We start from the raw sequence: 56,352 nt of genomic DNA, 5'->3' as shown, positions 1-56,352 counted from the left end.
GTCGACGTGCGCGACCACGGCCCGCGGCCGGCCGGAGTGCGGCGCGGTGAAGGTCTCGAACAACGCCTCGTGGTCACGGCCGTCCACGGACGCGACCGACCAGCCGGCGACCTCGAACCGGGCCGCGATCCCGCCGGGCCGCGCGTACGACGCCGAAGCGTTGTCGATCACCACGGTGTGCAGCTGCTCCAGCCCGGCCGGACCCGCGTACGCGATCGCCTCGTGATTGCTGCCCTCGTCCAGTTCGGCGTCCCCGATCAGCACCCACACCCGCGGATCGGTCAGCCCCTGTGCCCGCAGGCCGAGCACGTTCCCCACGGCCAGCGGCAGTCCGTGCCCCAGTGAACCGCTGCCGATCTCGACGCCCGGCACCAGCGTCCGGTCCGGGTGGTGCCCGAGCGGCGAGCCGTACGTCCCGAAGCCGGGCAGCAGCTCCTCGCCGAAGAAGCCGTGCGCGGCCAGCACCGCGTAGTACGCCATCGGGCCGTGCCCCTTGGACAGCAGGAACCGGTCGCGGTCGGGTGCGTCGACGGTTCGGGGTGTGACCCGCAGCACTCGGTCGTACAGCACCCAGAGGGCGTCCAGTGTGGAGGTCGCGGCGGGACCGTGCTTCTCGTCCCCCGTCATCAGGCTCATCAGCCGGTTCATGTCGTCGTAGGTGCCCGTTGCCGGGTCAGTCGTCCACGTCATGTCTCCACCGTGAAACATCAAGTTTGGTCGAGGTCAAGCGCGAGAAAGCGGTTCGTGACCACCCGCCCGAGTGCGGTATTGTTCTCATGCGCGTCCGGCCAGGGGAAAGCCCAGGTCAGACGGGTAACGGGACGTGGCGCAGCTTGGTAGCGCACTTGACTGGGGGTCAAGGGGTCGCAGGTTCAAATCCTGTCGTCCCGACTCGTAGGAGTCGTGAGTGAGGGGCCGTTTCGGAGCAATCCGAAACGGCCCTCGGTCGTTTCGGGGATCATCCCCGTTCCGGGGCCGTACGAGGGGCTTCGACGGCCGGGGAAAGTGAGTGGGCCGAGGAACGGTCCCGCCCGCGTACGGGCGGGACCGCTCGCCGACTCCTACCGGGGCTCCGTCCCGCGGCCGGGCGCGGTCGGCGCCGGGGCGTAACCGGTCGCCCGGGTGGTGAACGTTCCCCGGCCCCGGGTGCGGCTGCGCAGCCGGGTGGCGTAGCCGAACAGCTCGGCCAGCGGTACCGTCGCGGTGATCACCGACGTGCCGGACCGGGCGACCGAGCCCGAGACCCGCCCGCGCCGTGCGGCGAGGTCGCCGAGCACGCCCCCCACCGCGTCGTCGGGAACGGTGACGGTCACCTCCACCACCGGCTCCAGCAACGCCATGTCCCCGTTGCGCAGCGCCTCGCGGAGAGCGAATCGGCCGGCCGTCCGGAACGCCATGTCCGAGGAGTCCTTGGAGTGGGTCGCCCCGTCCGTCAGTGTGACCCGCAGACCGGTCACCGGGTGACCGCCGAGCGGCCCCTCGGTCAGGGCGTCCCGGCAGCCCGCCTCGACGGCCCGGACGTACTCCTGCGGCACCCGGCCGCCGACGACGGTCGACCGGAACACGAAGCCCGTCGCTGCGCCGTCGGCGGCGTCCAGCGGTTCGGTGTCGAGAACGACGTGGGCGAACTGGCCGGCGCCCCCGTCCTGCTTGACGTGCCGGTACACCAGCCCGGACACGCCACGGACGACGGTCTCCCGGTACGCGACCCGGGGCCTGCCGACGCCGACCTCCAGGCCATGGGCACGACGGATCTTCTCCACCGCCACCTCCAGATGCAGTTCACCCATCCCCGACAGCACTGTCTGACCGGTCTCGGGATCGGTCCGGACCGTCAGCGACGGGTCCTCCTCGACCAGCCGCGCCAGGGCCGACGCCAGGCGTTCGGTGTCCACGCTCCTGCGCGCCTCGACCACCACGGAGACGACCGGGTCGGCCACGGACGGAGCTTCGAGGACCAGCGGGGCCGCCGGCGCGCACAGGGTCGTTCCGGCGCGGGCCCCCTTGAGCCCGATCATCGCGACGATGTCCCCGGCCACCGCCCGGTCGACGTCCGAGTGCCGGCCCGCCCGGATCCGCAGGATCCGACCGACGCGTTCGTTGCGCCGCGCGCCCGCGTCCAGCACCGTGTCCCCCTTCCGGACCGTTCCCGAGTACACGCGCAGGTAGGTCAGCCGACCCGTGGCCGTCGAGTTCACCTTGAATGCCAGCGCGGCGAACGGCGCCCCGGGATCGGCGGGCCGCTCCTGCTCGGCCCCGTTCAGCGTGCCGCGCACCGCGGGCACGTCCGACGGGGAGGGCAAGTAGGCCACGACCGCCTCCAGCAGCGGCTCGATCCCGCGATTGCGGTAGGCCGAACCGCACAGCACCACGACGACCTCACCCGTGCGGGTCAGGTCGCGCAGCGCGACGGCCAGTGTCTCCGCGGACACCGTCGACTCCGTGCAGAACTCCTCCAGCGCCGCCGGGTGCAGTTCCGCCACGGTCTCGTCGAGGAGTCGGCGGCGTCGCTGCGCCTCCTCGCGCAGGGCATCCGGCACCTCCCCCTCCTCGTAGGTGTCACGATCGTCGGACCAGACCAGCGACCGCATGCGCAACAGATCGACCACGCCGGTGAACCCGTCCTCCGCGCCGATCGGCAATTGCACGACCAGCGGCACCGGGTGCAGCTGCTCGCGTATCGACGCCACCGCGGTGTCGAGGTCGGCACCGGCACGGTCCAGCTTGTTGACGAAGGCGATCCGGGGCACGCTGTGCCGGTCGGCCTGACGCCACACCGATTCGCTCTGCGGTTCGACGCCGGCGACTGCGTCGAACACCGCGATCGCCCCGTCGAGCACCCGCAACGAGCGTTCCACCTCGTCGGAGAAGTCGACATGGCCCGGAGTGTCGATGAGGTTGATGCGGTGGTCGTCCCAGGCGCAGCTCACGGCGGCGGCGAAGATGGTGATCCCGCGATCGCGTTCCTGGGGGTCGAAGTCGGTGACGGTCGTCCCGTCGTGGACCTCGCCGCGTTTGTGGACGGTGCCGGTGATGTAGAGGATCCGTTCGGTGACGGTGGTCTTGCCTGCGTCGACGTGGGCGAGGATGCCCAGGTTGCGAACGCGGGCGAGCGGACTGGCGGTACGAGGGAGCTGGTTGGTGCGCACGGCCCATGGCCTTTCGGGGTGATACGGGATCGGGCGGCGCGATCGCCGGACGAGCCGGCCCGAGGCGTCGCCCGGAGGAACCCGGGCACCGGCAACCGCAGCGGCGGAGGGCCGGGCGGTCGACTCGAGTCGGAATGAGGTCAGTTGCTCGTCGCGGGCATCCGGTGCCGGCCGCGCAGCGGGCACCGGCGGCACCGAGACACCAGGATCACCTCGTACCGTGTGCGGGGAGCGACGGCAGCGGTGTGGTCACGCATGGCCGGTCCTCCCTCGTACTGTCACGGTGTGCGCCCGGTCGTACCCCGTGGCGCGTGATCGGTGGCGAGTGTAGTGACCCCGGGCACCGGCGGGGTACCGGATTTCCGGCAGCGGCGCCGTGGCGCCGTCGCGTCCTCACCGAAAATGATGCCGTGTCAGGAGAGTCGGGCGTTGATGGCCGGCCGGGATGATGCGACGATCGCGAGAAGCCACCGGATCGAGGGAAGGACCGCATCGATGGACTCAGACCACGGCCGGCCGCGGCGGTGTTCGACGCCCTCGGCGCCGAGTACGAGCGGGCGTTCGCCGGTTCCGCCGGTCGTCTCGCCTCGCTCCGGCGACTCCTGGACGCGCTCGCGCCGCACAGCCGGGTGCTGGACGTCGGCAGCGGAACGGGTCGGCCGACCGCGTCGACCCTGACCGGGGCCGGACACGACGTGCTGGGCGTCGACGTCTCGCCCGTCATGGTGGAGCTGGCGACCCGGCAGGTGCCGGATGCCTCGTTCGTCTGCGCCGACATCCGCGAACTCGACCTGGAAGAGGGCAAGTTCGATGCGGTGTGCGCGTACTTCTCGCTGTTGCAGATGGGGCGCGACGACCAGCTGCGCCTGCTGCGGAAGCTCCGGCGGCTCCTGGTCCCCGGAGGCGTGCTGGCCGTCGCGACGGTGCCGCTGGACGTCGAGGACGTTCCGGTCGTCTTCATGGGGCAGGAGATGCGCGTGTCGAGCTTCGACCCCGACGGCTTCCTCGCGACGGTCACCGCGGCCGGATTCTCGGTGCTGTGGGAACACAGCGAGCTGTTCACCCCGGCCCATGGAGCGGCCGTACCCGAGCCCGAACTGTTCCTGCACTGCTGCCCGGACTGACCGGCGGGGGCTCCCGCCCGGCCCGTCAGGGCTCCGACACGGACCGCCCGGCCCGTCGGGGCGGACGGACCCGGAGGCGCCGCGTGGCCGGGACGGCCGGGCGCCTGTGGACGTCGAGCCCGCCCCGCCAGCTGTGCAGCGCCCGGGTGCCGCAGCCGCGCCACTGCGCGGGGGAGGGGAGCACGGGCTGACCGCCCCTGGTGACCAGGGCGTTGACCGGCGACATCGGGTCCACCGCCATGGTCTTGGCCAGCAGCACGCCGATGACCAGCGGGCCCAGGGTCACTGCCAGGGCCGCACCGGCCGTGGTCACGTGCTGCATGCGGGGGCGTCGCGGTGCGTCGGGAACCATGGCCGTCATTCGACCAGCCCCGCCCGGACGGCGGATCGGACGACGTACTCAGCCCGGCCGTCCTCGTACTCAGCTCCGCCGTGCGCGCGGAGCCGGCCCCGCCGGACGCGGCCGGTCCGAGGGGGCCCGCGGAATTCCTACGCGATGGCGCCCGGCCCGGCTCCCGTTCCGGAGGCCGTCTTGATGCCCTTGGTGATGTCGTCCATCACGGAGAGCGCCGGTGCCTGGGAACCGATGTCGAAACCGAAACGCACCACGACCATCACGTTCTCGGAACGGGGGGACGGGAAGGCCAGCGACTGGACGTACCCGTCGGTGCCGTTCTTCGTCACCACCTTCCACCGCACCAGGTAGCCCTGACGGTCTGCCACCGTGACCGTCCCGGACTTGAGCTCCTCGTGCGAGGTGATGCCGCCGTATGTCTTCGCTCCGTACGACTCCTCGGCGTTGGTGGAGATGTCCCGGGTCGCCGTGGCCTTCGCCGTCGTCGTGTCGAGCTTCAGCAGCGTCGCGGCCCTGGAGAACACCCCGCCGCGCACACACTGCCCCGAGGCGTTGCCCGGGCAGTCGTACTCGCCCGTGGTCACCGCGGCGCCCCCGACACTCGACTGGCCCTGCCAGCCGTCCGGCACGGGCAGGCTGATGCCGCTCAGCAGGTCCGTGGCGTAGCCGTCCTCCACCGGCGGCAGGCCCCGTTCCGGCGCACCGCTCTCGCCGCGCCCGCCGCGTTCGCGTCCTTCGCCCCCGGGCGCGCCGGAGGGCGGGGCGGACGGAGCCGTGGCTGCCTCCCGCCTCGGGTCGCCGGAGTGGTCCGACAGGAGGAAGAGGCCGCCCCCGAGGGCGGCCAGCACCACCGCTCCCGCGGTGATTCCGAGGCCGATGCGCAGTCGGCGCCGCCGGACCACGTGGGGCGGTACGCGGCGATGGTCGGTCCACCGGTCGCCGTCCCACCAGCGTTCGTGAAGGGGACCGATTCCTGTATGCCCGGGGTCGGGATGCCAGCCGGGCGGGCTCGTCTGGGTCACGCCACTCACCGTAGAGCGATTGCGTGAGAATCAGATGAATCCGAGGGGGAGCGTGTGCTCGATGTGCCTCATCGGGGCACGCCCCGATGCACGTCTTCGCGCCGGCCCCTGCCCAACCCCCTGCGGGGGAGCGGGCGATGGGCGGGAGAGCGGTGGTGCGGACCGATCGCATCCGACTGCTCTCTGGTCCGACCATACGTTATATGTGACATAGTGGGAGCTGTGCAGCAGAGCTGACCGCACCCGGATGATTCCGGCCGACGCAGGGGGTGACGGATGCCTGTCGAATGGCAGCCCGTGCGGCAGTCCCGCACGCACGAACTCGTGCTCCAAAGCATCGAGCAGCGGGTGTTCGCCGGCGAGCTCAGGGCCGGTGACCGGCTGCCCCCCGAGCGGGAGCTCGCGCCGGTGCTGGGCGTCAGCCGGTCCGCGTTGCGCGAGGCGCTGCGGGTGCTGGAGACCATCGGTGTGCTGGTCGCCCAGCCGGGCAGAGGGCCGGATGCCGGTGCGCGGATCGTGCGCAACCCGGACGACGCACTCGGCCGGTTGCTGCGTCTGCACTTCGCCCTGGGCAGCTATGGCCTGCACGACGTCCTGGAGGCGCGCGTCGCGCTGGAGAGGTCCAGCTTCGAGGCGGCGGCGCAGCATGCCTCGGCGGGGGATCTCGATGAGGCGGAGGGGCTCGTCGCGCGCATGGGTGAGCCGGGCATCACGGTGTCCGAGTTCAATGACGTGGACACCCGGTTCCACGTCTGCGTCGCCCGGGGCTCCGGCAACGCGCTGACCTCCACGCTCACGTCCGCCGTCCGTGAGTCGGTGCGCCCGCTGATCCTGCGGGCCCTGGAGCGGGTCGAGGACTGGTCGGCCACGGCCGCCGCCCTCAACGCGGAGCACGCCGAACTCCTGGCGCTGGTGCGCGCGGGCGACGGGGCGAAGGCCGCCGACCTGGTCGAACGGCACATCCGCAGCCTGCACGGCACTTTGGTCGACGAGGGCGAGGGCGAAAGGCGGGATTGACTGGCGCTGTCGCCGTCCCGTGGGCGGGTGCGGTCCGGAGGTCAAAGATTGTCATGGGCATGATTTTTCTCCGTCTCCGTCTCCGTCTCCGTCTCCGTCTCCGGCGCTTCGGAGCGGGGGTGGCTCGTGCCGTGGCTTCGCATTTCGGACCGAGCCTAGTATGGTCAGACCATAAAAGAATCGTGTAACGAAATGATCGGAGAGACCCATGCGCATCGGACTCTTCGCCACCTGTCTGGGAGACACGCTCTTCCCCGAGGCGGTGAAATCGACTGCGGTCCTGCTTGCCAGGCTCGGCCATGACGTGGTGTTCCCGCCCGGACAGACCTGCTGCGGGCAGATGCACGTCAACACGGGATACCAACGCGAACCCGTGCCCCTGGTGCGGAATTTCGCGGAGCAGTTCGGTGACGCGTCGATCGAAGCCGTCGTCATGCCGTCCGGATCGTGTGCGGGGTCGGTCCGGCATCAGCACGAGATCGTCGCCGAGCGGTACGGGGACGCGGCACTGCGGGCGGGGGTCGCCTGCGTCAAGGCCAAGACCTACGAACTGTCGGAGCTCCTCGTCGACGTCCTGGGGGTCACTCAGGTCGGCGCCTACTTCCCGCACCGTGTGACGTACCACCCCACGTGCCACTCCCTGCGCATGCTCCGGGTCGGTGAGAAGCCGCTCGAACTGCTCCGGGCCGTCGATTCCATCGATCTCGTCGAGCTTCCCGAGGCCGATGTGTGCTGCGGGTTCGGCGGCACCTTCGCCGTCAAGAACGCCGAGACGTCGACGGCGATGCTCCAGGACAAGATGCGCAACATCGCCACCACCGCGGCGGACTTCTGCACCGCCGGCGACTCGTCCTGCCTGATGCACATCGGCGGCGGCCTCTCCCGTATCCGGTCCGGCACCCGCACCCTGCACCTCGCGCAGATCCTCTCCGCCACCCGCACCGCGCCCTACGTCCCGACGGAGGCCGTCCGATGAGCAGCACCTTCCTCGGCATGCCCGCGCCCCCGCCCCGTTCCCCGTACGGAACGGGCAACCTGCGCGGTGACCGCACGTTCCCGAAGGCCGCCCACGACGAACTGCGCAACGAGCAACTGCGCCGCAACCTCGGCCGGGCCACCCGCACGATCCGCGCCAAACGCCTGGGCGTCACCGGCGAACTCCCCGACTGGGAGGCGCTGCGGGACGCCGGTTCGGCCATCAAGACCGACACCATGAACCGGCTCCCCGAGCTGCTCCAGGAACTGGAGGCCAAGGTCACCGAGCGCGGCGGCACCGTCCACTGGGCGCGTGACGGCATCGAGGCCAACGAGATCGTCACCCGGCTCGTCAGGGCGACCGGGAGCACCGACGTCATCAAGGTGAAGTCGATGGCCACCCAGGAGATCGGCCTCAACGAGCACCTCGAATCGGTCGGCATCACCCCCTACGAGACGGACCTCGCCGAACTGATCGTCCAGCTCGCCCATGACAAGCCGTCACACATCCTGGTCCCCGCGATCCACCGCAACCGCGACGAGATCCGGCAGATCTTCCTCAAGGAGATTCCCGGCGTCGACCCGCGCCTGGACAACGTTCCCGCGCACCTCGCCGCCGCGGCCCGCGCCTATCTGCGCGAGAAGTTCATGACGACCGGGGTCGCGATCTCCGGAGCCAACTTCGGTATCGCGGAGACCGGGACGCTCTGCGTCGTCGAGTCCGAGGGCAACGGGCGCATGTGCCTGACCCTGCCCGACACCCTCATCACCGTCATGGGCATCGAGAAGGTGCTGCCGCGCTACCAGGACCTCGAAGTCTTTCTGCAACTCCTGCCGCGCTCGTCCACCGGTGAGCGGATGAATCCGTACACCTCGATGTGGACCGGGGTGACGCCCGGCGACGGGCCGCAGGAATTCCACCTCGTCCTGCTCGACAACGGGCGCACGGCGGCACTCGCCGACCGGATCGGGCGCGAGGCGCTCAACTGCATTCGCTGCTCCGCCTGTCTCAACGTCTGCCCGGTGTACGAGCGGGCCGGCGGCCATGCGTACGGATCGACGTATCCGGGGCCGATCGGCGCGGTCCTCACCCCGCAGCTCGCCGGGATGGACGTTGCCAAGGGTGACCCGAACGGCTCGCTGCCGTACGCGTCCAGTCTCTGCGGGGCCTGCTTCGACGCCTGCCCGGTGAAGATCGACATCCCCTCGTTGCTGGTCGAACTGCGTCATCAGCACACCGAACGGGGCGGCGCGACGGCGGAGAAACTGGCGATGAAGGCAGCCGCCGGCGTGATGAAGCGACCCGGCCTGTACACGGCCGCGCAGCGCGGGGCGGCGGTCGGCCGGATCATCGCCGGGCGGGACGGCACGATCTCGCATCTGCCACCGCCGCTCGACGGCTGGAGCGCCGCCCGTGACACCGCCGCCCCGCCCAAGCGATCCTTCCGCGCCTGGCTGGCATCGGACGAGGGTGCCGCGACGATGCGGACCGCCGCGGACGAGTACGCGAGAGACCGGCGGACGAAGGAGGACGGCGCATGACGACCGCACGCGAAACGGTCCTGGGCCGGATCAGGGACGCGCTGACCCTCGCACCGACCCGCGACGTCCCCGTTCCCCGCGCCTACCGGACCGGCCGCACCCTCGCGGACGACGAACGCCTGGCGCTCTTCACCGACCGGCTCGTCGACTACAAGGCACGGGTGTACACCTGCACCGCCGACCGCACCGCGCCGACCGTCGCCGAGGCGCTGCGGGAGCACGGGGCCGGCCGGATCGGCGTGCCGACGGGACTCGACCCGGCGTGGCTCGCCGCATACGACGGCGAGGTCCGGCAGGACTCCACCGACACTCCGGCCCCCGCCCTCGACGCGCTGGACGGCGTCGTCACCGCCTCGGCGGTCGGCTGTGCCGAGACGGGCACGATCTTCCTGGACGGTTCGTCCGACCAGGGCAGGCGGGCACTCTCGCTCGTCCCGGACCTGCATGTGTGCGTCGTCGATCTGTCGGCGGTCGAGGTCGGCGTACCGGAAGCGGTGGCCCGGCTGGTGCCGGACCGGCCGACGACACTGATCAGCGGTCCGTCCGCCACGTCGGACATCGAACTGGAGCGGGTGGAGGGCGTCCACGGTCCGCGCACCCTGGTCGTGGTGATCCGCACCGACGTGTAGCGGGTCGCGGGGTGCGCCGCCGTTTCCGGCGCGCACCCCGCCGTTCCGGTGCTCAGCCGTGTGTGACGGACAGCGGATCGAAGCCGATCCGGGTCGTCGTCGCGTCGTCCGCCCAGATCACGCGCACCGCGTCCCCGTCCACCTCGACAGCGCTCACGGCGGAGTCGAGCGGCGCGGCCCCGGGCTCGGCGGTCAGCGACGCGAGCGCCACCAGCACCGCGGTCCCGCTCACCGGGGCGGACAGGCGGGGCACCACCGCCCACGGCGTGTACGCGGTGCCCTGCGGGGCCCGCACCACGTCCCGGGTCTCCCAGCCGTGCAGGCCGTGCAGCTCCGACACCACCGTGTCCTCGCGTCCGGTGGCCCAGCCCGTCTGCTCCACCCGGGACCCGTCCGGCGCGCCGACCACCCGGTGCACCCGCAGCTCGTACCGGCCGCGCGCCACGGTGACGCTCTCCACCCGCATCCCCGGAACCATCGGCGGTCCCGACATGAACACGGGCCGGTGCCAGGAGGCGGCCCAGCCCCAGCCGTCACCCCCGCCCGCGCCCAGTGCGCGGATCACGCGGCGACCGCTGTGCACCCCGGCGACGACCACGGCCAGGTGATTGTCCGCCGTGTTCGCGGCCGACGTGGGGCCGGTCACGGTGGAGTACGACTGACGGCTGTACAGCGGATCGTCGGCCGCCTGCGCCTCGCCCTCGTGCGGGCGCACGTGGTCGCTGCCGTGGTTGTGCAGCCGCACGATCCCGTCGGCCGCGGTGGTCTGCACCAGCAGCCCCGGGGCGGGCAGGGCGAGAACCCGGTCGGGACCCTCGCTGGGTGCGGGCTCCTCCGGCGCCGTCCACAACGGGTGGCCCTCCGGGGCGAGCAACGAGACGAATGCCTTCGACGCCCAGTACGGCGACGCGGGAGCCGAGTAGTTCTGCAGCGTGGCCTCGTGCGGGCCGTGCCAGCCCAGGTTCAGCAGCCCGTCCGTGCCCGTCGCGCCGCGGTCCAGGAAGTAGCGCAGCGCCCCGTTGACCAACCGGCGCGAGGTGCCGGGCGTGAGCGGGGTGTGCCCCGTGACGGCACCGAGCGCAACCGACGAGGCGGCGGCGAAACGGTAGGTCAACGACCTGCCGAAATGAATCGGCGCGCCGTCGCCCCCGAACAGGTGCGAGAAGCCCTCCAGATGCTCGCGCAGGCGGCCGCCGTAGTGCGCGGACAGGTCGGCGTCGCCGGACAGGTGGGCGTCCAGCACCGGGTAGAGGTGCAGCGCCCAGCCGTTGTAGTGGTCGAAGGCGCGGCCGTCGCCGTCGGCGTACCAGCCGTCTCCGCGGTACCAGGTCTCCAGCAGGTCGAGGGCGCGCTCCTTGGCCCGGGCCGTCTCCGCGTCGCCCCGGCCCACGGACTCCAGGAACCCGGCGACGGAGTAGGGGAAGAGGTACCAGTTGTTGGGGGAGGGGGTGTGCCGCAGGGCGTCCCGAAGCCACGCCTCGGCACGGTCCTGCACGCCGGAGTCCAGGCGGTCCCAGAGCCACGGCCGGGTGAGCCGCAGACCGATGGCGACCGACGCGGACTCGACCATGGGCTGGCCGAAGACCCCGTGGTCGCGGATCAGCGGCCACGACTCGGTGTCCTCCCGGCCCGGGGTGAGGGTGCCCGCCGCAAGCCCTTCGGCGTACCGGTCGATCCAGCCGTGCGGATCGTCGCCGCCCGCACCCGCCACCCGGAAGGCGGCGGCGAGGAACGTGCGCGCGTACCCCTCCAGGCCGTCGGAACGCACCCCGGACGCGGAGGGCCTGCCCGGCAGGTCCAGCAGCGCGCCACCGGGCGTGGCCCACGTCAGGGCGGCCCTGAGCAGTCCGTCGGCCGCGGCCTCCCAGTGCGCGCGCGTGTAGCCGGTGCGGGGGCTCGACACCCGGTCGTCGGCGGGAAGTTCGAGGGGGCAGGCGGGGTGGGGAGCGATCATGGAGAAGGGCAGCCTTTCACGTCGTGCGGGACGGGCGACTCCGGTGCCCGCGGCCGGGTGGTGGCGGCGCGGGACGTCGGCCTCCGGGGTCTCCCGGGCGGATCCGGCTGTGCCCGCGACGTCCGGCGCGACCCGAGCCACAGCCTCCGGACCGGGCATGCCCACCTCCTGCGGCTTCTGATTCGGGTCACGAGGAATCCTGATCGACTGATCGTTCCTGGTCAAGCGATCGATCGGAGGAGGGCGGAACGTTCAAACGATCAGAGGGTGGGGTGGCGGCCTCGTCGACCCGTCGTGCCGCGCCGTCTCCGTGCGCGCCCCGGCCCTCCCCGATCGCCGGTCGTGGCGGCGGGGGAGGGCCGAGGACGTACGGCGGGACGCGTGCGGCCGGGTCAGATGATGTCTTCCTCGATCTGTGCCTGCTCATGGGCGTTCCCGTACGCCGACGGCGTGCTGTACGAGCGGCGTGCGACGAACCACCAGATGGTGGCCAGGAGCAGCACGGCGACCAGGGCGATCGACGCGTAGTTCATCGAGTCGACCGTCACCGGGGAGGACTGCGGGAGCAGGAACAGCACGGTGACGAAGGCGACCCACACCACGGCGATCCAGCCGATCGGCTTGCTCCAGCGGCCCAGGTGCCACGGCCCGCGCTCGAACCGGTTCCCGGAGCGCAGCTTCAGGAAGATCGGGATGGCGTAGGCGGGCGTGATGCCGATGACGTTGATCGCGGTCACGGCGCCGTACGCGGTGGCGGAGTACAGCGACGGCACGGCCAGCAGTCCGGCGACGACCACCGACAGCCACACCGCGTTGACCGGCGTCTGGGTGCGGGCGCTCACCTTGTGCCACAGGGCCGAACCCGGCAGGGCGTTGTCACGGCTGAACGCGAACACCATGCGGCTGGCGGCGGCGACCTCCGCGTTGCCGCAGAAGAGCTGTGCCGCGATCACGATCAGCAGGAGTGCCGTGGCGCCGGACGTCCCGAGCGCGTCGATGAGGATCTGCGCCGGAGGCACTCCGGTCGGGCTGTCCTGGGCGCCCTTGTAGTCCTGGATGGCGAAGGTCAGCCCGGCGAGCAGGACGAAACCGGCGACCCAGGACACCCAGATCGCGCGGACGATGCCCTTGGCGGCCGTCACCGAGGCGTTCGACGTCTCCTCCGAGAGGTGTGCGGAGGCGTCGTAGCCGCAGAAGGTGTACTGGGCGAGGAGGAGACCGATCGCCGCCACGTACAGCGGGTTGTGCCAGCCGGTGTCGTTGACGAACTCGGTGAAGACGAACGACGGGGACTGGTGGTGCGAGGGCACGACCGCCAGCACCGTGACGATGATCGCGACACCGAGGAGATGCCACCACACGCTGATGGAGTTGAGCACGCTGACGAGGCGGACGCCGAAGAGGTTCAGTACGGCGTGCAGCAGCAGGATGCAGAGGAAGATGATCATGGTCTTCCCCGGGGTGGGGGTGAATCCCCACTGGAGGTTCATCAGCGCCCCGGTGAACAGCGCGGCGCCGTAGTCGATCCCGGCGATCGCACCGAGCAGGCCGAGCAGATTCAGCCAACCGGTGTACCAGCCCCACTTGCGACCGCCCAGCCGGTCGGCCATGTAGTACAGCGCCCCGGACGTCGGGTAGGAGCTGGTGACCTCGGCCAGCGCCATGCCGACGCAGAGCACGAACAGGCCGACGCCCGCCCAGCCCCAGAGCATCACCGCCGGACCACCGGTCGACATGCCGAAGCCGTACAGCGTCATGCAGCCGGAGAGGATCGAGATGACGGAGAAGCTGATGGCGAAGTTGCCGAAGCCGCCCATGCGGCGGGCGAGCACCGGCTGATAGCCGAGTTCGCGCAGCCGCCGCTCCTCGTCGTTGGGCGGGGCGGCATCCGCGCCCGACTGGGTCGGGGTGGATATGGACATGGGGATACCTCCATGGAGCGGTGAAAAGGGGGAAGCGGAAGGGGGTGCGGCCGGGACGCGGCAAGGAGCCCGCGGGAGGGGGAGCGGAAGAGCTCCCGCTCCCGGCTCAGCCGTGCGGTCCCCTGCCGGGGTCGCGGGGTGCGGCGAGGCAGCGGTTCCGGGCGCGCAGGAATACCTCCTCGGCGCCGCCCGGATTCCTGGGGTCACGCGTGCGGTACACCCAGGGGACGGAGGTGAAGTACGGTCCGAGCTCCTCGAACACCGCCGCCGCCTCGGTGAATTTGAGCGCCCCCCACAACGCGTGGGCCAGGTGGTTGAGGTCGGGCAGGGAATGCGTGATCGGGGGAGTGCGCCGGAACCAGAGTTCCAGCGCGCGCATCGCGTCCCGCTCCGCGTCCTCGGTGACCCAGTGGAGATCCAGGGCTTTCTCGTGTCCCTGCTCGCGCCGGTAGCGTTCGACCCGCACGTACAGCGGCAGCACATGCAGTGAGGAGCCGTCGGGGGCGGAGGAGGCCGCCCACTGCACGAAGTTGAACGCCTCCGAGAGCGTCCCGCCGGCCTTGCGCGCGTACACGAACTGAAGCATCCGGTGGTAGGCCTCGCGGTTGCACGGGTCGCGCCTGTCGGCCTCCGCGAGCAGACCCCACGGGCCGGGGAAGAGCATCGGCCCCGGAGGGTGCACCCGGTGCTCCTCCAACTGCTGGCGCTCGTCCAGTTGGGACAGCGCCAGCAGGCACACCCACGGCACGGGGTCGGCGGGCGAGGCGTGCGCGGCCGTGCGGCACGTGGCCCAGGCTTCCTGCCACAGTTCCCGGGCCCGGTGATGGCCCTCACGATGGGCCCGGACGGCCCGTTCCACCACGACTCGCGCGTGCATCACGGCACCGGCCACGCTCCGCGGCTCCTCGGCCAACCACGCCTGCACGGCGTCCGATCCGGCGGCCACCGCGCCCAGTACCTGGGTGCGCTGGGTCCACAGCGCCCAGTCCGGCGTGCTCTCCAGCAGATTGCGCATGGACAACCAGCGTCCGGTGCGCAAATCCTGTAAGGCGACCCGTAATTCGTTGTCATGACCGGCCGGGTGATACACCGGCCGGAAATCACTGTTGGCCATGAAATCGCCCTGCCCCCGTGCTACGGGACGGCATACGGGGGGCGGAATGTCTCCTCAACACGTCACGCAACCAGGCGGCTTGGAATCCGTGTGGCGGTGAAAGGCCCAGGAGGCGGAGCGTCGGTGCTCGGGGCAGGGTGTCGGTGTCATGAGTCCTCGGGGACGTGGGGGGTCGTGCAGCTGTTGAAATATGAACTGTTGTAAAGCGTCCGGTTGTTGCTCGGCGGTGAGTGTAGGGCCAGTCGTGCACAACTCCCGAACCGGTTCGCGGATCTTACTCAAGTCGACTGGTCAGTCCGCACATTGACCGAAGGTCACTGCCTTCGGCATGGGGCCGGACGGCCCTTGACGTGGGCGGTGGTCTGCACCACTCTGGGCGTCGCAGATCAACGATCACGATTCCGTCAAGCCGCAGAGCATTCGCACAGCTGGAGCATCGATGACAGGCCCGGTACTCGCCGTGGACCAGGGCACGTCGGGGACCAAGGCGCTCGTCGTCTGCCCCGAGCGCGGCGTGATCGGTTCCGGTTCGTCACCGGTGCGGCCGCGTCACCACGGCGGCGGAGCGGTCGAGGTCGATCCGACGGAACTGCTCGACTCGGTTCTCGACGCCGGACGCCGGGCGCTGGCCGAGGCGGGCGAGCCCGTGGTGGCCGTCGGCCTGGCCAATCAGGGCGAGACGGTGCTCGCCTGGGACCCGGACAGTGGGCGTCCGCTCACCGAGGCGATCGTCTGGCAGGACCGCCGATCCGCCCCCATCTGCTCGGAACTGGCGGCACGCGACGCGGAGTTGACACACCTCACCGGTCTGCCGCTCGACCCCTACTTCGCCGCCCCCAAGATGGCCTGGATCCGCCGGGAGCTGACCCGCGAAGGCGTCGTCACCACCAGCGACTCGTGGCTCGTCCACCAGCTGACCGGCGCGTTCGTCACGGACGCGGCGACTGCCGGACGCACCCAGCTCCTCGACCTCGACCGGGTCGGCTGGTCGGCGCAGGCCCTGGACATCTTCGGCCTCGGCGACGAGCTTCTGCCGGCCGTCGTCGACTCCGACACCACCGTCGGCACGACACACGCCTTCGGCACCGACATCCCGTTGACGGGTCTCCTCGTCGACCAGCAGGCCGCGCTCCTCGCCCAGCACGCCCTGGACCCGGGCGACGCCAAATGCACCTACGGAACCGGCGCGTTCCTGCTCGCCCAGACCGGCCCCACCCCGCGCAGGGGCTCCTCCGGACTGGTCAGCTGTGTCGCCTGGCGACTGGGCGGCCGCACGAGCTACTGCCTCGACGGGCAGGTCTACACCGCCGCATCGGCCGTCGACTGGCTCGCCGGAATGGGAGTGATCTCCGGTGCGGCAGACCTCGACCCCGTCGGTGCCGGCGTCCCCGATGCGGGCGGCGTCACCTTCGTCCCGGCACTCGCCGGTCTCGCCGCTCCCTGGTGGCGCGGCGACCTGCGCGGATCGGTGACCGGGCTCGGGCTCGACACCACCCCCGGACACCTGGTGCGCGCCCTGTGCGACGGCATCGCCGCGCAGGTCGTCGAACTCGCCGCCGCCGTGGCGACCGACCGGGGCGCGCCACTGAACTCCCTCCGCGTCGACGGCGGACTCACCCGCTCGACGCTGCTCATGCAGACCCAGGCCGACCTGTTGCAGCGCCCCGTCGAGGTGTCCGCGCTGCCCGACGTCACCGCGCTCGGCGCCGCGGCCGTCGCACGTCTCGGCGCCGACCCCGGCCTCCCGCTGCGGCAGGCACTGCCCGCATGGAAACCCGCCGCCGTCTACGAACCGCGGATCGGTGCCGACGAGGCGGCGGAACGCCTCGCCGGATTCCGCGCGGCCGTGCAGACCCTGATGGAACCCGCCCGACACGCCCGAGAGCCCCGGTGAACCGCACGACGAAAGACGCGACTCGCGACGCGAGGGGCGGCGCGGTCACGTCGAACGGACCCCTCACGGCCGCCCGACCGGGCCGTTCCGCAGCCGGACCGCAGGGCACCGCGACCTACGACGTGATCGGCGTCGGCGCGGGCGTGGTCGGGGCCGCCATCGCCCGCGAACTGGCCCGCCACCCGCTGCGCACCGCCCTCGTCGACGCCTGCGACGACATCGGCAACGGCACGGCGAAGGCCAACACCGCCATTCTGCACACCGGTTTCGACGCCGTGCCCGGCTCGCTGGAAGGCCGGCTCGTCCGCGAGGGGCGGCACCGGCTCCGCACGTACGCGGCCGGTCTCTTCTCCGTCGGCAACCCCCTGCACGGTGTGCAGAGCGCCCGTGCCGCGGCCGAGGAAGGACACGCCGTCGCCGCGCCCGTACTGCGTCACCTGGCGGCACCCGACTGGCCCGCGGGCCGCCTGCCCGTCGCCGTCGACACCCCACTGCCATGGGTGGCACCGAACCTCGTCGGTCCCCGCGGGAGGCCCCGCTCCACGAGCGCTTCAGCCTCTGGACCACCCGGGCGCCGTTCTCGCCACCGCTCGCCGTCCACCAGGGCGAACGGATGCTGCCCCGGCAGCGGCTGCCGCTGCCCGCCGTACCGGGGCGCCCGTTCCACCGGCGCGCCTACCGGCTCGACCGGGTCGATCCGCACGGTTCCGCAGTGCGGATCGCGGTGTGTGCTGACGCTACGTCACGGAATCAGCAGCCAGTCCGAACCGATTGCCGCGACGAGCCCCACCGCGAGCAGCCAACTCCCCAGCCGGGTACGGCCGTTCCTGCTGAGCTCGATCACGATTCCGCAGAGGATGAGCGCGAGTCCGTAGACGCCGACCACGAGCACCGACGACCGGCTGGCGATTCGCATCGCGAGGACGACCGCCATCGCGGCCATGCCCACCGAGGAGAGCACGACCCTGAGCCGTCGCGCCTGACGTGGCGTCAGGCGACGGTCCCCGGCCTCGGTCCCGGCTCCTGCCCCGGCCTCGGGCGCTTCCTCCGCAGCGCCCTCCGGCTCCGGCTCCGGCTCCCGCTTCGCGCCGGTCTCGTCGGCAGGGCCGGGAGCGGCCTTCGAGCCCGTCGGGGACGAGACCGGTTCCGCGTCCGTCCGGGGCGTCCGCCTCGGCCCGTTCTCGTGGGCGCCGTCGGCGGCGGTCCCGGGAGCGGCTATCGGGTTGTCCACTGCCTGGTCCTGGTCAGAAGTGCTCATGACGCCGGATCGTAATGGCTGCGGGTCGGCCCCCCTCACCGTCCGGGAGCCGGGTGGCCGGACCCGGGCGGGTCCGACGGCACGACTTCAGCACGTTCCCGGCCGTTCTCACGCCCTCGGAGGCTGCGCCCGGGCCCCGGCGGCGAGCGGACGGGCGGGGCCGGCGGCCGACCGGGGCGGACCGGCTCAGTCGCGGCGCAGCAGATACGTGTCCATGATCCAGCCCTTGCGGGCACGCGCCTCGGACCGCAACTCCTCGATCCGGTCCGACACCTCGCAGAGCCGCCCGGAGACCAGGATCTCGTCCTCGGTGCCCACATACGCACCCCAGTGGATGAACAGGTCCTGGTCGAGATGGCGGGTGAACGCCTGCCGCGCATCGAGCATCACCACGACGTCGTCGACCCCCTCGGGCCAGCCCTCGGCCAGCCGTCGGCCCGTGGTGATCTGCACCGGACGCCCCACCCTGTTCAGCCCCGTCCGGTGCTTGGCCAGCAGCGCGGACACACTGCTGATCCCGGGCACCACCTCGTGGTCGAAGCACACCGAGCCCCGGGCGGCGATCTCGTCGAGAATGCCGAGCGTGGAGTCGTACAGCGCCGGATCGCCCCACACCAGGAACGCCCCGCACTCGTCCTCGCCCAGGTCCCGCGCGATGAACCGCTCGTACAGGTCCGCACGCCGCCGACGCCAGTCGTCCACCGCCGGCGCGTAGTCGGGGGCGGAGCGGTCGCGCTCCGGATCGCGGGCCCGGACGATCCGAAAGGGCCGGTCCTTCACGTGCGCGTCCAGGATGTCCCGCCGCAGCCGGGTGAGGTCGGACTTCTCCTCGCCCTTGTCGAGGATGAAGAACGCGTCCACCCTGTTCAGTGCCTTGACGGCCTGAAGCGTCAGATGATCGGGGTCCCCCGCGCCGATACCGATGACGTAGATCTTCTTCACCGTACCGAGTCTGCCCGATGCCCCGGCCCGGAGCCGGACCGGGCCACGCGGGACCACCGCCCCCGACGGCGGGGCCCACCCGGTACGCGCCTACCGGTCCCCGGACCGCAGGCGAGGCGCCTCGTCCGCCGCGACGACGGGTCGCGCCGGGCCGCCACCGGCTGCGCCACGGACGCCCTCCTCCTCGACCCGGTCCGCCAGCTCCCGGGCCCAGCCGATCAGCGCATCGACCTCGATCCCGTGCGGTCCGGGGGCACTCGCCCCGGCGAGGGCCGCCGCCCCACGGCGCAGCAGCCGCGCCCCGCCGGTCGCATTGCCCCGGGCCGCGTGCGTCAGGCCCACGGCCAGCTGCGCGAGCCCGCGCCACAACTCCCGCTCCGACACCGGACCCGACTTCCACGCGTCCTCGAACACCTCGTGCGCGTGGAACGGCATCCCCGCGTCCAGCAGCCGTTGGGCCTCCCGCAGCGTCTCCTCCGCCGTGCGCACCACCCCCTCGGGGCCGCGCTCCACCCCGGGGGCCCCGTACGGCAGCGGACGCCCCAGCCCGTCACGGGGGCGCGCATTGCGCGCCCGGCCCTCCGAATCCCGGTCCCTGCTGGTGGCATCCATCATTCGATTGTGCCCCGTACCTGCGATGAAGTGTGCGAACCACTGTCCGACGACGCTCGTGCACGACTAGTGTCAACACTCGTCCGCACCACTTTGGGGAGGGTAGGGATGAAGCAGTCCCGGCCACTGTACGAGCGCGAACCGGAAGTCGCCGCTGCCGCACAAGCCGTGGATGCCCTGTGCGGCGCCCAGGCCGCCGGAGGGCTGCTGACCTTCAGCGGCGAGGCGGGTATCGGCAAGACGGCACTTCTGGACGAGATCCGGTCGATGGCCGCCGACCGCTGCACGGTCTGGTCCGCCCGGGGCGGCGAGACGGTCACGTCCGTGCCCTTCCACGTCGTGCGGCAGTTACTGCAACCGGCACTCGACCAGTTCCCGGCCGACGAAGTGCGGGCCCTGTTCGGCCCCTGGTACGAAATCGCGGCGCCGGCACTCGGGCTCGCCGAACCGAGCGGCCCGCAGCCCGACCCGCAGGGCGTCCGGGACGGTCTCGACTTCGTCGTGTCCCGTCTCGCGTCCCGGCTGAGCCACCGTCCGCTGGTGCTCATCATCGATGACGCCCACTGGGTCGACGGCGAGACCCTCGCCTGGCTGGATTCGTTCACCCAGCGCCTCGGTGAACTGCCCGTCCTCGTCGTCCAGACCCACCGGCCGGAGGAAATGGCGGCGCGGCACCGGGAGCGCGGTCACATCGACGCGCACCTCTCCCAGATCCGCGTGGCCCTGCGCGCCCTCACCCCGAACGCCACCGCCGAACTCGTCAGGGCCGGCCTCGGCGAACACGCCGACGACCCGTTCTGCCGCGAGGTGTGGGCCGTCACCGGAGGCAACCCCTACGAGGCGGTCGAACTCGTCGCCAAGGTCCAGGACGGCGAACTGCCACCGCTGGAGGAGTCGGCCGGACTGCTGCGCGAACTCGGTGCGTCCGCCCGCGGCAGCGGCCTCGTCGCCCGACTGGAACGGCTCGGTACCAACGCCACCCGCTTCGCCTGGGCCGCGGCCGTTCTCGGCACGGAGATCTCCCAGGACCTCGCCGCCACTCTCGCCGGAATGAGCCAGGCCGAGGCCGCCGACTGCACGGCGCAACTGCGCGAGGCCCGCATCGTCACCGGGTTCGACCCGCTGGAGTTCGTCCATCCGCTGATCGCCTCCGCGATCTACCGCTCCATCCCGTCGGCCACCCGCACCGCCTTCCACGGCCGGGCCGCCTGGGCGATCACCCGCGCGGGGCTCGGCGCCGCGGCAGCCTCCCGCCACCTCCTCGAAGTACATCCCGACGACGACCAGGAGCTCGTCGAGCAGCTCCGCGAGGCGTCGAGGCAGCACCTCGCGGTCGGTGCCCCGGAAGCCGCCCGCCGCTGCCTCGAACGTGCGCTGGAGGAACCGCCGCGCCAGGACGTCAGGGCCACTCTGCTGTACGAACTGGGCTGCGCCACGCTGCTGAGCTCCCCGGCCACCACCGTCCGGCACCTGCGGGCCGCCCTCGACATGCCCGGACTCGACGACGACCAGCGGATCGACGCGACCTACCGGCTGGCAGCCGCACATTCCCACAACAATCAGCTCAAGGAAGCGGCGAGCGCCCTCGCGGCCGAGGCGACACGCACCGCTCCCGGTCCCGGCCTGATGCGGCTCCAGGCCGCCCACTTCCTCTGGGAGGGCATGCAGGCCACCGAGGACGACGGACCCGCCCGTTCCAGTCGGCTCGCCCGGAACGCCGACCACCTCACCGGCCGGGACAACGCCGAGCGCGCCCTGCTCACACTCCGCGCGTTCGACGCCATGATGCGCGGCGAGAACGCCCAGCTCATCGTCGACCTCTGCGAACGCGCCCTGGTCGACGGCCACCCCGCCCGGGGACTCGGCTGGACCGACACCGAATGGGGCTTCGAACTCCCGACGCTGGTCGGCATCACCTACGCGTTCACCGACCGGCTCGACCGGGCCGAGTCGCTGTTCGGCGAGGCCGTCCGGGCCTTCGAGATCTCCGGATGGAGCGGCGCCCACCTCGCGTTCGCGCACACACTGCTCGGACTGGTGAACCGTCGTCGCGGCCGACTCGCCGAGGCCGAGGGCTTCCTCCGCGAGGGACTGCGCCTCGCCGACCGTGTCGGCAGCGGGCTTCCGGTCCACTGGGACGCGGCCTGTCTGCTGATCGACACCCTGATCGCCCGAGGACACGTCGCCAAGGCCCGCGAGATGGCCGACCGCTACGACTTCGGTCCGCCGTATCCCAGTGCGATGGTGCTGCCCGACGCCCCGTGCCTGCGCGGCAGGCTGCTGCTGGCCGAGGGACGTACGGCGGAGGCCGTCACCGAACTGGAAACGGCAGGCCGGGCACTGGAAGCACGGGGCAGGTTCAACGGTGTCTGGGCGCCATGGGCCGGCGACCTCGCCCGTGCCCTGGCCGAACATGACCCGCAGCGCGCCGCTCAATTGGCCACCGCCTCCCGGGTGCACGCCGAACGCTTCGGAACGGACACCGCGATCGGCGAGGCCCTGCGCTGCGTCGCCCTCTTCGCCCGCGCCGAGGACTCCGTGCACCTGCTCGCCGAATCGGTCCGCCACCTGGAGTCGTCCCCGTCGGCGTACGAACACGCTCTGGCGCTCGTCGACTACGGCATCGCCATCCGCTCCCCGCGCGAACTCGCCAGGGCCCACAAACTGGCCACCGCCTGCGGCGCCGAATCCCTCGCCAACCGCGCCCACCAGGCACGCGCGTCGATCCGGACCTCGGAGTGAGGTAATGTTTGTCCTGCGCGGTCACCCGGAACACCGGGGGAACGCAGCGGGACGTGGCGCAGCTTGGTAGCGCACTTGACTGGGGGTCAAGGGGTCGCAGGTTCAAATCCTGTCGTCCCGACTGGAGACAGTCGCAGGTCAGGGCCGGTTTTCGGAGGTATCCGAGACCGGCCCTTGACCGTTCTCGGGGACCAGTTGGGGACCGGCGTCCTTGACGGAGGTCAGCGGGCCACGACGATCGGGCTCGGCAGCGAGCGTGGTGCGCGCAGCATGCTGAGGTGAGCGGAGAGCGCTGCCCCGGCGGTCGTGATCTTGTGTACGTCGGGGTGTAGGTATCGCTGGGTCGTGGTCAGCGATCCGTGGCCGGCGATGCGTCGCAGGACGCGGACTTGCACGCCTGCGTCGGCGATCCAGTTCTGCGCGGCGCGGTCGACGACACCATTGGTGATCATCCGCACCGCGAGGTGACCCGGGGCGGGGACAACACGCACCCGCCATCCCGACAGGTAGGGGTCCAGCTTCTTCAACTCCAGGCCGTGCAGCGCGAGTTTCATGTTCGTTTCGCCGTATTCGGCGAGCTTCATGGTGGCCGGCGACGGGCGCAGGCCGGCCTGCGCGGCCTCGATGATGGCCTGGAGCCGTTCCTGGGCCTCTTCTTCGCTCTCCTTTCCCTTTGAAAGTGACTGGCGGCGCTTGCTGGTCGGATCATGACGACGCGTTCCGAGACCATGACGAATGGGATGGCATGGGTGTCGAGGCGGACGTTGCCCGGTCAAGGGCGCCTGCGGCGGCGCTATGAGCTGGGCCCCGCTGACGCGCGGACGGGGAGTGCGGCAACAGAGGCACGAGCGAACGCCGGAGGCCGGCCGACGGCTGATCAGCATGTGGGCAGGAGCCTCGTCCTGCCGCAGTTCGCACCGCTGGCCGGGCGCGGTCATGGCGACCGTCGTTGTGAACTGCGCAGTCGCTTTCAGGCGGTGCTGGTCAGTGCTGTCGGCAACGCCATCAACGGCCGTACCTGCATTTCATTGCGGTGCTCGACGACCCTGCGTGCGTGGCCTTCACCCAGGCCCACCATGACCTGCCGACCGGCTACGGCGATCGGGTCGGGATCGTGCCGGCGCCGTGGCTGCACTGGACAGCACAGGGCGTCCATCACCAGCTCGACGAGGACCGGGTGGAGCGGAGGGGGGCAGTGGGCGTGTGGTGAACGCGGCTAGGCAGTGTCTTCAAATGATCATCGCTGGTGAATCATGGTGTCGTGATACGTCGTCATGACCTGTCCGATGCCGAGTGGGAGTTCGTCCGGCTGTTGCTGCCCGAGTCGCTGCGGGGGCGGAAGCGGCTGGACGACCGCAGGGTCCTGAACGGGATCGTGTGGAAGTTCCGCACAGGTGTCGCCTGGCGGGACGTACCCGGGCGTTATGGTCCGTGGGCCACACTGCATACGCGTTTTCGCAGGTGGGCGGCGGACGGGACGTTCGACCGGATGCCGCGGGCTGCTCAGGCGAAGGCGGACGCGGCGGGCGACATCGAGTGGCTGGTGTCGGTTGATTCCACCGTCGTCCGGGCTCACCAGCACGCGGCCGGGGCCCGAAAAGGGAGCTCCGAGACCCGGCCCTCGGCCGGTCCGGAGGCGGTCTGACCAGCAAGATCCACCTGGCCTGCGACGGGCGGGGCCGCCCGCCTTCGTCGTCACGGGCGGCAACACCAACGACCGCACCCGGTTCACCGCCGTGATGGAAGCGATCCGGGTGCCCCGGACCGGACCGGGACGCCCCCGCGTCCGGCCCGATCACGTCCTTGGCGACAAGGGCTACAGCTCAAAGGCGATCCGCACCTGGCTCCGCCGCCGCGGCATCCCGCACACGATCCCCGAGCGGGCCGACCAGGCCCGCAACCGGGTCCGGCGCGGCAGCCGCGGAGGCCGCCCGCCGGCCTTCGACCGCGAGATCTGCAAGCACCGCAACGTCGTGGAACGGTGCTTCAACCGCTTGAAGCAGTGGCGTGGCATCGCCACCGTTACGACAAAACCGCCCAGTCCTACGAAGCCGCAGTCACCCTCGCCTCACGCCTGATGTGGGCCTGACATCTGACGACAGAACCTAGCCGCAGCCGGGTCAGCGGCTGTAGCGCGGCGGCAGGACGAGCCGCGGATTGGGATTGAGGAGGACCTCTGCGGGACCGAACTTCTGGGCGAGTTGGTGGATTTCCGGATCATCGAGGAGAAGCAGGTGACCGTTGTCGACGAAACGCTCGCCGTCGAGGGTGATGGTGGGCGCATCGAACTGGCAGTCACAGTGCGCGTGTCCGGGACCGTTGCGGTCGATCGTGCCCTGCGTGGTGAGACCGTCGAGGCCGAAGTAGAACGCTCCGGCATGCTTCTCACGTTCGAACTGGGTGCCGCCCGCGGACCGTACCTTGGGGTTGAGGCCGATGAGAGCGTGGCGCATGTAGTAGCCGTTCGGTGCGTAGCGGCGCAGTTCGGCGGCAGCCGCGCTTCCTTCAATGGCGGTCACGCGGTTGCCGGCCAGCTTGAGAGTGATTCGCTCGGCGGGTACACCTGTGACCGTGGACTCCTCTATCACGACGACACCGTCGGTCTGGTCGGGGTAGAAGTTGGCGCCTCCGTAAGGAAAGGGCCGCCACATGCCGCTGGCGAGGGGGGTGCTCGGGTGACCGGGGGTGGTGAAGGCGCGGAAGGTCACGTCTGTCCCCAGGGCGGTGGTTACCCGTATTTCCTGGGCCGCAGTGATTCGGGCGTATGCCCTGGCCTCCAGCGCGAAGTACAGCTCAAGCGGGAACCGCGCCCCGGTGGCCAGCGCCGCAGCGGTCGCTGTCTGGTGCAGTGAGACGAACCGTGCCTTTTGCTTGGCGATCTCGTTGAAGAAAAGCTGGGTTGTGTGCACTTCGCCCCACCAGGTCAGCGAGATCACCACGTCGGCGGCGGCGTGTGCGGCGGCCGGCAGCGGTGAGGGCGTTGCGGCGTCCCACCCGCCGGCGCTGAACGGCGGCAGGGACAGTACATGCACCTCGGCGTTGCGGTAGGCGGCCGCCGCCGCGATGGCCTGGATGACCACCGGATCGGTGCCGTGCTCGGCCAGGATCAGCACGTGCTCGCCCGCCGCGACCGCGGCGTATTCCAGCAGGTTGTAGACGCCGGGCATGAGTTCGCTGATCGACAGCGGTGCTGCCGTCGGTGTGTCGAGGTAGCTGAAGGGGGCGGTCATGGTCATGACAGTCACTCTCCGGTGCGTGTAGGTGTGTGAGTTCGCGAGGTGGCCTGCAGACGCAGGTCACGGCCTGCGCCAAAGCCGACGACGGCCTGGATGAGAGTCAGGGCAACCAGCAGCAGGAGTGGCAGCGTCCATCCGCCGGTGAGGTCGTGCAAGACGCCGAGGAGGAGCGGCCCTGCGGCGGCCACGAGGTATCCGACGGACTGGGCCATCGAGGCCAGGGCGGCCGCCTGTGCTGCGTCCGCCGCACGCTGGCCCTGGAAGGTCAGCGCCAGGACCAGGCACGCCCCGCCTCCCAAGCCTGTGAGCACGCTGGATACGACGGCCCACTGGGGGGCTACCGCCAGCAGGGCGAAGCCCAGGGCGCCGATCGTCGATGCAGATGCTGCCAGGATCCGCTGGTCCTTCCACCTGCGGGCAAGGAGGGGGAGCGCACTGCTGGACAGGAGGCCGATGATCTGGAAGAGGAACAACTGCCATCCGGCTGCGGCCTCCCCCACCCCGTGATCGTGCACGATGCTGGGCAGCCAGGCGATCGTGGTGTAGAAGCCGAGTGACTGCAGCCCCATGAAGCCGCTGACCTGCCATGCGAGGGAGGAACGCCAGGGGATGCGCTCTCGCGACGCACGTGCTGGTGCCGGAGAGTCCGTACGCCGGTGCTGCGGCGCCCACACCACGAAGGCCAGCAGGGCCAGCACGGCCCAGCAGCCCAGGGCGGTGCGCCATCCGCCGGGCAGATGGTCGGCCAGCGGGACCGACACCCCGGACGACACGGCGGCCAGCAGGCCCATGGCGGTCACGTAGAGGCCGGTCACCTGGCCGATCCGGTCCTCCGGCACGGTGCTCCTGACGACCGAGGGCAGCAGTACGTTGCCGTAGGCGATCGCGGCTGCGACCACCACAGTGCCCACCCACAGGAAGACCACCCCGGGCAGGGAGCGCACCAGCAGCCCGGCTGCCAGCACTGTCAGCGAGGCGCCCAGAGCCTGCGGTGCCCCGTAGCGGTGCGCGGTGCGGCCGACCAACGGGGAGGTGGCGGCAAACGTCAGCAGCGGAAGAGTGCCGAGCAACCCGGCCCAGGTGCCGGACAGGCCGGTCGTCTTCTCGATGCTGGGAAGCAACGGCCCCACGCCGGTCAGTGCGGCGCGCAGGTTCCCCGCGACCAGCAAGACGCCCATCAGCAGCCACACCGTGGACCGCCTGCCCGGCGCAATCCGCCTCGCCCGGTACAGGGAGTGGTGGGAGCGGCTCACTCGCATGCCGACCGGTCCCGTTCCACCGCGCTGTCCTGCCCTGCGGTCAGCCGGGCGGTCACGTGCACCAACATGGATGCCGCATGGCGGGCAGCGACCACATCGCCTGCGCTGATCGCCTCGACGAGTGCGCTGTGCCAGTGATCGTGCTTGTCAGCAACGTCGTCATCCCATGGCAGCACCGCCAGGAGAGCTGACAGGGCGCTGCCCAGGTATTCGTACAGCTCCACGAGCAGCTCGTTGCCGCTGGCCTGGACGACTGCGAGGTGAAAGGCGACGTCGGCGACGGCGACCTGTGCCATCGATCCCGAGCGGTTGCTTTCGCGGGCCGCGGTGAGGAGTTCTCGCAGCCGAGCGGTGTCCGATTCCGATCGTCGTTCGGCGGCCAGTCCGGCGGCGTGCTCCTCCAGAACCGCCCGCAGTTCCAGGACGTCCGCCGGCGCCGTGGCGGCCGCCCTGCGCAGGAGAACCGCCTCCAGCTCACTGGTGACCCGGACGTAGGTACCATCCCCGACTCGCGCCTCCAGCAGGCCGAGATGGACAAGTGCTCGCAATGCTTCGCGAATGGTATTTCGGCTCACCTGGAGCGTTTCGGCCAGTTCCTGTTCGCCCGGGATTCGTGTGCCCACCGGCCACCGCCCGGACGCCAGCTGTTCCCGCAGCTGGTCAGCGACTTGCGCGGCCAGAGTCGATGCCCGGCGCGGCTGCCGCAGCCCCTCCATCAAAGACCTCCAAATGTTGGACATCTGAACATCTGGAGAGAAACATGAGACAGCGTCACCGCGCCAGCGCTATGTGATGCAGGTCATGCAAATGTTCCTGAGTGCGCAGGTTGCGCCCTGTCGCTTCTTCGGAAAAATCGGCGATGCCCCGGGACTGGGCGGTGCCCTCAAATGATCTGGAGTAGTGGATCAAGGTCGGGTGATGCGTCGCCGTGATTCACCAGCGATGATCATTTGAAGACGCTGCCCAGCGGAGGCGTTCTTCACGGCGTGGCCGACGAGGGTCAGCAGGACGTCGGCGACGTGGTTCGGGTCGCGGGCGTCACGGATGATCACCGGTGCGGATGCAGGGAGTTCGGGGGTGGTGCGGACATGCTCGGGCTGGTAATGGTGCGCTCCGTCGAACTGGTTGATGGCGACGACGAAGGGCAGACCGATGTCTTCGAAGAAGCTGACGGGGGGTGAATCTGCTCTCCAGACGACGGGTGTCGACCAGGACGTGGAGCGATCTCCTCGCGAACCTGTTCGCGGTAACGGGCGCGGGGTCCGTCGGCCGCGGGGCATTCGTGACCACCACCACGGCACGCCGACCTGGCGGCGCACCGGGAGGGACGGACGCCGGTCGTACCGGACCACCGAACCGCGGCGGACGGACGCGGATCGTACCGGGCCACGTCCTTCGCGCCGTTACTCACTCGTCGGACTGTTGGTCGGACGTCAAGTCGAGAAAATCCCAATGCGCTTGGGGCTGGGCGCCGACGAGCCATCGCCCGCAGTTCTGCAGGACCATCCGGCTCGACGTGATGTGTTGGGTACCTGTGTCGAGATCACGCAGGAACCGGACCATCGGCCCGCGCCGGATCGCCGCCGTCCCCGCCCACAGGTGCACCGTCCGACCCACGTCGTGCACGGTCCAGGTCGCGTGATTGAGCACGAGCCTGAGCAGTGTGTCCTGCTCGGTGCTCGGCGACTCGCCCGCGTTGAGGGTGACTTCGATGTCTCGCCATACCTGCATCGCCCACGCCCGTGCCGAACGAAGCCTGGCTTCGGCGGTCGCGTACTCAGCGTGGAACTGCGCGGTGTCGACGACGGCGTTGCGTGTGCCGGTCCTTGCCGCGGCGGCCCGCCTCATCTCGTCGAGCAGGCGCCGCCCGACACCGAACGCCCAGCCGGTGTGCCCGATCGCGGCCATGCTGACCAGGCCGAGGCGGTAGATCGCGCCGCCGTTGGCCGGGGCCCGCGTCGTGGCGAGATAGGTGTGCGTCGCCGGGACGTACACATCGGCGCAGTGATAGTCGATGCTGTGCGTCGCGCGCAGCCCGAGCACATCCCAGTTGTCGACGAGTTCCACCTGCGACTTCGGCATCGCCAGCACCCGCAGCTCTCCGGTGCCCTCGACCTGGATCGCGCTGTGGACATGGGTGGCGTGCGCCATGCCGGAGGCGAACTGCCAACTGCCGCTCACCAGATAGCCGCCCTCCACCGGGACGGCCCGGCCGGGGCGGGTGCCATGCCCCGCCAGCAGCGCGTAGTCCCCGCCCGCGACGTCGGGGAACAAGTCGGCTTCCGCGACCGCACCGAGGTAGGCCGCGGTGGTGCCGGTGACCAACTGCAGCGCCATCATCGTCCAGCCGGCCGCGGCATCGTGGTAGCTGATCCGCTCGACCGTCTCGATCAGCTGGCGCGGAGAGAATTCGTGGCCGCCGAGGTTCTCCGGCATCGCGGCCCGGACGACCCCGGCTTCCAGCAACGGCCGCGCGGTGTCCTCGGTGAGTCTGCCGAGCTTCTCGGCGGCGTCCGCGTTCGCCTCGAGCGCCCCGCCGAGTGCATCGATTCGCTCAAGCATCGCGGAAAATTCCGGGCTGACATGTAATCCGGCCGAGTTCGCCATGGATGGTCGCTCCTCGCTGTCGGCTGTCAGTACAGAGCCGGCATCACTGTAACGAGAAGTCGTGCCCTTCCCCAGATCGCCCGGCCGACGTGTGTGATTCCGGCCGGGGCCGACGGCACCCGCGCACGAGCTCCGGCCGGGACGCGGCCCGATGCGCGTGGACGGCGTTCGCCTTGTGGACGGTGCCGCGGCCCCGAGTCAGGTGGGCGGGAGCACGTCGAGAACGGAGTGTGCGGGGGCAGCCGCCTCCGGGCCGCCCCGTACGGGTGCGGTCGACCGGGATTCCGTCGGGTCAGGACCGAGCGCGCACGGCCGTGGGGGATGGATTTGTTAGGACGTCCAACTATATAGTCGCCGCCAAGGCCCGCGGTGCAGGGAAGCCGGTGTGATTCCGGCACGGTCCCGCCACTGTGACCGGGGAGTACGCCGTCGAGCAGGACGCCACCGGCGAAGGATGTCGGGAAGGCGGACGGCGCGCGCTGATCCGGGAGTCAGGATACCGGCCGCGGGATGTTCCGTGTTTTCCACGAGGATGGAGCTGACACGCATGGCACCGGTGCGTACACGCGACAGCGGCCGACCCGTCCCACGGGCCGTGTCCCACCGAGGAATCCGACCGGCCGTACCGGCCTGACGATCCGTCCGCCATACGCGATCTCGCGCAGCCCCCGCCCGCGTACGCCACCGCGTCCGCGCCCGGCGGCGGTACGGCGCGCCGTCCTGTGATCACCTGAGAGAGCAGGCAATCATGGTCCGCGAACAAAACCCCGCACCCGTACGCGAATTGACCCACTTCGTCGGCGGCAAGCACACCCCGGGAACCTCGGGAACGTACGGCGACGTGTACGACCCCAACACCGGCGAGGTCCAGGCCCGGGTACCGCTCGCGAGCAGGCCGGAGACCGAGGCGGCGATCGCCGACTCCGTGCGGGCGCAGCACGCGTGGGGCGAATGGAACCCGCAGCGCCGCGCCCGAGTCCTCCTCCGGTTCCTCCAACTCGTCGAGCAGGAGAAGGACTCCCTGGCCCGGCTGCTGTCCTCCGAGCACGGCAAGACGGTCGCCGACGCCCACGGCGACATCCAACGCGGCCTGGAAGTAGTGGAGTTCGCCGCCGGCATTCCGCATCTGCTCAAGGGCGAGTTCACCGACAACGCCGGCAGCGGCATCGACGTCCACTCGCTGCGCGCACCCCTCGGAGTGGTCGCCGGCATCACGCCGTTCAACTTCCCCGCGATGATCCCGCTGTGGAAGGCCGCCCCCGCCCTCGCCTGCGGAAATGCCTTCGTCCTCAAGCCCTCCGAGCGCGACCCGTCCGTTCCGCTGCGGCTCGCCGAACTCTTCCTGGAGGCCGGCCTGCCGTCCGGTGTTCTCAACGTCGTCAACGGTGACCGGGAGGCCGTCGACACCCTCCTGGAGGACCCCCGCGTCGCCGCGCTCGGCTTCGTCGGCTCCACCCCGGTCGCCGCGCACGTCTACGCCACCGCCGCCGCCCACGGCAAACGCGCCCAGTGCTTCGGCGGCGCCAAGAACCACATGGTCGTGATGCCGGACGCCGACCTCGATCAGGCCGTGGACGCCCTGATCGGCGCCGGGTACGGCTCGGCGGGCGAACGCTGCATGGCCATCTCGGTCGCGGTCCCGGTCGGCGAACGGACGGCCGACGCACTGGTCGCCCGCCTGAAGGAACGCGTCGGTGCACTGCGCATCGGCCGCAGCGACGATCCCGAGGCCGACTTCGGCCCGCTGATCGGCCCGGACGCCGTCGAGCGGGTGCGCTCGTATGTCGACCTCGGGGTCGAGGAGGGCGCCGAACTGGTCGTCGACGGACGGGACTTCGTCCTTCCCGGACACGAGAACGGCTTCTTCGCCGGGGCCACCCTGTTCGACCGGGTCACCCCGCAGATGCGTATCCACCGGGAGGAGATCTTCGGCCCGGTCCTGTGCGTGGTCCGCGCCGCCGACTACGAGGAGGCCCTGCGCCTGCCCAGCGAGCACGCCTTCGGCAACGGCGTCGCCGTGTTCACGCGGGACGGGGACACCGCCCGCGACTTCTCCCGGCGGGTGAACACCGGCATGGTCGGCGTCAATGTGCCCATTCCGGTGCCGGTCGCCTACTACACCTTCGGCGGCTGGAAGCGGTCCGGTTTCGGCGACCTCAACCAGCACGGGCCGGACGCGATCCGCTTCCACACCCGTACGAAGACGGTGACCTCGCGCTGGCCGGCGTGTCTGCGCGAAGGCGCCAGTTTCACCATTCCCACGATGGGCTGACCGGCGATGACCAGCACCTTTATCACCGAGGACCAGCAGGCCCTCGTCGAGGCCACCCTCGACTTCACCCAGGACCACCTCGCCCCGCACGCCCTCGACTGGGACCGCGACAAGCACTTCCCCGTCGACGTGCTGCGCAAGGCCGCCGGACTCGGGCTCGGCGGCGTCTACGTACGTGAGGAGTCCGGCGGTTCCGCCCTCACCCGTTCCGACGGGGTCCTCGTGTTCGAGACCCTCGCCTCCGGCTGCCCGTCCGTCGCCGGCTACCTCTCCATCCACAACATGGTGGCCTGGATGATCGACCACTACGGCGACACGGCGCAGCGGGACCGCTGGCTGCCACGGTTGTGCGCCATGGACGACCTCGCCAGCTACTGCCTCACCGAACCGGGCGCCGGATCGGACGCCGCGGCCCTCACCACCCGGGCCGTCCGGGACGGGGACGACTGGCTGCTCACCGGGGTGAAGCAGTTCATCTCCGGTGCGGGAGCCTCCCGGCTGTACGTGGTGATGGCCCGGACCGGCGGGGCGGGCCCCGACGGCGTGTCCGCGTTCGTCGTCGACAAGGACGACCCCGGAATCTCCTTCGGCCCGAACGAGCGGAAGATGGGCTGGAACGCGCAGCCCACCCGGCAGGTCGTGCTGGACGCCGTCCGCGTTCCCGCCGACCGGCTCCTCGGCCGCGAGGGCCAGGGCTTCCGCATCGCCATGAACGGCCTGAACGGCGGGCGGCTCGGCATCGCCGCCTGCTCCCTCGGCGGCGCCCGCAGCGCCCTCGACCGCAGCCTGGCCCACCTCGCCGACCGGGAGGCGTTCGGCCGACGCCTGCTCGACGCCGAGACGTTGCGCTTCCGCCTCGCCGACATGGCGACCGAGCTCACCGCCGCCCGCGCCCTGGTCCGACAGGCCGCGCAGGCGCTCGACCGGGGCGACCCGCAGGCGCCGTACCTGTGCGCGATGGCGAAGCGGTTCGCCACCGACATCGGCTACTCCGTGGCCGACCGTGCGCTCCAACTGCACGGCGGCTACGGCTACCTCAGCGAGTACGGCATCGAGAAGATCGTCCGCGATCTGCGCGTCCACCAGATCCTGGAAGGAACCAACGAGATCATGCGCGTCATCGTGGCCCGCGGCCTGACGGAGGTGTTCGGATGACCGCCGACGACGCGCCCGTCCTGCTGCACACCGAGGGCCGGGCCGCCCACATCGTCCTCAACCGCCCCCGGGCGCTCAACGCCCTGAACCACACGATGGTCCGTCGCATCGACGCGGCCCTCGCCGCCTGGGAGCACGATCCGGCCGTCGAGACCGTCGTCCTCACCGGCGCGGGCGAACGCGGCCTGTGCGCGGGCGGGGACATCCGCGCCATCCACGACGACGCCCGCGACGGGGACGGCACGGCCTCGGCCGCGTTCTGGCGCGACGAGTACCGACTCGACGCGCGGATCGCCCGCTACCCCAAGCCGTACGTCGCGGTGATGGACGGGATCGTCATGGGCGGCGGCGTCGGCCTCTCCGCGCACGGGAGTGTCCGGATCGCCACCGAGCGGTCAAGGATCGCCATGCCCGAGACGGGCATCGGCTTCGTGCCCGACGTCGGCGGCACCTACCTGCTGGCCCTCGCCCCCGGCGAACTGGGCACCCACCTCGCCCTGACGGGCACGCCCATCGGCGCCGGGGACGCCCTGTTGTGCGGTCTCGCCGACCACTACGTGCCCTCCCACGCCCTGCGGTGCCTGCTGGACGACCTCACCGGGCTCCCCGTACGGGAGGCCCTGGTCCGGCACGTGCAGGAGCCGCCGCAGGGAGAGCTCGCCGCGCGGCGGGAGTGGATCGACGCCTGCTACGGCGCCGACACCGTCGAGGAGATCGTCCACCGGCTGCTCGCGCACGGCGACCCGGTGGCGAAGGAGACGGCCGGGATCCTGCTCACCAAGTCGCCCACCGCCCTCGAGGTCACCCTGGCCGCCCTGCGCCGGGCCCGTCGGCTCGGCCCGCTGGAACGGGTCCTGGAGCAGGAGTACCGCGTCTCCTGCGTGGCTCTGTCGACAGCCGACCTGGTGGAGGGCATCCGGGCCCGGGTCATCGACAAGGACCGCGACCCGCGGTGGACGCCGGCCACCCTCGGTGAGGTCACCGACGCCGACGTCGAGCGCTTCTTCACCCCCCTCGGCGAGCACGCGCTCGGGCTCGCCGGACCCGACAACGCCGTGGAGGTGGCCTGGTGAGCAGGACCGTCGCGTTCATCGGACTCGGACACATGGGCGGCCCCATGGCCGCCAACCTGGTGAGGGCCGGCCACCGGGTGCGCGGGCACGACCTCGTGGCCGCCGCCCTGGACGATGCCGTCGGGGCCGGGGTGGAGCCCGTCGCCTCCGCCGCCGATGCCGTCGCGGACGCCGAGGTGGTCATCAGCATGCTGCCGGCGGGCCGTCACGTCCTCGGCCTCTACGACGAACTCCTGGCGGCGGCCCGTCCCGGCACCCTCTTCGTCGACTGCTCCACCATCGACGTCGCCGACGCCCGCACCGCCCACGAGCGGGCCGTCGCCGCGGGCATGCGCGCCCTGGACGCCCCGGTGTCCGGCGGCGTGATGGGCGCCGAGGGCGCCACACTGACCTTCATGGCGGGCGGGGGAGAGGCGGAGTTCGACGAGGCACTGCCCCTGCTGGAGACGATGGGGAAGAAGGCCGTCCACTGCGGTGGCGCCGGTGCCGGACAGGCTGCCAAGATCTGCAACAACATGATCCTCGGCGTCTCCATGATCGCCGTCAGCGAGGCGTTCGTCCTCGGGGAGAGCCTCGGACTGTCCCATCAGGCGTTGTACGACGTCGCCTCGACGGCCTCCGGGCAGTGCTGGGCGCTCAGCGTCAACTGCCCGGTGCCCGGCCCCGTGCCGACCAGTCCGGCCAACCGGGAATACCGGCCGGGCTTCGCCGCCTCCCTGATGGCCAAGGACCTCGGCCTGGCCGCCAACGCCGCCCGCGCGGGCGGCGTGCACGCGGAACTCGGCCTGCGGGCCGCTGAGTTGTACGCCGCCTACGCCGAACGGGCCGGTGCCGCGGAGGACTTCTCCGGCATCGTACGAACGATCAGGAACGACGACGGAGGACGGACGTGACCACCGAACCGACGCAGGAGTACGAGACGATCCTCGTCGAACGCAGGGGCCGCACCGCCCTGCTCACCCTCAACCGCCCGCACGCCCTCAACGCACTGAACCTCCAGGTCATGAACGACGTGGTGGCCGCCGCCGAGGAACTGGACAGGGACCCCGACTGCGGCTGTGTCGTGATCACCGGGTCGGCGAAGGCGTTCGCGGCCGGGGCCGACATCAAGGAGATGCGACCCCACGACTACATGGACATGTATCTCGCGGACTGGTTCGCCGCCTGGGACCGGCTCGGACAGCTGCGCACACCGACGGTCGCGGCCGTGTCCGGGTACGCGCTGGGCGGTGGCTGCGAGCTCGCGATGCTCTGCGACATCCTGATCGCCGCCGACACCGCCGTCTTCGGTCAGCCCGAGATCAAGCTCGGCGTGATCCCCGGCATCGGCGGCTCGCAACGCCTGACCAGGGCGGTGGGCAAGGCCAAGGCCATGGACATGTGTCTGACCGGGCGCACCATGGACGCCGCCGAGGCCGATCGCGCCGGGCTGGTCTCCCGGGTCGTGCCCGCCGGTGAACTGCTCGGCGAGGCCCTCGCGGTCGCCGACACCGTCGCCGGCATGTCGCTGCCGGTGGCGATGATGGCGAAGGAGGCCGTCGGCCGGGCCCACGAGACGACCCTCGCCGAGGGCGTCCGCTTCGAGCGCCGCCTCTTCCACGCGGTGTTCGCGACTGCCGACCAGAAGGAGGGCATGGGCGCCTTCGTCGACAAACGGCCGCCCGCGTTCCGTCACCGCTGACGCCGGGCGGGCCGGGGAGGGAAGCCGCACGGCTCCCTCCCCGGCCCGCCGCTGCCGCTGTCAGGACGTGGTGAGCTCCTCGCGCACCGTGCGGGCTGCGGCGACCAGGTTCTCCAGCGAGGCCCGGGTCTCGGTCCAGCCGCGGGTCTTCAGACCGCAGTCGGGGTTGACCCAGAGCCGTTCGGCGGGGATGGCCCTCAGGCCGGTGCGCAGCAGCTCCGCCGCCTCCCCGGCGCTCGGGACGCGGGGCGAGTGGATGTCGTAGACGCCCGGTCCCGCCTCGCGCGGGTAGCCGTGGGCGGCCAGTTCACGGGCGACCTGCATGTGGGAGCGGGCTGCCTCCAGGCTGATGACGTCGGCGTCGAGGTCGTCGATGGCCTGGACGATGTCGCCGAACTCGGCGTAGCACATGTGGGTGTGGATCTGGGTGGCCGGGCGCACTCCGCCGGTGCTGAGCCGGAATGCCTCGGTGGCCCACGCCAGGTACTCCGCCCGGTCGGACGCCCGCAGCGGGAGGGTCTCGCGCAGGGCGGGCTCGTCGACCTGGATCACCGAGGTCCCGGCGGTCTCCAGGTCCTTCACCTCGTCGCGCAGGGCGAGGGCGACCTGCCGGGCGGTGTCGCCGAGCGGCTGGTCGTCGCGGACGAAGGACCAGGCGAGCATGGTGACCGGTCCGGTGAGCATGCCCTTGACGGGCCGGCCGGTCAGGGACTGCGCGTAGGCCGTCCAGCGGACGGTCATGGGCGCGGGACGGGAGATGTCACCGGCGAGGATCGGCGGGCGGACGTAGCGGGTGCCGTAGGACTGGACCCAGCCGTGCTGCGTGGCGAGGTAGCCGCTGAGCTGCTCGGCGAAGTACTGCACCATGTCGTTGCGTTCGGCCTCGCCGTGCACCAGGACGTCGAGTCCGGTCTTCTCCTGGAAGGAGACGACCTCCTGGATCTCCGCCCTGACGCGTTCCTCGTAGCCTGCGGTGTCGATGCGGCCGGTGCGCAGGTCGGCGCGTGCGGTGCGCAGTTCGCCGGTCTGCGGGAAGGAGCCGATGGTGGTCGTCGGCAGCAGGGGCAGGCCGAGGTGGGCCCGCTGGGCCGCGGCCCGTTCGGAATACGGCTGGCAGCGGCGGGCGTCGGCCCCCGTGACCGCGGCGGCGCGGGCCCGTACGGCAGGGTCGTGCGTGATCGGTGAACTCGCACGGGACGCCAGATCGGCCCGGTTGGCGGCGAGTTCCGCGGCGATCGCGCCGGTGCCCCGGGCGAGCCCCCTGGCGAGGGTGGTGACCTCGGCGGTCTTCTGACGGGCGAAGGCGAGCCAGCGCAGGAGCTGCGGTTCGATGTCCCGTTCGGCAGCCGCGTCCAGCGGTACGTGGATCAGGGAGCAGGAGGCGGCCACATCGACCCGGTCGGCCAGTCCGAGCAGGGTGCCCAGGACGGCAAGGGACTTCTCCAGGTCGTCGACCCAGATGTTGCGGCCGTTGACCACCCCCGCCACCAGGCGTTTGCCGGGCAGCCCGCCGACGGCGGCGAGGGCGTCCAGGTTCGCCGCCGCCGTGTCCGTGAAGTCCAGGGCGAGCCCTTCCACCGGGGCCTCGGCCAGGACGGGCAGGGCGTCGCCGAGCCGGTCGAAGTACGAGGCGACCAGCAGCTTGGGCCGGTCGGTGAGCGTGCCGAGGGCGTGGTAGGCGCGCGCGGCGGCGTCCAGTTCCGCCGGGGTGCGGTCCTGGACGAGGGCCGGCTCGTCCAGCTGGACCCATTCCGCGCCCGCCGCTCGCAGATCGGCGAGGACTTCGGCGTACACCGGCAGCAGACGGTCGAGGAGGGTGATCGGCTCGAAGTCCGCGGGCACACCCGGGGCGGGTTTGGCGAGGAGGAGGTAGGTGACCGGGCCGACCAGCACCGGACGTGCGGTCAGCCCCAGGGCGAGGGCTTCCCGCAGCTCGGCGACCTGCTTGGTGGAGTCGGCGGTGAACACGGTGTCCGGGCCCAGTTCGGGGACGAGGTAGTGGTAGTTCGTGTCAAACCACTTGGTCATCTCCAGGGGCGCGACGTCCTGGGTGCCGCGTGCCATGGCGAAGTAGCCGTCCAGGGTGTCCGTCTCGACGGCGTCCCGGTGGCGTGCGGGGATCGCGCCGACCATGACGGTGGTGTCGAGGACGTGGTCGTAGCAGGAGAAGTCGCCGGTCGGCACTTCCCGGATGCCCGCCCCGGCGAGCTGCCGCCAGTTGGCGGCGCGCAGTTCGGCGGCGGTGGACCGGAGGGCGTCGGCGGTGACGCGGCCCTTCCAGTAGCCCTCGATCGCCTTCTTCAGTTCCCGGTCCGGGCCCTGGCGGGGGTAGCCGTACACGGTGGCCCGTGCTGCCGCGGCTGCGGTCTCGGTGGTCACGGAGATCTCCTTCGCGAGATGAATCCCTGAGATCCCGGAGACGGGACGAGGACGCGAAGGGGTGACGGACCGGACGGCGACGACCCCGCGCGCCACGGCGTGCGGTCGTTCGTCCGATATGTACGCCGACCCGCCCACGAGGTCACCGGGATGTCCGCGCACGAGTCGATCGTGTGCGGGCAGTTGGCAGGTCTTCGGACTCGCGGGCACGCCTCGTGTCGTACGAGGCACCTAATGGCCGTCGCTTCCCAGGCCCTGTTCGTCGGACCCAGTGCGTATGACGGCGGTCGTTCCCGCTCACCGCTGCGGGGCAGTCCCGGATTCCCACCGGGTTCCCTCTTGCGACGCTTCCCGCCTGGCTGACGGGGCGAACCAGCTGCGCGGCCAGCCTAGAGGGTGGCGCGGTCCGGCGGGGCCCGTCGTCCACGATCCGGATGGTGAGCTGGGACACGGACGGTGCGGCGGACCCGGGTGCGGCCCGACCGGTCCGCGGGGCTCGACGGGCCCGGCCGGCCGGACGTGTCACGGACGCGTCGCGCGTCGCCGGTTCACCGCGAACGGGCGAGCCGGAACCCCAGGTCGTCGATGCGGAACGTGGGGTGGCTCCTGCGGCGGCACGAGGCACGGCACGCGCGCGGGTGGTCGTACGCGCCCCCGCCCCGGAACACGCGGTAGGCGCCGTAGACCCGCGGGTCGTAGAGGTCCCAGCACCATTCCCAGACATTGCCGATCATGTCGTGGAGTCCCCACGCGTTCGGCATCCGGCCGGCGACATCGTGGACCGCGTCACCGGAGTTGCCCCGGTACCAGGCGATCTCGTCGAGTTCCCCGTGACGCACGCCGGACGTCCCGGCCCGGCACGCGTACTCCCACTCGGCCTCGGACGGCAGCCGGTACCCGTCCGCCTCCCAGTCGCACACCACGTCGAGACCGTCGGGGTCCTCGCCGATCGTGTAGCAAAGAGCCAGACCCGTCATCAGCGAGAGCCGGTTGCAGAAGCGGACGGCGTCCAGCCAGGAGACCTCCGTCACCGGGGTGCGCGCCCCGGCCGGGCCCGCGGTGGGCTCCTCGTCCCGAACGGCGAGGTAGAGCTCGCGGGTCACGGGACACGGCGCCAGCCGGAAGGCCCCGACCTGGACGTCCCACTCCGTTCGCGTGCCCTCGTCGCGCAGGACGATCGTTCCGGCGGGGATGTCCCGCATGGCCTCGGCGGTCGCCCGTCCGAGTCCCGGCTCAGTCCGCAAGGCGGCTCCTCGTGTGCTCCGACGCCCCGGGCGCCGGTCTCGCGCGGCGGCCCGCGAGGCCCCTCGGCGTCCCGGGGAACCGGCCCCGGCGGCAGGTTCGCGCGAACGGGCGATGATACCGGGGTACCGGTCGACACCATGCCGCCGCAGGGGACTTCGGGGTTCCGGACGACCGCCTCACGCACCGGCCGTCCGGCCGAGGGGAGTGGCACGGCCTGCCCGAGGGGCCCCGGGCGGACCCTACGCCCCGGCCGTACCGGTCGCGATGTCCAGCCGGTGGGCCGGCGGGTGCTCGATCGGGAGATCGGGGCGCCAGGCCGCGAGAACCTGCGCGGAGGGGTCGAAGAGTTCCTTCGGCAGCGCGTCGGGCTCGGTCCACTGCCAGGTGCTGATGAGGTGGGGCTCGGTCACCCGTGGTTGCGTCGATTCCACCGTCACCAGGGCCGCCATCGACACCCGGTTGATCCCCGCGACGACGTCGTGGAGCATGGCGAAGACGGTCACGTCGGCCTCGTCCACCTCCAGGCCCGTCTCCTCGCGGAGTTCGCGGACGGCCGCCGCGGCGACGGATTCGTGCGTCGGATCGACCTTGCCGCCGGGAAGTTCCCAGGTTCCGATGCGGTGCCTGCCCAGCAGTACCCGTCCTCGGTCGTCCTGCACGATGACACCCACCCCGAGCGCCGCCTGCGCCACCGGCGGGCGGGCGTTGCGGGGGAGGGGATCGACGGGGGCGGCGTGCATGGTGCTCCTTGCGGTCGGGCGCGGGGTGTCACGGGTCACGGCCCCACGGCGTCCGCGGGCCGGACCCGCGGCCAAGCCTACGTACCCCGCGGCGGCGCGCGCCGGCCGGTCGGCCGGGACGCACCGGCGGGGAGCCGCGTGCGTCGGCGCGCCGGTGCGTGCGGTCCACCGGCCCGGCGCCTCAGACGGTCAGCCGCAGCGAGATGTCCGCGATGCCCAGCCGCACGCTCTGACCCCAGGTCAGTTCCAGCGCGTCCGCCTCCATCCCGTCGCCGAAGGCCACCACGCGGTCGGACTCGGCAGTGAGCCTCAGCCCCTGTCCGTGCCCCAGCTCACCGGAGACCAGCGAGGTGCCGGTCGCCGGTGACGGCCATGCCTCCCGGACGAACCAGAGCAGCCGCGCATCGGTGGGCCCCGGCAGCCGCAGGTCGCTGCGGCGCTCCTGCCACAGCGAGCGGAGCCAGCCCGTGGCGCCGGTGCCGGTGCCGACCAGGACGCCCGAGGATGCCTGCGCCTCGGTGGGTGTGTCGGGTGCGTCGAGGCCGAGCCGGTAGCGGGCGGTCTGGTGGCCGGGCGGGCCCAGGTAGATCTCGTTGAGGGCGAGGAGGCGCTGGGTGTCGTCGGCGACCGCCTCGACCATGGTGAGCTCGTCCGTCGTGCCGCCCGGCCCTGCGGCGGAGCGCAGCAGTGCCGCCGCGGCGGACGGCCGGTGGCGGACCAGCACCCCCGGATTGCGTCCGGGGTCGGTGTCGATGCCCACGACGGGCTGACCGGACAGGTACTTGGCGGCGTTGGCGACCAGACCGTCCTGCCCGACGACCACCACCACGTCCTCGGGCCCGAACAGGAAGCGGTCGAGATCGGCGCGCTCCACCCGGGACTGACGCCACTGCAGCGGCACGGCCGCCGCCACGTCGGCGAGCGCCTGCCGGGCGTGCCGGTGCCGTTCCACCACCTGCTCGATGGACCGGCCGCGGCTGGAGAGGAAGAACGCCGCCTGACCGTGGGTGCCGTGCCGGGCCAGCAGTTCCTCGTACTCCGTGGTGCGGTGCACCAGCACGGCGCGCGGGGCCAGACTCATGCCCGCGAACCCGGGCCGGTCCTGCCGAGCCTGCCGAGCAGGTCCGTGAGGACGTCGGGGGAGAGGGTGAGGCTGTCGATGCGCGGCAGGTTCTCCGCCAGCCTGGTCGCCGTCAGGGCGTGCAGCGTCTCGGGGGCCACCTCGCCGTGCACCCGCAGCCAGGCCGCCTGGGCCTCCGCGCGGGCGGCGCCGACCTCGCGCGCGGCCTCGGCCTCCGCGCGGGCGAGTTGCACGGTGCGGGCCGCCTCGGCCTCCGCGCGCACGCGGTCGGCAGCGGCTTTCTCCTCGGCCTCGCGCCGGGAGTTGGTACCGCGCTGCTCGACCAACTGCTCCTCGCGCCGCGCCAGTTCGATCTGGCTGGCCAGCTCGTTCTCGGCGATGGCCCGTTCCCGCTCCACGGCCACGGCGCGGCGTTCGTAGGTGGCCCGGTCGGCCTCCTGCTGGATCTGTTCGCGGGCGGGCGTGCGCAGGGCGCGTTCCACCTCGGCCTCGGGGCGGATCGCGACCACCCGAACCGCGACCACGTCGATGCCGGTGGCGGGCAGCCGTGGCTCTGCGGCGAGCCCGGTCGCCACGCGGTCGCGCACTGCCGCCACGCCGTCGACCAGGGCCTCGGCCAGCGGCGTCCGGGCCAGTACGTCCAGGGTGTGCTGCTGGGCGGTCTCGGTGAGCAGGGTGGCGATCTGCTCCAGCGGCGCGCCGCGCCAGACCCCGGTGTCCGGGTCGACGGAGAAGTCGAGACGGGCGGCCGCCTCGGCGGGGTCACTGATCCGGTACGTCACGGTGGCCTGCACGGTGACGTCCTGGAAGTCCGAGGTGCGCGCGTGGAAGGCCATGGCCAACTCGCGGTCGTTGACAGGGACTTCGGAGAGCGCGGCGGTCAGGGACCGGTACCAGAAGCTCAGCCCCGGTCCGTCGTGGGCGAGCCGGCCGCGCTTGTGGTGGCGGATGTGGGCGGTGGGTGCGGAGCGCAGGTGGCGCCAGCCGAAGCGCTGGGTGATGTCGGCCATGAGGGCCCCCTTCTTCTCGTCATGAAGACGATAAAGGGGGTGGGTTGATATCGTCAAGTAGACGAAAATGGGTGGGCCGGGCGCGATCGGTGGATGCCGGGCGGTGCGGGCGCGGTCATCCGTCCCGCGCGGCGAGGAACCTGGCCGGCGCCTCGCCGCCGCCGTGCACCGCCAGATCGGCGCCGTTGACGTACCGGGACAGGCCGCCCGCCAGGTACAGGCAGGCGTGTGCCACGTCGCCGGGCACGGCGAGCCGGCGCATCGGGATCACCTCGGCGACCGCGGCGCCCCCGTCCGCCCCGTACACCGCTGCCGCGTTCTCGGTGCGGATCGGTCCCGTCGTGATGTGGTTGACGCGTACTCGCGGTGCCCACTCCAGGGCGAGGGCACGAGTCAGCGCCAGCAGCCCGCCCTTCGCCGCGGTGTAGGCGGCCGTGCCCGGCTGTGGGGTGTGGGCCGAGACGCTGCCGATGTTGATGATCGAGCCGCCCTCGGGGTCTTCCCGCATGACCCGGTTGGCGGCCTGTGCCACGTAGAACGGCGCCAGCAGGTTGAGTGCGACGATCTTCTCGACGAACCGGGGCGACACGGTTGCCGCGTCGGCGTCGGGCGAGCCGCCCGCGTTGTTGACGAGCACGTCCAGCCGTCCGAGGCGCTCCACCGCCGCGTCGACCAGGGGGTGCGCGGCCCCCGGATCGCGCACATCGGCCCGGTGGAAGTGTGCGTACCGGCCGCCGCCGTGCGGGAGCCGTGCGGGCTCGTTGCGACCGCACACCAGTACCCGTGCGCCGGCGGCCAGGAACGCCTCGGCGATTCCGGCGCCGATGCCCTTGGTGCCGCCGGTGACGATCACTGCCCGTCCGGTGAGATCGAGGGGGGCGTCGATGTCCATGGTCCGTCTCCGTCCGTGCCGCGGGGCCCGCCGATCGGAGCGTCAATCTACCAAGCGCTTGTTCGGTGAACCAGGGCAGGGAAACGGGCGGTCGGCGACTCCCGAAGGAGCCGTCGACCGCCCGGCCGGCATGCCGCCCCCGTCCCCACGGTGCGGCACCCACGGGCCGGCGTCATCCGCTCGGACGACGGCCCGCGTCTGTCAGGACCGCGGCGCCGGGGCGCCCAGTCCGAGTGCGGGGAGGACGGTGTGTTCCACGAAGCGGATGAGGTACGTCTCGTCCGCGTACTTCCCCTCCAGCAGCGGCCGGGCCCGCAGCACGCCCAGCAGTTGCACCGGGACGAACTCCGCCGCCGGGGAGTCCGCCGGGATCTCGCCGCGCTCCGCGCCGCGCCGGACCATCGCCTCGATCGTCGCGGTCTCCGGCAGGATCAGCGACTCGCGCAGCGCGCACATCAGCTCGGGGCTCTGCAGTGCGGCATGGCCGAGTGCGTGCATCAGGGGGATGTCGCGTCCCGAACCCGCCCCGATGGCCCGTGCCGCCTCGCGCAGGTCCCCCGCCAGTGTGCCGGTGTCGATGTGCGGGAGCATCGCGCTCCGGGTGCCGTGGAGCGCCGCCGTGACCAGTTCGGGTTTCGACCCCCATTGCCGGTAGAGCGTGGACTTGCCGCAGCGCGTCCGTGCGGCCACCCCCTCCATGGTGAGGGCCTCGTAGCCGGACTCCCTCAGTATGTCGAGCACGGCCGTGTAGAACTCCTGCGCCCGCTCCGGGGTGATCTTCGAGCGGCGCGATGTGTGTGCCGGTTCGTGCGCGGTGTCCTGCGGCGACATGCGTCCTCCCTCTCGGCGATTCTGCGGCGAGGTCCATCGATACGCCAGTGTACCGAAACGCACATGTACCGATACGGGAACGTATCGGTACACTGGCGTATCGATTCGGCATGGACTGGACCATGTCGCCGTACACAGTGGTTCGTCAGCAGAGGGGCATCGGGTGATGCACGCCGGTAACGCGTCCGCGGGCCGGGAGCGGGACGGCTCCGCCCGACCGCCCCTGGTCCGCGAGCTCCTTCTCGTCGTCGGACTCTTCGCGATCTACAAGTTCGGCCGACGTGCGGCGAACGGCCACACCGAGGAGGCGTATCGCAACGCCGACGGCGTCTGGGCCTTCGAACGGGCCGTGCACCTGCCCGGCGAGGGCGCGGTGCAGAGCATGCTGCTGCACGGGGACACGCTGATTCACCTCGCCAACACCTACTACGCGGTCGTGCACTTCCCGGCCACTCTGCTCTTCCTCGTGTGGCTCTATTGGCGCCGCCCGCGCCACTACGTGTGGTCGCGCCGCATCCTCGCCGCGCTCACCGGCGCGGCCCTCGCTCTCCATCTGCTGTTCCCGCTCGCCCCGCCCCGGCTGCTGGCGGCCACCGGGCTCGTCGACACCGGCCAGGTGTACGGGCCGACGGTGTACGGGGCGAAGCCCGCGACCGACTCGATGGCGAACCAGTTCGCCGCGATGCCCTCGCTGCACTTCGGCTGGGCGGTGATGGTCGCCGTCGGCCTGATCGTCGCCACCCGCACCCGGTGGCGCTGGCTGTGGCTGCTGCACCCCGCCGTCACACTCCTGGTGATAGTCGGCACGGCCAACCACTACTGGCTCGACTCGATCGTGGTCGCCGCCCTTCTCGCCGTGGCGTTCGCGGCACTGTCGCTGCGGAGCGCGGAGCCGGTGCGCGGCCACCGTCCTCGGCCCGCGACGGGGACCCGGGCCACGGGACACCCGTATGCACCGGCCGCCCACGGCGTGCCGCTGGCCCGTGCCGAGTCCCACCACACCTCGTCCGGAGTCCGGCGATGAACGGCACCCCGATCGCCGTCGCGCTGTCGCTGGTCTCCTCCGCCGCGTATGCCTCGGCGGCCGTGGCGCAGGCCCGGCTCGCGGCCCGCACCGTCCCGGGCGCCGGATTCCTGCGCCTGCTCGGGCGCGGTGCCTGGTGGTCGGCGGTGGGTCTGAACGCGGGCGGGGCCCTGCTGCACGCCGCGGCACTCGCGTACGGTCCGCTCATGCTCGTCCAGCCGCTCGGGGCGCTCACCCTGGTCGCCGCCGTCCCGCTGGGCGCGCGGGCCGCGGGACGGCGGGTCACCGGCATCGAGTGGCGCGGCACGGTCCTGACGCTGCTCGGCCTCGGCGCCCTGCTGACGGCCGTGGGCGGCACGGTCCCGCACGAGACCCTCAGCCTGCCCGAGGCGCTGGCCGTCGGCGCCGCGACCGCGGTCGTCGTCGCCGGACTCGGGCGCCCGGGAGCGCGTCCCGGTCTGCGGCACGCCGCCGCCTCCGGTATCGCCTCCGGGGTCGCCTCCGCGCTCACCCAGACCCTGACCGTCTCCGTCACCGACCGCACCGGGCCGCTGTTCAGCCGGCGCCTGGTGGTGGTCGCGGTGCTCGTGTCCGCGTTCGCCCTGGGCGGGCTGCTGCTCTCGCAGACCGCCTACCGGGGCGGTCTGGGCGCGCCGTTGGCCGTGGTCACCCTCGTCAACCCGGTGGCCGCGGCGGTCATCGGACTGGTACTGCTCGGCGAACACCTCCCGGGCGGCACGATCGGCCTGCTCCCGGCCTTGCTGGGCACGGCCGCGGCGGTACGCGGAGTGGTGCTGCTGTGCCGCGCGCAGGCGGCGACCATGACCCTCGCCCAACGGTCCGCGCCCCGGCCGCCCGAACCCCGGGGCGGGGGCGGTCCACGCTCGCGGATCGTGGCCGCGGACCGGGTGCCGACGGACCGGTCGGCCCGGCGGCCCGAACCGGAACGGGAAGCCGTGCCGGTGGGCGGATAGCGGCGGGCAGGGGCGGCGCCCGCCCCGGCAGCGGGGCGGGGCCTCAGACGCTTTCCGGCCCCGGTGTTCCGTCCTCGGCCAGGGCCCGTGTCAGCCAGCCGATCCAGAAACTCTCCAGATCGATCCCGCCGCGCAGCACCAGATGCCGCAACCGGTCCTGCTCGGAGTTCCGCTCGGGCGGGAAGTCCCGCTCCTCGATCTCCAGATACTCGGCCAACTGCCGCCGGTGCAGTTCCAGATGGCGGTGCAGCTCCGCGTCCAGGCCGGGGGCCCCGACGACCGCCGCCGCCCGGATCCGCAGCAGCAGCGGATCACGGACCTGCTTGGGATCCTCGGATCGGGCGACCCAGTCCGACAGCGCCTCCCGGCCCGCGGGCAGCACCTCGTACTCCTTCTTCCCGCCGCGGGCGGACGGTTCGGACGGCAGCGCGCGGATCTGCCCGGCCTGTTCCAGCTTCCCCAGCTCCCGGTAGATCTGCTGGTGCGTGGCGGACCAGAAGTAGCCGATCGACCGGTCGAACCGGCGGGTCAGCTCCAGCCCCGACGAGGGCTTTTCGAGCAGGGCGGTGAGGATCGCGTGGGGGAGTGACATGGGCTGCATCCTAGGGAGGGCCGGGCGACGGGCCTGCCGGCCGGGGAGTTCCCGGCCGGGGAGCCCCCCGACGGTTCACAGCGAGGCCGCGAGCTCCGTGCCCCGGCGGATCGCGCGCTTGGCGTCCAGCTCGGCGGCCACGTCGGCGCCGCCGATCAGATGCGCCGGGCGGCCCGCGGCGAGCAGCTCCGCGTACAGCTCGCGGCGAGGTTCCTGTCCCGCGCACACCACCACCGTGTCGACCGGCAGGAGAAGCGGCCGGCCGTCGACCGTGAGGTGCAGCCCCTCGTCGTCGATCCGGTCGTAGCGGGCACCCGCGATCATGTTCACGCCGCGTCGGCGCAACTCGGTGCGGTGGATCCAGCCGGTCGTCCTCCCCAGCCCGGCACCGACCTTGCCGTCCTTGCGCTGAATCAGGTGGACCGTGCGCGCCGCCCGCGGGCGCTCCGGGGCACGAAGACCGCCCCGCTCGCGGTAGTCGGTGTCCACGCCCCACTGCCGGAAGAACACCTCGGGGTCGAGGCTCGCGCCGTCGCCCGGATCGGTGAGGAACTCGGCGACGTCGAAGCCGATCCCGCCCGCCCCGATGATCGCCACCCGATCGCCCGCCCGTGCCCCGTCCCGCAGGACGTCGAGGTAGCCGACCACGCTGGGATGGTCCAGGCCCGGTATCGCGGGAGCGCGAGGCGTGACACCCGTGGCGAGGACCACCTCGTCGAAGTCCGCGAGCAGCTCCGCCGTGGCCGACGTGCCGAGCCGCAGTTCGACTCGTTCCTCCGCCAGCCGCGTCCGGAAGTGACGCAGCGTCTCGTCGAACTCCTGCTTGCCCGGAACCCTGCGTGCCACGTTCAGCTGCCCGCCGATCTCCTCGGCGGCGTCGAACAGGGTCACCCGGTGCCCGCGTCCGGCCGCCGTCACGGCGCAGGCCAGGCCGGCGGGCCCGGCGCCCACGACCGCCACCCGCTTGACGGTCCGGGTCGGCGACAGGACGAGTTCGGTCTCGTGGCAGGCGCGCGGGTTGACCAGACAGGAGGTCACCCGGCCGTCGAAGACATGGTCCAGGCATGCCTGGTTGCAGCCGATGCAGGTGTTGATCGCGTCGGCCCGCCCCGCGGCGGCCTTGGCGACGAAGTCGGGGTCGGCGAGGAACGGCCGGGCCATCGACACCAGGTCGGCCCGGCCCGAGGCGAGGATCTCCTCGGCGAGCTCCGGCGTGTTGACACGGTTGCTCGTGACCAGGGGGACGGAGACGGCGCCGCGCACCCGTTCGGTGACCCAGGTGTAGGCGCCGCGCGGCACGGATGTGGCGATGGTGGGGATCCGTGCCTCGTGCCAGCCGATCCCGGTGTTGATGATCGTCGCTCCGGCCGACTCGATCGCGCGCGCGAGGTGCACGACCTCCTCCAGCGAGGAGCCCCCGGGAACCAGGTCCAGCATCGAGAGCCGGTAGATCAGGATGAAGTCGTCGCCGACCCGTTCGCGGACCCGGCGCACGATCTCGACCGGGAAGCGGATGCGGTTCTCGTACGAGCCGCCCCAGCGGTCCGTGCGGTGGTTGGTGGCCGCGACGACGAACTCGTTGATCAGATAGCCCTCGGAGCCCATGATCTCGACGCCGTCGTACCCGGCGTGCCGCGCGAGCGCCGCGGCCCTGACGAAGTCCTCGACGGTCTCCTCGACCTCGTCGTCCGTGAGCGCGTGCGGCGTGAAGGCGCTGATGGGCGCCCGGAGCGCGCTCGGCGCCACCAGGTCGGGATGGTGCGCGTACCGGCCGAAGTGCAGGATCTGCATGGCGATCCGGCCGCCCGCCGCGTGCACGGCCGAGGTGATCTCGGCGTGCTGCGCGGCCTCCGCCTCGGTGGTCATCCTGGCCCCGCCGGGCTGCGAGCAGCCCCGGGCGTTCGGGGCGATGCCGCCGGTGACGATCAGGCCGGCACCGCCCCGGGCGCGTTCCGCATAGAAGGCGGCCATCCGCTCGAAACCGCTCTCGGCCTCCTCCAGGCCGATGTGCATCGACCCCATCAGCACACGGTTCGGCAGGGTGGTGAAGCCCAGGTCGAGCGGACTCAGCAGATTCGGATACGGGCTCATGCGAACTCCTCGCGCGGTGTCGTCGAGCCAGTTGTAGACCACCGGAACGCCATTGTGCAACAAGTTGCATAATGGCGTTCGTCGCAGGGCGCCGGGTGTTCCGTCCCTCGGACGGCGCAGCATCGGGACACGTCGGCGGCGCGTGCCACGGAGAGTGGGGAAGGGATCCGGGGCGCCCCGCCCCGGTGATCCGGCCCACCGGCCGGGCTTCCCGCCCCCCCGAAACCCGCGGAGACCCCCATGGCCCGTCCCGACCGGCGTGATCTCGGCCTGCTCGCCCTGCGCGTGGGCACCGGTGCGGTACTCGCCGCGCACGGCAGCCAGAAGCTGGCCGGCCGGTTCGGCGGCGGGGGCATCGAAGGCACGACGGCCGCGATGGAGGCCATGGGCTTTCATCCGCCGAGGCACAGCGCGGTCGCCGCCGGGCTCGGTGAGGCGGGCGGAGGCGCGCTGCTGGCCCTCGGTCTCGCGACTCCCGCGGCCGGCGCGGCCGCGGCCGGGGCCATGGCGGGGGCCGTCGCCGTCCACGCACCCGCCGGGTTCTTCGCGCAGGGCGGCGGCTACGAGTACCCGGCGTTCCTCGGGTTCACCGCCGCGGCGATCGGCCTGGCCGGACCGGGCCGGTACTCCGTCGACCACCTCACCCGACACTGCTTCGACCGGCCCTGGACAGTGGCCCTGGCCTTCGCGGGCAGTGCGCTCGCCGCGGCGGCCGTCGTCGGCAGACGGGCCAGGGGACGCCGGGTCGTGGTCGACCCCGACGCGACCTGACGCCCGCCGGGGCGCCGGAGGCGGGGCCGGGCGGTACCCGGGGCGGGCACCGCCCGGTCCCGGGTCGCTACTTGCGGAACGTCAGCGACGCGGTGCGGGAGGCGTTCCCGTACGCGTCGACGGCGACGACCCGTGCCACGTACCGCTTGCCCGCGACCGCACCCGGGACCGGGATGTCGAGCGTGTTGGGACGGGGCATGAAGGAGTAGTCCGAGAGGACCTTGGACGAGACGACCGAGGCGCCCGAGGACGCGTCGGTGATGTCGACGGTGTAGTGGTGCACCATCTGGTCGTCCTCCGCCTGCGCGATCCGCAGTGCCGTGCCGCCCTTCGCGTCGTGGACCCGGGACAACGGCTGACGGGTGGTGAACCTCGGCGCCACGGTGTTGCGTTCGGCGTCCGTGTAGCGGAAGTTCTTCTTGATCTGCTCGTTCGTCGAGCCCTTCAGGCGCACCGTCCAGGTGTCGCCGCCCAGGGTGCCGGCGCTGGCGTACGGCGGCTGTCAGTTGGCGGACCACTGGCCACCGGTGTAGATGTCGTGCTTGTCCGCGGCCATGTTCACCCGCGCGATCTCCGTGCGGTTCTTGTAGACCTCCACGAAGAGTGCCTGGGCGGTCGGCGTCTCGAAGCGGTCGGCGAGACCGTCGTCGGTCACCATCTGGTAGCCGTGGTCGACCTCGACGTAGCTCATCGAACCGTCGTTGACCGACGTGAAGTCGCGCTGGTGGATCGAACGGTCGTCGTTGATGTTCAGGTGGGAGTGGCCGGAGAACAGGACGACCTGCGGGAAGGCGCTCAGGTCCGCGGCGAGGCCCGGGTTCGACGCCTGCTGGCCGTCCATGGTGGTGTTCGTGGTGGGCCGGTGTCCCTGCACCAGGACCGGCTTGCCCGCGTACGCCGGGTCGGAGGTGACCTCGGCGAGGCGCTTCTTCAGCCAGGCGCGCTGGGCGGTGTCGGAGTCGTAGGTCTCGGTGTTGACCGTGAAGAGGTGAACACCCTTCACGTCGGACTCGTAGTAGCCGCCGCCCGAATCGGGGAACCACTGCCCGGGGTATCCGGCGCGTATCGCAGCCGGGCTCGCGTCGTGGTTGCCGTTGGAGATCAGCAACTGGGTCTTCTTCATGCCCTTGCGTGCGAGGTTGGCCTGGAGATCTCGGAGACGATCCGGTGGTCGGGGCCCTTGCCGTCGCCGTTGTCGTTGATCATGTCGCCGTTGGACAGGATCGCGTCCGGCTGCGGGAAGACCGACCCGATCGTGTCGAAGAAGCTCTCGTACTTCTTGTCGGCGGTCGCGTGGCTGCCCACGTGCACGTCGGACATGACGACGAGACGGGCCAGCGGCTTCTCGCGGGTCCTGATCAGGTAGCCGTACGACACCGGGACGCTGCTCCGATTGCCGTGGAAGGCCACCGCAGTGACGTTGGTGTCCTCGGTGATCCGCAGCGGGCGGCCGGGTGAGTGGGCGCGGCTGTCCCGGGTCGGGGTCGTGCCGTCCAGCGTGTAGCGGACGGTGGTCCCGCGCTCGGCCCGGAACTTCAGCTCGACGGGGTGTTCGTAGCGTCCGCCCGGAACGCTGACACCGGGGGCGGCGGGGGTGGCGGTGCCGGGGGAGTGGGCTTGCGCGGCGGCCGGGGCGACGAGTGCGGCGGATGTCGCGGCGATCACGAGAGCGGTGAGTCTCACGGGGGTCCCTGTTCTCTTCTCCGTGGTCCGGGAGTTTCCTCCCGGACCGTCTGCCGGTCGCATAACGAAACGGCAACCGGTCTGAACCAGGGACGTTAGATGCCGCACGTCGGACATGGGTGCGGACCGGTCGAATTCCGGGTGAAGCGATCATGAATGTCTGGGCGGGGCGGCCCCCGCTCGTCCCGGCCGCCCCGCCCACGCCGTCCGGAGGCCGCCCCGCCGGGCCCCCGGCCTCCCGGCCCCGTCCCGCTTCAGCCCGCGGCGACCGCGTAGCCGTCGGCCGTCCAGCCGCCGTCGCTGACCACCACCTGGCCGGTGATGTTCGCGGACACCTCGGAGGACAGGAAGAGGGCGAGTTGCGCGATGTCGCCGGGGCTGCCGAGCCGACCGCGCGGCGTACGGCGGCGCAGTGCTTCGGTGTCCAGCCGCCCTTCGGCGGACAACTGGGCGACCAGGTCGGTCTCGACGTACCCGGGTGCCAGCGCGTTGGCCCGGATGCCGAACGGTGCCCACTCGACGGCCAGCACCCTGGTGAGCGCGGCAACGGCGGACTTGGTCGCGCAGTACGCCGCCCGTTCGGGGCCGGCCGTCACCCCGTACATCGACGAGGTGGTGAGAACGACACCTCCGTCGCCCTCGCGCATGATGCGGGCGGCCGCGCGGGCGCAGACGAAGACGCCCGTGAGGTTGACGTCCAGCGCGGTGTTCCAGCGGTCCAGGCCGAGGTCGAGGGAGGGGGCGTTGGCGGACACCCCGGCGTTGCAGACCATGACGGACAGTTCGCCCGTCCGCGCGACGAAGCCGGTGAGTGCCGCCGTCACGGCGTCCTCGTCGCTCACCGGGGCCGCAGCGGTCGCGATCACCCGGTCCGGCCGGCCGGCCGCCAGTCCGGGGCGCACCCGGTCCAGTTCATCGCCGTCGATGTCCATCAGCAGCACGTGGCATCCCGCGCGCGCGTACGCCTCGGCCATCGCCAGGCCCAGGCCGCGCGCGGCGCCGGTGACACACACCGATCTGCCGCGCAGGTCGGGATAGATGGCCGGTTCTGTCGTCATGTTCCGTTCGCTCCTTGTCGCGTGCGCTCCGCCGGATGTCGTGCTGCCCGGTCAGGCCATGTGCATGCCGCCGTTGACGTGGATGACCTCGCCCTGCACGAAGCTCGCGGCGGGCGAGCAGAGGAAGGCGACGACGGAGGCGACCTCCTCGGGCCTGCCCAGGCGGCCCAGCGGGGTGGTGGCGAGTGCGGTGTCGCCCCGGTCGGCGACGTAGCCGCGGGTCATGGGGGTCTCGATGATTCCGGGCGAGACCATGTTGATCCGCGCCCGGGAGCCGAGTTCCCAGGCGAGGCTTCGGGAGAAGGCGAGCAGGGCGCCCTTGGTCGCCGCGTAGTGCGCGTGCCGGATGCTGCCGCGGTGCCCAGCCATGGACGTCAGGTTGACGATGCTGCCGCCCTCGTTGAGGTGGGGAAGGACGGCGCGGGTGAGGAAGAATACGCCGTCGAGGTTGACCGAGACGACGGTGTGCCATTGCTCGTCGGTCATGTCGGCGACCGCCTGCTCGGGGTAGATCCCGGCGGCGGGAACGAGGAAGTCGACTGAGCCGAACGCCTCGACCGCGGCCGCGACGAAGGCGTTGTTGCTCTCCGAGGAGGCCGCGTCCAGCGTGCGGGTGAGGACGGTCGCGCCGGTGGGATCGAGCGTCGCGGCGAACTCCTCCAGGGCCCCGGCGTTCAGGTCGCCGAGCACCAGGTTGGCGCCCGCGGCGTGGAACTGGCGGGCCACCTCGCGGGCGATGCCGCCGCCCGCGCCGGACAGGAGAAGGGTCCTTCCCTCGAAGGGGCGGAGGTCAGCCTGCGAAGTCCGCTGCGTCTGCTGTGTGGTCGGTGTCATGGTCGTCCTCGGTGAACAGTTCGGGATGTTGGGCCAGTTCCAGCCGCGTGCGGCGGATGTGACCGGTGAGAAAACGTTCGGCGTCGACGGTGTCGCGCCGCTTGATCGCCTCGATGAGCAGGCGGTGTTCGGCGTGGATCAGTTCCCAGCCGCTGTCGCCCGCGAGCCGGGCGAAGGCACGCCGGTAGTGCTGGGTGGTGTTCCAGAACCGGTCGACCATGGTGGTGATCTGGTCGACCCGGCATCCGGCGTAGGTGAGCAGGTGCAGACGGCGGTCGAGGGCCAGGAAGCGGTCCACGTCGGTGGTGAGCTCGATCTGCCGCGCGATCGTCTCCAGTTCGATGACCTGTTCGTCGGTCAGATGCGGAATGCTCTCGCTCAGGGCGAGCGGTTCCAGGCGTTCGCGGATCTTGTAGACGCCCTCGCACTCCGCCATGTCCATCCTGGAGACCCAGGCGCCGCTGTTGGACTTCACGACGGTCAGGCCCTCGGCCGCCAGTATCCGCAGGGCCTCACGCACCGGGAGCCGACTGGCGCCGAGCTGGGCGGCGACCTGCTCCTGCATGATCCGTGCGCCGGGGCGCAGTTCACCGCTCAGGATCGCGGCCCGCAGATGGTCCGCGACGCGCTGGCTGGCGACGGCGGCGCTGTTCGCGGACCCGTTGGATTTGGACGTGCGGGCTCCGGCGGCCGGCTTCGGTGACATGGTTCTCCCTGGTCGGATGGTGCGACGGTGGCGCGTTTCAGACGGAAGGCTGCCACAGCAGCACCGGTGAGCCGGCTTCGTACCGCTTCCCGCCGGGGTAGGAGACCAGCTCCAGCTGCATCCCCCAGGGAGTGAGGAAGTAGACCCACCGCTGACCCTCGCTCGGGCCCGAACTGGCGGTGGGTTCGCCCATGATCCGCACGCCGTGGTGCCGCAGGTGCGCCACGGCGGCGTCGAGGTCGGTCACGTAGAAGGCGAGATGGTGACCGCCGACGTCGCTGTTGCGCGGCGGGTTCTGCTCCTGCCCCGGGGCCTCGTACTCGAAGATCTCGAAGTTCGGGCCGCCGGCGCAGCGGAAGAAGCGCAGCTCGCGCATGACGGCGCGCGGGTGGACGCCGAGGTGGTCATGCATCCAGGTGTCGTCGGAGCGGAACGGGCCGAGCGAGTAGACGTGCTCGCAGCCGATCACCTCGACGAAGAAGCGGGTCGCCTCCTCCAGGTCCGGAACGGTGAAGCCGATGTGCTCGACTCCGGCCAGGCCGGGAAGCCCCCGCTCCCGCTCGCCTTTCGAATGGATCCATTTCTCCACCATGTCTCTCACACTGCGCCGCGATGAGGCAGGTAGTCAATGCATATGTCGGAAACTTGAATGTAACGTTCCGGTAACGGGGTATTGGCTATGGATCCATTCGCTGCGACAGTGCTCACCGAATCACACAGGAGAGTGCTCATGCCCACACACCGGAAACTGGCCCCCGCGTCACCCTGGACCGAGGTGACGGCGACCAAGAGGGACTGGCACGGCGCCGACCCGCAGCTGTTGACGTCGATGTTCACCCAGACCCTGCTGATCAGAACCTTCGAGGAGTACGTCCTCGAACTCGCGGGCCAGGGACTCGTGCACGGACCGGCACACTCCAGCATCGGCCAGGAGGGCGGCGCCGTCGGCTCCGTGCTGCCGCTGACCGGCGCCGACTTCGTCGGCGGCTCGCACCGGGGACACCACCAGTTCCTCGCCAAGGCGCTGGGATACGTCGCCCCCGGCGGCATCGACCTGCGCCGGCCCGTCGATGACGAGGTGCGCACCGTGCTGTCGCGCAGCCTCGCCGAGATCTGCGGGCTGGCCAGGGGCTTCTGCCGGGGGCGGGGCGGATCCATGCACCTGCAGTGGGCCGAGGCCGGAGCCATGGGCACCAACGCGATCGTCGGCGGCGGCGTGCCGCAGGCCGCCGGGTTCGCCTGGTCGGCGCGGCAGGCCGGCACCGATGCCGTCTCGGTCACCTACTTCGGGGACGGCGCCGTCAACATCGGTTCGGTCCTGGAGACGATGAACCTCGCCGCGGCCTGGAAGCTGCCGGTCTGCTTCTTCATCGAGAACAACAAGTACGCCGTCTCCACCCACGTGGACGAGGCGACGGCCGAACCCCGGCTCTCGGCACGCGGCCTCGGCTTCAACATCCCGAGCTGGCGCGTGGACGGAATGGATCCGCTCGCCGTGTACCTGGCGATGAGCGAGGCCGTGGACCACATGCGGGACGGTAAGGGCCCCACCGTCGTCGAGGCCGAGGTCTACCGCTTCTTCCACCAGAACGGGCCGTTCCCGGGCAGCGCCTTCGGCTACCGCACCAAGGACGAGGAGAAGGAATGGCGGGCCCGGGACCCGCTGGCCCTGGTCTCCTGGCAGCTCGTCGAGAACGGCGTCCTCGGCGCGGACGAGATCGAGGAGTGCACCGCCCGCGCCAAGGCGCTCATGGCCGCCGTCGGCGACGAACTCCTGGAGCCCGACCCCGACGGCAGGCCCGGCACCCGCCGGATCAGGCCCGCCGAGTGGCCCGACCCCTCGTTCCGCGACGTCGGCGTGCGCGGCGACCTCAGCGAGTTCGACGGCGTGCGCGTCGCCGACACCGCCGCCGACGCCGGACCGGACGCCGTCCGTGGCCGCGTGGAACAGCGCAAGTTCATCGACATCGTCGCCGAGGTCATGAGCCGCCGCATGGCCGAGGACGACTCGGTCGTCGTCATGGGCGAGGACGTGCACCGCCTCAAGGGCGGCACCAACGGCGCGACCAAGGGCCTTGCCGAAGCCCACCCGGACCGGGTCCTGGGCACCCCCATCAGCGAGAACGCCTTCGCCGGACTCGCCGGTGGCATCGCGCTCGACGGTCGGTACAAGCCGGTCGTGGAGTTCATGTACGCCGACTTCATGTGGGTGGCCGCCGACCAGATCTTCAACCAGATCGGCAAGGCCCGGCACATGTTCGGCGGCGACGGGCAGGGGACCGGCGTCCCCCTCGTCCTGCGCAGCAAGGTCGCCATGGGCACCGGCTACGGCTCCCAGCACTCCATGGACCCGGCGGGCGTCTTCGCCACGGCCCCCGGCTGGCGGATCGTCGCACCCTCCACGCCCCTCGACTACGTGGGCCTCATGAACAGTGCGCTGACCTGCAAGGACCCGGTCGTCGTACTGGAACACACCGACCTGTACAACTCGGTCGGCCCCGGCCCGGTCGACGACTTCGACTACTGCCTGCCCGTGGGCAGGGCCGCCGTACGCCGCACCGGGTCGAAGATCACCATCGTGACGTACCTGGCGATGACCAACTACGTCCTGGACGCCGTCGAGCAGCTGGGCCTGGACGCCGAGGTCATCGACCTGCGGTGGCTGGACCGCGCCAGCCTCGACTGGGACACCCTCGGCGAGAGCATCCGCAAGACCAACAACGTGCTCATCGCCGAACAGGGCCCCGTCGGCACCTCGTACGGCGGCTGGCTCGCCGACGAGATCCAGCGTCGCTGGTTCGACTGGCTCGACCAGCCCGTCCAGCGGGTCCACGCGGGCGAGTCCTCGCCCAGCATCAGCAAGGTGCTGGAGCGGGCGGCCATCGCGCGGACGGAAGAGGTCGTGGA

48 protein-coding genes, 2 tRNA genes, 3 pseudogenes and 2 riboswitches (2 of these 55 running past the window's edge) are annotated in these 56,352 nt (G+C 71.5%); of the genes and pseudogenes, 21 read left to right on the top strand and 32 right to left on the bottom strand.

The genetic code is table 11. The features are described from left to right. Window positions 1-690, bottom strand: the 5' portion of a protein-coding gene (locus tag ACFC79_RS23505) for a transketolase (protein WP_376243091.1). 12 nt of this gene lie to the left of the window's left edge; the window shows 690 of its 702 coding nt (coding positions 1-690); it begins with the start codon at window positions 688-690; its stop codon lies beyond the left edge, outside the window. Window positions 691-817: 127 nt separating this feature from the next. Here ACFC79_RS23505 and ACFC79_RS23500 point away from each other — a divergent pair. Further along, window positions 818-891: transfer RNA gene (locus tag ACFC79_RS23500), tRNA-Pro, on the top strand. Between the two features lie 170 nt (window positions 892-1,061). Here ACFC79_RS23500 and fusA read toward each other — a convergent pair. Then, window positions 1,062-3,149 carry an elongation factor G gene (fusA, locus tag ACFC79_RS23495; protein WP_376243089.1) on the bottom strand — a complete coding sequence of 696 codons (2,088 nt, stop codon included), beginning with the start codon at window positions 3,147-3,149 and terminating at the stop codon, window positions 1,062-1,064. Between the two features lie 491 nt (window positions 3,150-3,640). Here fusA and ACFC79_RS23490 point away from each other — a divergent pair, with 491 nt between their 5' ends. Further along, the gene (locus tag ACFC79_RS23490) at window positions 3,641-4,273 is read left to right on the top strand and encodes a class I SAM-dependent methyltransferase (protein WP_376243254.1); all 633 of its coding nucleotides are present in this window, start codon (window positions 3,641-3,643) and stop codon (window positions 4,271-4,273) included. 25 nt (window positions 4,274-4,298) lie between these two features. Here ACFC79_RS23490 and ACFC79_RS23485 read toward each other — a convergent pair whose 3' ends face one another. Further along, complete coding sequence (locus tag ACFC79_RS23485) at window positions 4,299-4,625, bottom strand: hypothetical protein (protein ID WP_376243087.1); 327 nt, start codon at window positions 4,623-4,625, stop codon at window positions 4,299-4,301. Window positions 4,626-4,762: 137 nt separating this feature from the next. Next, entirely contained in the window at window positions 4,763-5,650 is an 888-nt protein-coding gene (locus tag ACFC79_RS23480; RefSeq protein WP_376243086.1) for a DUF2510 domain-containing protein, read from the bottom strand. Window positions 5,651-5,926: 276 nt separating this feature from the next. Between ACFC79_RS23480 and ACFC79_RS23475 the strand changes: the two genes are divergently transcribed. The 4 genes from ACFC79_RS23475 to ACFC79_RS23460 all read left to right on the top strand — a co-directional run bounded on the left by ACFC79_RS23475 (window position 5,927) and on the right by ACFC79_RS23460 (window position 9,813). Continuing rightward, window positions 5,927-6,667, top strand: a complete 741-nt coding sequence (locus ACFC79_RS23475; protein ID WP_376243084.1) for a FadR/GntR family transcriptional regulator — start codon at window positions 5,927-5,929, stop codon at window positions 6,665-6,667. Between the two features lie 208 nt (window positions 6,668-6,875). After that, window positions 6,876-7,643, top strand: coding sequence for a (Fe-S)-binding protein (locus tag ACFC79_RS23470; protein ID WP_376243082.1), 768 nt, complete (start codon window positions 6,876-6,878; stop codon window positions 7,641-7,643). Continuing rightward, window positions 7,640-9,184 (top strand): lactate utilization protein B, encoded by a 1,545-nt coding sequence (locus ACFC79_RS23465; RefSeq protein WP_376243080.1) that lies wholly within the window; start codon window positions 7,640-7,642, stop codon window positions 9,182-9,184. Before ACFC79_RS23470 ends, ACFC79_RS23465 begins: the two co-directional genes overlap by 4 nt. Continuing rightward, window positions 9,181-9,813 carry a lactate utilization protein C gene (locus ACFC79_RS23460; RefSeq protein ID WP_376243078.1) on the top strand — a complete coding sequence of 211 codons (633 nt, stop codon included), beginning with the start codon at window positions 9,181-9,183 and terminating at the stop codon, window positions 9,811-9,813. Before ACFC79_RS23465 ends, ACFC79_RS23460 begins: the two co-directional genes overlap by 4 nt. A gap of 52 nt (window positions 9,814-9,865) precedes the next feature. Here the strand turns inward: ACFC79_RS23460 and ACFC79_RS23455 are convergent, their stop codons facing one another. The 3 genes from ACFC79_RS23455 to ACFC79_RS23445 all read right to left on the bottom strand — a co-directional run bounded on the left by ACFC79_RS23455 (window position 9,866) and on the right by ACFC79_RS23445 (window position 14,803). After that, on the bottom strand, window positions 9,866-11,767 hold the full coding sequence (locus ACFC79_RS23455) for a DUF2264 domain-containing protein (protein WP_376243251.1): 1,902 nt from the start codon (window positions 11,765-11,767) through the stop codon (window positions 9,866-9,868). Between the two features lie 392 nt (window positions 11,768-12,159). After that, entirely contained in the window at window positions 12,160-13,689 is a 1,530-nt protein-coding gene (locus tag ACFC79_RS23450; protein WP_376243076.1) for an amino acid permease, read from the bottom strand. 106 nt (window positions 13,690-13,795) lie between these two features. Next, window positions 13,796-14,803 (bottom strand): hypothetical protein, encoded by a 1,008-nt coding sequence (locus ACFC79_RS23445; RefSeq protein ID WP_376243074.1) that lies wholly within the window; start codon window positions 14,801-14,803, stop codon window positions 13,796-13,798. 439 nt (window positions 14,804-15,242) lie between these two features. Here ACFC79_RS23445 and ACFC79_RS23440 point away from each other — a divergent pair, with 439 nt between their 5' ends. Beyond that, window positions 15,243-16,697 carry an FGGY family carbohydrate kinase gene (locus tag ACFC79_RS23440; protein WP_376243072.1) on the top strand — a complete coding sequence of 485 codons (1,455 nt, stop codon included), beginning with the start codon at window positions 15,243-15,245 and terminating at the stop codon, window positions 16,695-16,697. Window positions 16,698-16,819: 122 nt separating this feature from the next. After that, window positions 16,820-17,038: pseudogene (locus ACFC79_RS23435) on the top strand (FAD-dependent oxidoreductase); the annotation flags it as partial. Between the two features lie 401 nt (window positions 17,039-17,439). Here ACFC79_RS23435 and ACFC79_RS23430 read toward each other — a convergent pair. The 3 genes from ACFC79_RS23430 to ACFC79_RS23420 all read right to left on the bottom strand — a co-directional run bounded on the left by ACFC79_RS23430 (window position 17,440) and on the right by ACFC79_RS23420 (window position 19,509). Further along, a complete protein-coding gene (locus ACFC79_RS23430) occupies window positions 17,440-17,955 on the bottom strand; it encodes a hypothetical protein (protein ID WP_376243070.1) in 516 nt (171 codons plus the stop codon). 186 nt (window positions 17,956-18,141) lie between these two features. Continuing rightward, on the bottom strand, window positions 18,142-18,897 hold the full coding sequence (gene cobF / locus ACFC79_RS23425; RefSeq protein WP_376243068.1) for a precorrin-6A synthase (deacetylating): 756 nt from the start codon (window positions 18,895-18,897) through the stop codon (window positions 18,142-18,144). A 90-nt stretch (window positions 18,898-18,987) separates the two neighbouring features. After that, the gene (locus ACFC79_RS23420) at window positions 18,988-19,509 is read right to left on the bottom strand and encodes a DUF309 domain-containing protein (RefSeq protein ID WP_376243066.1); all 522 of its coding nucleotides are present in this window, start codon (window positions 19,507-19,509) and stop codon (window positions 18,988-18,990) included. A 108-nt stretch (window positions 19,510-19,617) separates the two neighbouring features. On the opposite strand from ACFC79_RS23420, the gene ACFC79_RS23415 reads away from it, so the two are divergent. Beyond that, window positions 19,618-22,251, top strand: a complete 2,634-nt coding sequence (locus ACFC79_RS23415; protein WP_376243064.1) for an AAA family ATPase — start codon at window positions 19,618-19,620, stop codon at window positions 22,249-22,251. 47 nt (window positions 22,252-22,298) lie between these two features. Beyond that, window positions 22,299-22,372: transfer RNA gene (locus tag ACFC79_RS23410), tRNA-Pro, on the top strand. A gap of 100 nt (window positions 22,373-22,472) precedes the next feature. Here the strand turns inward: ACFC79_RS23410 and ACFC79_RS23405 are convergent. Then, complete coding sequence (locus tag ACFC79_RS23405; protein WP_376243062.1) at window positions 22,473-23,189, bottom strand: hypothetical protein; 717 nt, start codon at window positions 23,187-23,189, stop codon at window positions 22,473-22,475. Between the two features lie 116 nt (window positions 23,190-23,305). On the opposite strand from ACFC79_RS23405, the gene ACFC79_RS23400 reads away from it, so the two are divergent. Next, window positions 23,306-23,461 carry a hypothetical protein gene (locus ACFC79_RS23400; RefSeq protein WP_376243060.1) on the top strand — a complete coding sequence of 52 codons (156 nt, stop codon included), beginning with the start codon at window positions 23,306-23,308 and terminating at the stop codon, window positions 23,459-23,461. Window positions 23,462-23,515: 54 nt separating this feature from the next. Then, window positions 23,516-24,340: pseudogene (locus ACFC79_RS23395) on the top strand (IS5 family transposase). Between the two features lie 31 nt (window positions 24,341-24,371). Here the strand turns inward: ACFC79_RS23395 and ACFC79_RS23390 are convergent. The 5 genes and pseudogenes from ACFC79_RS23390 to ACFC79_RS23370 form a co-directional block, all read right to left on the bottom strand. Further along, a complete protein-coding gene (locus ACFC79_RS23390; protein ID WP_376243059.1) occupies window positions 24,372-25,487 on the bottom strand; it encodes a hypothetical protein in 1,116 nt (371 codons plus the stop codon). Between the two features lie 5 nt (window positions 25,488-25,492). Continuing rightward, window positions 25,493-26,665, bottom strand: a complete 1,173-nt coding sequence (locus ACFC79_RS23385; protein ID WP_376243057.1) for a CynX/NimT family MFS transporter — start codon at window positions 26,663-26,665, stop codon at window positions 25,493-25,495. Between the two features lie 71 nt (window positions 26,666-26,736). After that, window positions 26,737-27,462, bottom strand: coding sequence for a FadR/GntR family transcriptional regulator (locus tag ACFC79_RS23380; RefSeq protein WP_376243055.1), 726 nt, complete (start codon window positions 27,460-27,462; stop codon window positions 26,737-26,739). Between the two features lie 189 nt (window positions 27,463-27,651). Continuing rightward, a pseudogene (locus ACFC79_RS23375) lies at window positions 27,652-27,961 on the bottom strand (hypothetical protein); the annotation flags it as partial. 192 nt (window positions 27,962-28,153) lie between these two features. Beyond that, window positions 28,154-29,353, bottom strand: coding sequence for an acyl-CoA dehydrogenase (locus tag ACFC79_RS23370; protein WP_376243053.1), 1,200 nt, complete (start codon window positions 29,351-29,353; stop codon window positions 28,154-28,156). Between the two features lie 343 nt (window positions 29,354-29,696). Next, window positions 29,697-29,876: riboswitch (cobalamin riboswitch) on the top strand. A gap of 225 nt (window positions 29,877-30,101) precedes the next feature. On the opposite strand from ACFC79_RS23370, the gene ACFC79_RS23365 reads away from it, so the two are divergent. Genes ACFC79_RS23365 through ACFC79_RS23345 form a run of 5 tightly spaced genes read left to right on the top strand, consistent with a single transcriptional unit; the run spans window position 30,102 to window position 35,534 of the window. Continuing rightward, window positions 30,102-31,625, top strand: a complete 1,524-nt coding sequence (locus tag ACFC79_RS23365) for a CoA-acylating methylmalonate-semialdehyde dehydrogenase (RefSeq protein WP_376243051.1) — start codon at window positions 30,102-30,104, stop codon at window positions 31,623-31,625. Window positions 31,626-31,631: 6 nt separating this feature from the next. Further along, the gene (locus tag ACFC79_RS23360; RefSeq protein WP_376243049.1) at window positions 31,632-32,780 is read left to right on the top strand and encodes an acyl-CoA dehydrogenase family protein; all 1,149 of its coding nucleotides are present in this window, start codon (window positions 31,632-31,634) and stop codon (window positions 32,778-32,780) included. Then, window positions 32,777-33,853 carry an enoyl-CoA hydratase/isomerase family protein gene (locus ACFC79_RS23355; protein ID WP_376243047.1) on the top strand — a complete coding sequence of 359 codons (1,077 nt, stop codon included), beginning with the start codon at window positions 32,777-32,779 and terminating at the stop codon, window positions 33,851-33,853. The genes ACFC79_RS23360 and ACFC79_RS23355 overlap by 4 nt, the downstream gene beginning before the upstream one ends. After that, window positions 33,850-34,746: a 3-hydroxyisobutyrate dehydrogenase gene (gene mmsB / locus ACFC79_RS23350; RefSeq protein WP_376243045.1), complete on the top strand. Its 897-nt coding sequence runs from the start codon at window positions 33,850-33,852 to the stop codon at window positions 34,744-34,746. The genes ACFC79_RS23355 and mmsB overlap by 4 nt, the downstream gene beginning before the upstream one ends. Next, window positions 34,743-35,534 carry an enoyl-CoA hydratase gene (locus tag ACFC79_RS23345; RefSeq protein WP_376243043.1) on the top strand — a complete coding sequence of 264 codons (792 nt, stop codon included), beginning with the start codon at window positions 34,743-34,745 and terminating at the stop codon, window positions 35,532-35,534. Before mmsB ends, ACFC79_RS23345 begins: the two co-directional genes overlap by 4 nt. A gap of 60 nt (window positions 35,535-35,594) precedes the next feature. Here ACFC79_RS23345 and metE read toward each other — a convergent pair whose 3' ends face one another. The 7 genes from metE to ACFC79_RS23310 form a co-directional block, all read right to left on the bottom strand. Beyond that, on the bottom strand, window positions 35,595-37,913 hold the full coding sequence (gene metE, locus ACFC79_RS23340; protein ID WP_376243041.1) for a 5-methyltetrahydropteroyltriglutamate--homocysteine S-methyltransferase: 2,319 nt from the start codon (window positions 37,911-37,913) through the stop codon (window positions 35,595-35,597). 167 nt (window positions 37,914-38,080) lie between these two features. Continuing rightward, window positions 38,081-38,305: riboswitch (cobalamin riboswitch) on the bottom strand. Window positions 38,306-38,461: 156 nt separating this feature from the next. Then, window positions 38,462-39,115 (bottom strand): formylglycine-generating enzyme family protein, encoded by a 654-nt coding sequence (locus tag ACFC79_RS23335; protein ID WP_376243248.1) that lies wholly within the window; start codon window positions 39,113-39,115, stop codon window positions 38,462-38,464. A gap of 282 nt (window positions 39,116-39,397) precedes the next feature. After that, window positions 39,398-39,898 (bottom strand): NUDIX hydrolase, encoded by a 501-nt coding sequence (locus ACFC79_RS23330; protein ID WP_376243039.1) that lies wholly within the window; start codon window positions 39,896-39,898, stop codon window positions 39,398-39,400. Window positions 39,899-40,079: 181 nt separating this feature from the next. Further along, window positions 40,080-40,979, bottom strand: a complete 900-nt coding sequence (locus tag ACFC79_RS23325; RefSeq protein ID WP_376243037.1) for a hypothetical protein — start codon at window positions 40,977-40,979, stop codon at window positions 40,080-40,082. After that, on the bottom strand, window positions 40,976-41,989 hold the full coding sequence (locus ACFC79_RS23320) for an SPFH domain-containing protein (protein WP_376243035.1): 1,014 nt from the start codon (window positions 41,987-41,989) through the stop codon (window positions 40,976-40,978). Before ACFC79_RS23320 ends, ACFC79_RS23325 begins: the two co-directional genes overlap by 4 nt. Window positions 41,990-42,104: 115 nt before the next feature. Beyond that, entirely contained in the window at window positions 42,105-42,881 is a 777-nt protein-coding gene (locus tag ACFC79_RS23315; protein WP_376243033.1) for an SDR family oxidoreductase, read from the bottom strand. 201 nt (window positions 42,882-43,082) lie between these two features. Then, entirely contained in the window at window positions 43,083-43,712 is a 630-nt protein-coding gene (locus ACFC79_RS23310) for a TetR/AcrR family transcriptional regulator (RefSeq protein ID WP_376243031.1), read from the bottom strand. 166 nt (window positions 43,713-43,878) lie between these two features. On the opposite strand from ACFC79_RS23310, the gene ACFC79_RS23305 reads away from it, so the two are divergent. After that, window positions 43,879-44,736 carry a phosphatase PAP2 family protein gene (locus ACFC79_RS23305; protein ID WP_376243029.1) on the top strand — a complete coding sequence of 286 codons (858 nt, stop codon included), beginning with the start codon at window positions 43,879-43,881 and terminating at the stop codon, window positions 44,734-44,736. Next, entirely contained in the window at window positions 44,733-45,710 is a 978-nt protein-coding gene (locus tag ACFC79_RS23300; protein ID WP_376243027.1) for a hypothetical protein, read from the top strand. Before ACFC79_RS23305 ends, ACFC79_RS23300 begins: the two co-directional genes overlap by 4 nt. Before the next feature lie 43 nt (window positions 45,711-45,753). Here ACFC79_RS23300 and ACFC79_RS23295 read toward each other — a convergent pair whose 3' ends face one another. Together ACFC79_RS23295 and ACFC79_RS23290 are read right to left on the bottom strand one after the other, a co-directional pair. After that, a complete protein-coding gene (locus ACFC79_RS23295) occupies window positions 45,754-46,302 on the bottom strand; it encodes a PadR family transcriptional regulator (RefSeq protein ID WP_376243025.1) in 549 nt (182 codons plus the stop codon). A 75-nt stretch (window positions 46,303-46,377) separates the two neighbouring features. Then, the gene (locus ACFC79_RS23290) at window positions 46,378-48,393 is read right to left on the bottom strand and encodes an FAD-dependent oxidoreductase (protein WP_376243023.1); all 2,016 of its coding nucleotides are present in this window, start codon (window positions 48,391-48,393) and stop codon (window positions 46,378-46,380) included. A 240-nt stretch (window positions 48,394-48,633) separates the two neighbouring features. On the opposite strand from ACFC79_RS23290, the gene ACFC79_RS23285 reads away from it, so the two are divergent. Continuing rightward, window positions 48,634-49,164 (top strand): DoxX family protein, encoded by a 531-nt coding sequence (locus ACFC79_RS23285; protein ID WP_376243021.1) that lies wholly within the window; start codon window positions 48,634-48,636, stop codon window positions 49,162-49,164. 67 nt (window positions 49,165-49,231) lie between these two features. On the opposite strand, the gene ACFC79_RS23280 is transcribed toward ACFC79_RS23285, so the two are convergent. The 7 genes from ACFC79_RS23280 to ACFC79_RS23250 form a co-directional block, all read right to left on the bottom strand. Next, entirely contained in the window at window positions 49,232-49,618 is a 387-nt protein-coding gene (locus ACFC79_RS23280) for a hypothetical protein (RefSeq protein WP_376243019.1), read from the bottom strand. Between the two features lie 48 nt (window positions 49,619-49,666). Next, complete coding sequence (locus ACFC79_RS23275) at window positions 49,667-50,287, bottom strand: metallophosphoesterase family protein (RefSeq protein WP_376243017.1); 621 nt, start codon at window positions 50,285-50,287, stop codon at window positions 49,667-49,669. Then, window positions 50,284-50,847, bottom strand: coding sequence for a chitobiase/beta-hexosaminidase C-terminal domain-containing protein (locus tag ACFC79_RS23270; RefSeq protein ID WP_376243015.1), 564 nt, complete (start codon window positions 50,845-50,847; stop codon window positions 50,284-50,286). The genes ACFC79_RS23275 and ACFC79_RS23270 overlap by 4 nt, the downstream gene beginning before the upstream one ends. 254 nt (window positions 50,848-51,101) lie before the next feature. After that, the gene (locus ACFC79_RS23265; protein WP_376243013.1) at window positions 51,102-51,905 is read right to left on the bottom strand and encodes an SDR family NAD(P)-dependent oxidoreductase; all 804 of its coding nucleotides are present in this window, start codon (window positions 51,903-51,905) and stop codon (window positions 51,102-51,104) included. A 51-nt stretch (window positions 51,906-51,956) separates the two neighbouring features. Then, entirely contained in the window at window positions 51,957-52,739 is a 783-nt protein-coding gene (locus ACFC79_RS23260; protein ID WP_376243011.1) for an SDR family NAD(P)-dependent oxidoreductase, read from the bottom strand. Beyond that, window positions 52,696-53,445: a GntR family transcriptional regulator gene (locus ACFC79_RS23255; protein ID WP_376243009.1), complete on the bottom strand. Its 750-nt coding sequence runs from the start codon at window positions 53,443-53,445 to the stop codon at window positions 52,696-52,698. Before ACFC79_RS23255 ends, ACFC79_RS23260 begins: the two co-directional genes overlap by 44 nt. Window positions 53,446-53,482: 37 nt before the next feature. Further along, a complete protein-coding gene (locus ACFC79_RS23250) occupies window positions 53,483-54,037 on the bottom strand; it encodes a VOC family protein (RefSeq protein WP_376243007.1) in 555 nt (184 codons plus the stop codon). A gap of 138 nt (window positions 54,038-54,175) precedes the next feature. On the opposite strand from ACFC79_RS23250, the gene ACFC79_RS23245 reads away from it, so the two are divergent. Beyond that, a protein-coding gene (locus ACFC79_RS23245) for a thiamine pyrophosphate-dependent enzyme (protein ID WP_376243005.1) crosses the window boundary here: on the top strand, window positions 54,176-56,352 show its 5' portion. The gene runs 28 nt beyond the window's last position; the window shows 2,177 of its 2,205 coding nt (coding positions 1-2,177); its start codon is at window positions 54,176-54,178; the stop codon falls past the right edge of the window.

Origin of the sequence: Streptomyces sp. NPDC056061 (assembly GCF_042266885.1) — a bacterium.
In the GTDB taxonomy this organism is placed as follows: Bacteria; Actinomycetota; Actinomycetes; order Streptomycetales; family Streptomycetaceae; genus Streptomyces.
This window is presented reverse-complemented; position numbering and strand designations above follow the sequence as displayed.

What these genes read in the sequence shown, in the direction of transcription:
- ACFC79_RS23485 (WP_376243087.1), bottom strand. Translation starts at nt 4,625, where the DNA reads ATGGTTCCCGACGCACCGCGACGCCCCCGCATGCAGCACGTGACCACG.
- ACFC79_RS23475 (WP_376243084.1), top strand. Translation starts at nt 5,927, where the DNA reads ATGCCTGTCGAATGGCAGCCCGTGCGGCAGTCCCGCACGCACGAACTC.
- ACFC79_RS23470 (WP_376243082.1), top strand. Translation starts at nt 6,876, where the DNA reads ATGCGCATCGGACTCTTCGCCACCTGTCTGGGAGACACGCTCTTCCCC.
- ACFC79_RS23465 (WP_376243080.1), top strand. Translation starts at nt 7,640, where the DNA reads ATGAGCAGCACCTTCCTCGGCATGCCCGCGCCCCCGCCCCGTTCCCCG.
- ACFC79_RS23460 (WP_376243078.1), top strand. Translation starts at nt 9,181, where the DNA reads ATGACGACCGCACGCGAAACGGTCCTGGGCCGGATCAGGGACGCGCTG.
- ACFC79_RS23455 (WP_376243251.1), bottom strand. Translation starts at nt 11,767, where the DNA reads ATGATCGCTCCCCACCCCGCCTGCCCCCTCGAACTTCCCGCCGACGAC.
- ACFC79_RS23450 (WP_376243076.1), bottom strand. Translation starts at nt 13,689, where the DNA reads ATGTCCATATCCACCCCGACCCAGTCGGGCGCGGATGCCGCCCCGCCC.
- ACFC79_RS23445 (WP_376243074.1), bottom strand. Translation starts at nt 14,803, where the DNA reads ATGGCCAACAGTGATTTCCGGCCGGTGTATCACCCGGCCGGTCATGAC.
- ACFC79_RS23440 (WP_376243072.1), top strand. Translation starts at nt 15,243, where the DNA reads ATGACAGGCCCGGTACTCGCCGTGGACCAGGGCACGTCGGGGACCAAG.
- ACFC79_RS23430 (WP_376243070.1), bottom strand. Translation starts at nt 17,955, where the DNA reads ATGAGCACTTCTGACCAGGACCAGGCAGTGGACAACCCGATAGCCGCT.
- ACFC79_RS23420 (WP_376243066.1), bottom strand. Translation starts at nt 19,509, where the DNA reads ATGGATGCCACCAGCAGGGACCGGGATTCGGAGGGCCGGGCGCGCAAT.
- ACFC79_RS23415 (WP_376243064.1), top strand. Translation starts at nt 19,618, where the DNA reads ATGAAGCAGTCCCGGCCACTGTACGAGCGCGAACCGGAAGTCGCCGCT.
- ACFC79_RS23405 (WP_376243062.1), bottom strand. Translation starts at nt 23,189, where the DNA reads ATGACCGCGCCCGGCCAGCGGTGCGAACTGCGGCAGGACGAGGCTCCT.
- ACFC79_RS23390 (WP_376243059.1), bottom strand. Translation starts at nt 25,487, where the DNA reads ATGACCATGACCGCCCCCTTCAGCTACCTCGACACACCGACGGCAGCA.
- ACFC79_RS23385 (WP_376243057.1), bottom strand. Translation starts at nt 26,665, where the DNA reads ATGGGCGTCTTGCTGGTCGCGGGGAACCTGCGCGCCGCACTGACCGGC.
- ACFC79_RS23380 (WP_376243055.1), bottom strand. Translation starts at nt 27,462, where the DNA reads ATGGAGGGGCTGCGGCAGCCGCGCCGGGCATCGACTCTGGCCGCGCAA.
- ACFC79_RS23370 (WP_376243053.1), bottom strand. Translation starts at nt 29,353, where the DNA reads ATGGCGAACTCGGCCGGATTACATGTCAGCCCGGAATTTTCCGCGATG.
- ACFC79_RS23365 (WP_376243051.1), top strand. Translation starts at nt 30,102, where the DNA reads ATGGTCCGCGAACAAAACCCCGCACCCGTACGCGAATTGACCCACTTC.
- ACFC79_RS23360 (WP_376243049.1), top strand. Translation starts at nt 31,632, where the DNA reads ATGACCAGCACCTTTATCACCGAGGACCAGCAGGCCCTCGTCGAGGCC.
- ACFC79_RS23355 (WP_376243047.1), top strand. Translation starts at nt 32,777, where the DNA reads ATGACCGCCGACGACGCGCCCGTCCTGCTGCACACCGAGGGCCGGGCC.
- ACFC79_RS23335 (WP_376243248.1), bottom strand. Translation starts at nt 39,115, where the DNA reads ATGCGGGACATCCCCGCCGGAACGATCGTCCTGCGCGACGAGGGCACG.
- ACFC79_RS23330 (WP_376243039.1), bottom strand. Translation starts at nt 39,898, where the DNA reads ATGCACGCCGCCCCCGTCGATCCCCTCCCCCGCAACGCCCGCCCGCCG.
- ACFC79_RS23325 (WP_376243037.1), bottom strand. Translation starts at nt 40,979, where the DNA reads ATGAGTCTGGCCCCGCGCGCCGTGCTGGTGCACCGCACCACGGAGTAC.
- ACFC79_RS23320 (WP_376243035.1), bottom strand. Translation starts at nt 41,989, where the DNA reads ATGGCCGACATCACCCAGCGCTTCGGCTGGCGCCACCTGCGCTCCGCA.
- ACFC79_RS23315 (WP_376243033.1), bottom strand. Translation starts at nt 42,881, where the DNA reads ATGGACATCGACGCCCCCCTCGATCTCACCGGACGGGCAGTGATCGTC.
- ACFC79_RS23310 (WP_376243031.1), bottom strand. Translation starts at nt 43,712, where the DNA reads ATGTCGCCGCAGGACACCGCGCACGAACCGGCACACACATCGCGCCGC.
- ACFC79_RS23305 (WP_376243029.1), top strand. Translation starts at nt 43,879, where the DNA reads ATGCACGCCGGTAACGCGTCCGCGGGCCGGGAGCGGGACGGCTCCGCC.
- ACFC79_RS23300 (WP_376243027.1), top strand. Translation starts at nt 44,733, where the DNA reads ATGAACGGCACCCCGATCGCCGTCGCGCTGTCGCTGGTCTCCTCCGCC.
- ACFC79_RS23295 (WP_376243025.1), bottom strand. Translation starts at nt 46,302, where the DNA reads ATGTCACTCCCCCACGCGATCCTCACCGCCCTGCTCGAAAAGCCCTCG.
- ACFC79_RS23290 (WP_376243023.1), bottom strand. Translation starts at nt 48,393, where the DNA reads ATGAGCCCGTATCCGAATCTGCTGAGTCCGCTCGACCTGGGCTTCACC.
- ACFC79_RS23285 (WP_376243021.1), top strand. Translation starts at nt 48,634, where the DNA reads ATGGCCCGTCCCGACCGGCGTGATCTCGGCCTGCTCGCCCTGCGCGTG.
- ACFC79_RS23275 (WP_376243017.1), bottom strand. Translation starts at nt 50,287, where the DNA reads ATGAAGAAGACCCAGTTGCTGATCTCCAACGGCAACCACGACGCGAGC.
- ACFC79_RS23265 (WP_376243013.1), bottom strand. Translation starts at nt 51,905, where the DNA reads ATGACGACAGAACCGGCCATCTATCCCGACCTGCGCGGCAGATCGGTG.
- ACFC79_RS23260 (WP_376243011.1), bottom strand. Translation starts at nt 52,739, where the DNA reads ATGACACCGACCACACAGCAGACGCAGCGGACTTCGCAGGCTGACCTC.
- ACFC79_RS23255 (WP_376243009.1), bottom strand. Translation starts at nt 53,445, where the DNA reads ATGTCACCGAAGCCGGCCGCCGGAGCCCGCACGTCCAAATCCAACGGG.
- ACFC79_RS23250 (WP_376243007.1), bottom strand. Translation starts at nt 54,037, where the DNA reads ATGGTGGAGAAATGGATCCATTCGAAAGGCGAGCGGGAGCGGGGGCTT.